Annotated in this window: 48 protein-coding genes, 1 other RNA gene and 1 pseudogene (2 of these 50 running past the window's edge); 24 read left to right on the top strand and 26 right to left on the bottom strand. The window is 62.5% G+C overall.

The window, feature by feature from the left end:
• On the bottom strand, window positions 1-2,056 hold the 5' portion of the coding sequence (gene pulA, locus ACP7D4_RS08120) for a pullulanase-type alpha-1,6-glucosidase (protein WP_426208556.1). The gene continues 647 nt to the left of window position 1, outside the view; only the first 2,056 of its 2,703 coding nucleotides appear in the window; it begins with the start codon at window positions 2,054-2,056; the stop codon falls past the left edge of the window.
• 143 nt (window positions 2,057-2,199) lie between these two features.
• Window positions 2,200-3,798, bottom strand: coding sequence for an oligopeptide:H+ symporter (locus ACP7D4_RS08115; protein ID WP_426103353.1), 1,599 nt, complete (start codon window positions 3,796-3,798; stop codon window positions 2,200-2,202).
• A 230-nt stretch (window positions 3,799-4,028) separates the two neighbouring features.
• Between ACP7D4_RS08115 and ACP7D4_RS08110 the strand changes: the two genes are divergently transcribed.
• Both ACP7D4_RS08110 and ACP7D4_RS08105 read left to right on the top strand, forming a co-directional pair.
• Complete coding sequence (locus ACP7D4_RS08110; protein WP_426208553.1) at window positions 4,029-5,651, top strand: alpha-amylase family glycosyl hydrolase; 1,623 nt, start codon at window positions 4,029-4,031, stop codon at window positions 5,649-5,651.
• Window positions 5,648-7,513 (top strand): glucokinase, encoded by a 1,866-nt coding sequence (locus ACP7D4_RS08105; RefSeq protein WP_426208551.1) that lies wholly within the window; start codon window positions 5,648-5,650, stop codon window positions 7,511-7,513. Before ACP7D4_RS08110 ends, ACP7D4_RS08105 begins: the two co-directional genes overlap by 4 nt.
• A 17-nt stretch (window positions 7,514-7,530) precedes the next feature.
• On the opposite strand, the gene ACP7D4_RS08100 is transcribed toward ACP7D4_RS08105, so the two are convergent.
• The 7 genes from ACP7D4_RS08100 to groES form a co-directional block, all read right to left on the bottom strand.
• Window positions 7,531-7,998, bottom strand: a complete 468-nt coding sequence (locus tag ACP7D4_RS08100; RefSeq protein ID WP_426103350.1) for a hypothetical protein — start codon at window positions 7,996-7,998, stop codon at window positions 7,531-7,533.
• Between the two features lie 116 nt (window positions 7,999-8,114).
• Window positions 8,115-10,187 (bottom strand): S9 family peptidase, encoded by a 2,073-nt coding sequence (locus ACP7D4_RS08095; protein WP_426208549.1) that lies wholly within the window; start codon window positions 10,185-10,187, stop codon window positions 8,115-8,117.
• Window positions 10,188-10,220: 33 nt separating this feature from the next.
• Window positions 10,221-12,068, bottom strand: a complete 1,848-nt coding sequence (locus tag ACP7D4_RS08090; protein WP_426208548.1) for a hypothetical protein — start codon at window positions 12,066-12,068, stop codon at window positions 10,221-10,223.
• 8 nt (window positions 12,069-12,076) lie between these two features.
• Window positions 12,077-12,994 carry an ABC transporter ATP-binding protein gene (locus tag ACP7D4_RS08085; RefSeq protein WP_426208546.1) on the bottom strand — a complete coding sequence of 306 codons (918 nt, stop codon included), beginning with the start codon at window positions 12,992-12,994 and terminating at the stop codon, window positions 12,077-12,079.
• A gap of 8 nt (window positions 12,995-13,002) precedes the next feature.
• Window positions 13,003-13,413 (bottom strand): GntR family transcriptional regulator, encoded by a 411-nt coding sequence (locus ACP7D4_RS08080; RefSeq protein WP_426208544.1) that lies wholly within the window; start codon window positions 13,411-13,413, stop codon window positions 13,003-13,005.
• Window positions 13,414-13,667: 254 nt separating this feature from the next.
• Complete coding sequence (gene groL / locus ACP7D4_RS08075) at window positions 13,668-15,317, bottom strand: chaperonin GroEL (protein ID WP_426103345.1); 1,650 nt, start codon at window positions 15,315-15,317, stop codon at window positions 13,668-13,670.
• A gap of 42 nt (window positions 15,318-15,359) precedes the next feature.
• Entirely contained in the window at window positions 15,360-15,650 is a 291-nt protein-coding gene (groES, locus tag ACP7D4_RS08070; RefSeq protein ID WP_426103344.1) for a co-chaperone GroES, read from the bottom strand.
• A 285-nt stretch (window positions 15,651-15,935) separates the two neighbouring features.
• Between groES and ACP7D4_RS08065 the strand changes: the two genes are divergently transcribed.
• The 6 genes from ACP7D4_RS08065 to ACP7D4_RS08040 all read left to right on the top strand — a co-directional run bounded on the left by ACP7D4_RS08065 (window position 15,936) and on the right by ACP7D4_RS08040 (window position 19,824).
• Entirely contained in the window at window positions 15,936-16,187 is a 252-nt protein-coding gene (locus ACP7D4_RS08065; protein WP_426103343.1) for a hypothetical protein, read from the top strand.
• Window positions 16,184-16,495 (top strand): cell division protein ZapA, encoded by a 312-nt coding sequence (locus ACP7D4_RS08060; RefSeq protein WP_426103342.1) that lies wholly within the window; start codon window positions 16,184-16,186, stop codon window positions 16,493-16,495. Before ACP7D4_RS08065 ends, ACP7D4_RS08060 begins: the two co-directional genes overlap by 4 nt.
• 45 nt (window positions 16,496-16,540) lie before the next feature.
• Window positions 16,541-16,721: non-coding RNA, 6S RNA (ssrS, locus tag ACP7D4_RS08055), on the top strand.
• Between the two features lie 58 nt (window positions 16,722-16,779).
• Window positions 16,780-17,247 carry an EVE domain-containing protein gene (locus ACP7D4_RS08050; protein ID WP_426103341.1) on the top strand — a complete coding sequence of 156 codons (468 nt, stop codon included), beginning with the start codon at window positions 16,780-16,782 and terminating at the stop codon, window positions 17,245-17,247.
• A 66-nt stretch (window positions 17,248-17,313) separates the two neighbouring features.
• On the top strand, window positions 17,314-18,909 hold the full coding sequence (locus ACP7D4_RS08045) for a methyl-accepting chemotaxis protein (RefSeq protein ID WP_426103340.1): 1,596 nt from the start codon (window positions 17,314-17,316) through the stop codon (window positions 18,907-18,909).
• Window positions 18,910-19,008: 99 nt separating this feature from the next.
• On the top strand, window positions 19,009-19,824 hold the full coding sequence (locus ACP7D4_RS08040) for a sulfite exporter TauE/SafE family protein (protein WP_426103414.1): 816 nt from the start codon (window positions 19,009-19,011) through the stop codon (window positions 19,822-19,824).
• Window positions 19,825-19,929: 105 nt separating this feature from the next.
• Here the strand turns inward: ACP7D4_RS08040 and lgt are convergent, their stop codons facing one another.
• Both lgt and ACP7D4_RS08030 read right to left on the bottom strand, forming a co-directional pair.
• On the bottom strand, window positions 19,930-20,772 hold the full coding sequence (lgt, locus tag ACP7D4_RS08035) for a prolipoprotein diacylglyceryl transferase (protein ID WP_426208542.1): 843 nt from the start codon (window positions 20,770-20,772) through the stop codon (window positions 19,930-19,932).
• A 124-nt stretch (window positions 20,773-20,896) separates the two neighbouring features.
• Window positions 20,897-21,121 carry a TIGR04438 family Trp-rich protein gene (locus ACP7D4_RS08030; protein ID WP_426208540.1) on the bottom strand — a complete coding sequence of 75 codons (225 nt, stop codon included), beginning with the start codon at window positions 21,119-21,121 and terminating at the stop codon, window positions 20,897-20,899.
• Between the two features lie 177 nt (window positions 21,122-21,298).
• On the opposite strand from ACP7D4_RS08030, the gene ACP7D4_RS08025 reads away from it, so the two are divergent.
• On the top strand, window positions 21,299-21,607 hold the full coding sequence (locus ACP7D4_RS08025; protein WP_426103337.1) for a c-type cytochrome: 309 nt from the start codon (window positions 21,299-21,301) through the stop codon (window positions 21,605-21,607).
• A gap of 133 nt (window positions 21,608-21,740) precedes the next feature.
• On the opposite strand, the gene ACP7D4_RS08020 is transcribed toward ACP7D4_RS08025, so the two are convergent.
• The 6 genes from ACP7D4_RS08020 to folD all read right to left on the bottom strand — a co-directional run bounded on the left by ACP7D4_RS08020 (window position 21,741) and on the right by folD (window position 27,584).
• Complete coding sequence (locus ACP7D4_RS08020) at window positions 21,741-22,880, bottom strand: branched-chain amino acid ABC transporter substrate-binding protein (protein WP_426103336.1); 1,140 nt, start codon at window positions 22,878-22,880, stop codon at window positions 21,741-21,743.
• A 221-nt stretch (window positions 22,881-23,101) separates the two neighbouring features.
• The gene (locus ACP7D4_RS08015; RefSeq protein WP_426208538.1) at window positions 23,102-23,497 is read right to left on the bottom strand and encodes a hypothetical protein; all 396 of its coding nucleotides are present in this window, start codon (window positions 23,495-23,497) and stop codon (window positions 23,102-23,104) included.
• A 3-nt stretch (window positions 23,498-23,500) separates the two neighbouring features.
• Window positions 23,501-23,920, bottom strand: coding sequence for a DNA polymerase III subunit chi (locus ACP7D4_RS08010; protein WP_426208536.1), 420 nt, complete (start codon window positions 23,918-23,920; stop codon window positions 23,501-23,503).
• Window positions 23,921-23,928: 8 nt separating this feature from the next.
• Window positions 23,929-24,591, bottom strand: coding sequence for a glutaredoxin family protein (locus tag ACP7D4_RS08005; protein ID WP_426208534.1), 663 nt, complete (start codon window positions 24,589-24,591; stop codon window positions 23,929-23,931).
• A gap of 23 nt (window positions 24,592-24,614) precedes the next feature.
• Window positions 24,615-26,699 (bottom strand): M3 family metallopeptidase, encoded by a 2,085-nt coding sequence (locus ACP7D4_RS08000; RefSeq protein WP_426208533.1) that lies wholly within the window; start codon window positions 26,697-26,699, stop codon window positions 24,615-24,617.
• Between the two features lie 39 nt (window positions 26,700-26,738).
• Window positions 26,739-27,584, bottom strand: coding sequence for a bifunctional methylenetetrahydrofolate dehydrogenase/methenyltetrahydrofolate cyclohydrolase FolD (gene folD, locus ACP7D4_RS07995; protein ID WP_426208532.1), 846 nt, complete (start codon window positions 27,582-27,584; stop codon window positions 26,739-26,741).
• Between the two features lie 252 nt (window positions 27,585-27,836).
• On the opposite strand from folD, the gene aceE reads away from it, so the two are divergent.
• From aceE to lpdA, 3 genes and pseudogenes are all read left to right on the top strand, one after another.
• A complete protein-coding gene (gene aceE, locus ACP7D4_RS07990) occupies window positions 27,837-30,533 on the top strand; it encodes a pyruvate dehydrogenase (acetyl-transferring), homodimeric type (RefSeq protein WP_426103330.1) in 2,697 nt (898 codons plus the stop codon).
• A 132-nt stretch (window positions 30,534-30,665) separates the two neighbouring features.
• Window positions 30,666-32,012: pseudogene (aceF, locus tag ACP7D4_RS07985) on the top strand (dihydrolipoyllysine-residue acetyltransferase); the annotation flags it as partial.
• Between the two features lie 12 nt (window positions 32,013-32,024).
• Window positions 32,025-33,842: a dihydrolipoyl dehydrogenase gene (lpdA, locus tag ACP7D4_RS07980; protein ID WP_426103329.1), complete on the top strand. Its 1,818-nt coding sequence runs from the start codon at window positions 32,025-32,027 to the stop codon at window positions 33,840-33,842.
• Between the two features lie 170 nt (window positions 33,843-34,012).
• Here lpdA and ACP7D4_RS07975 read toward each other — a convergent pair whose 3' ends face one another.
• Both ACP7D4_RS07975 and ACP7D4_RS07970 read right to left on the bottom strand, forming a co-directional pair.
• Window positions 34,013-34,198, bottom strand: coding sequence for a hypothetical protein (locus ACP7D4_RS07975; RefSeq protein ID WP_426103328.1), 186 nt, complete (start codon window positions 34,196-34,198; stop codon window positions 34,013-34,015).
• Window positions 34,199-34,295: 97 nt separating this feature from the next.
• Complete coding sequence (locus ACP7D4_RS07970) at window positions 34,296-34,925, bottom strand: TetR/AcrR family transcriptional regulator (protein ID WP_426208530.1); 630 nt, start codon at window positions 34,923-34,925, stop codon at window positions 34,296-34,298.
• 108 nt (window positions 34,926-35,033) lie between these two features.
• On the opposite strand from ACP7D4_RS07970, the gene ACP7D4_RS07965 reads away from it, so the two are divergent.
• The 8 genes from ACP7D4_RS07965 (at window position 35,034) to ACP7D4_RS07930 (ending at window position 46,351) form a co-directional block, all read left to right on the top strand.
• On the top strand, window positions 35,034-36,158 hold the full coding sequence (locus tag ACP7D4_RS07965) for an HlyD family efflux transporter periplasmic adaptor subunit (RefSeq protein WP_426103326.1): 1,125 nt from the start codon (window positions 35,034-35,036) through the stop codon (window positions 36,156-36,158).
• 9 nt (window positions 36,159-36,167) lie between these two features.
• The gene (locus tag ACP7D4_RS07960; protein WP_426103325.1) at window positions 36,168-37,787 is read left to right on the top strand and encodes a DHA2 family efflux MFS transporter permease subunit; all 1,620 of its coding nucleotides are present in this window, start codon (window positions 36,168-36,170) and stop codon (window positions 37,785-37,787) included.
• Window positions 37,788-37,805: 18 nt separating this feature from the next.
• The gene (locus ACP7D4_RS07955) at window positions 37,806-39,251 is read left to right on the top strand and encodes an efflux transporter outer membrane subunit (RefSeq protein WP_426208528.1); all 1,446 of its coding nucleotides are present in this window, start codon (window positions 37,806-37,808) and stop codon (window positions 39,249-39,251) included.
• Window positions 39,252-39,607: 356 nt separating this feature from the next.
• Entirely contained in the window at window positions 39,608-41,332 is a 1,725-nt protein-coding gene (locus ACP7D4_RS07950; protein ID WP_426103323.1) for a dipeptidyl-peptidase 3 family protein, read from the top strand.
• Between the two features lie 192 nt (window positions 41,333-41,524).
• Complete coding sequence (locus ACP7D4_RS07945; protein WP_426208526.1) at window positions 41,525-43,309, top strand: methyl-accepting chemotaxis protein; 1,785 nt, start codon at window positions 41,525-41,527, stop codon at window positions 43,307-43,309.
• A gap of 130 nt (window positions 43,310-43,439) precedes the next feature.
• Window positions 43,440-44,126 carry a hypothetical protein gene (locus tag ACP7D4_RS07940; protein ID WP_426208524.1) on the top strand — a complete coding sequence of 229 codons (687 nt, stop codon included), beginning with the start codon at window positions 43,440-43,442 and terminating at the stop codon, window positions 44,124-44,126.
• Window positions 44,127-44,244: 118 nt separating this feature from the next.
• On the top strand, window positions 44,245-45,276 hold the full coding sequence (locus tag ACP7D4_RS07935; protein WP_426103320.1) for a BON domain-containing protein: 1,032 nt from the start codon (window positions 44,245-44,247) through the stop codon (window positions 45,274-45,276).
• A gap of 235 nt (window positions 45,277-45,511) precedes the next feature.
• Window positions 45,512-46,351 (top strand): HDOD domain-containing protein, encoded by an 840-nt coding sequence (locus tag ACP7D4_RS07930; protein WP_426103319.1) that lies wholly within the window; start codon window positions 45,512-45,514, stop codon window positions 46,349-46,351.
• Window positions 46,352-46,377: 26 nt separating this feature from the next.
• On the opposite strand, the gene ACP7D4_RS07925 is transcribed toward ACP7D4_RS07930, so the two are convergent.
• A complete protein-coding gene (locus ACP7D4_RS07925; RefSeq protein WP_426103318.1) occupies window positions 46,378-47,145 on the bottom strand; it encodes a YdcF family protein in 768 nt (255 codons plus the stop codon).
• A 119-nt stretch (window positions 47,146-47,264) separates the two neighbouring features.
• On the opposite strand from ACP7D4_RS07925, the gene ypfJ reads away from it, so the two are divergent.
• Complete coding sequence (gene ypfJ / locus ACP7D4_RS07920) at window positions 47,265-48,170, top strand: KPN_02809 family neutral zinc metallopeptidase (RefSeq protein WP_426208522.1); 906 nt, start codon at window positions 47,265-47,267, stop codon at window positions 48,168-48,170.
• A 258-nt stretch (window positions 48,171-48,428) separates the two neighbouring features.
• Entirely contained in the window at window positions 48,429-49,502 is a 1,074-nt protein-coding gene (locus ACP7D4_RS07915) for a trypsin-like serine protease (RefSeq protein ID WP_426103316.1), read from the top strand.
• 47 nt (window positions 49,503-49,549) lie between these two features.
• On the opposite strand, the gene ACP7D4_RS07910 is transcribed toward ACP7D4_RS07915, so the two are convergent.
• The 5 genes from ACP7D4_RS07910 to ACP7D4_RS07890 form a co-directional block, all read right to left on the bottom strand.
• Complete coding sequence (locus ACP7D4_RS07910) at window positions 49,550-51,142, bottom strand: RICIN domain-containing protein (protein ID WP_426208521.1); 1,593 nt, start codon at window positions 51,140-51,142, stop codon at window positions 49,550-49,552.
• A 102-nt stretch (window positions 51,143-51,244) separates the two neighbouring features.
• Window positions 51,245-51,829, bottom strand: coding sequence for a PEP-CTERM sorting domain-containing protein (locus tag ACP7D4_RS07905; RefSeq protein WP_426103314.1), 585 nt, complete (start codon window positions 51,827-51,829; stop codon window positions 51,245-51,247).
• Between the two features lie 37 nt (window positions 51,830-51,866).
• On the bottom strand, window positions 51,867-53,369 hold the full coding sequence (locus tag ACP7D4_RS07900) for a PhoX family protein (RefSeq protein WP_426103313.1): 1,503 nt from the start codon (window positions 53,367-53,369) through the stop codon (window positions 51,867-51,869).
• A gap of 260 nt (window positions 53,370-53,629) precedes the next feature.
• Complete coding sequence (locus ACP7D4_RS07895) at window positions 53,630-54,517, bottom strand: alpha/beta hydrolase (RefSeq protein ID WP_426103312.1); 888 nt, start codon at window positions 54,515-54,517, stop codon at window positions 53,630-53,632.
• The gene (locus ACP7D4_RS07890; RefSeq protein ID WP_426208519.1) at window positions 54,511-54,687 is read right to left on the bottom strand and encodes a hypothetical protein; all 177 of its coding nucleotides are present in this window, start codon (window positions 54,685-54,687) and stop codon (window positions 54,511-54,513) included. Before ACP7D4_RS07890 ends, ACP7D4_RS07895 begins: the two co-directional genes overlap by 7 nt.
• Window positions 54,688-54,769: 82 nt before the next feature.
• On the opposite strand from ACP7D4_RS07890, the gene ACP7D4_RS07885 reads away from it, so the two are divergent.
• A complete protein-coding gene (locus ACP7D4_RS07885) occupies window positions 54,770-55,660 on the top strand; it encodes a PQQ-binding-like beta-propeller repeat protein (RefSeq protein ID WP_426208517.1) in 891 nt (296 codons plus the stop codon).
• 130 nt (window positions 55,661-55,790) lie between these two features.
• The gene (locus ACP7D4_RS07880) at window positions 55,791-57,458 is read left to right on the top strand and encodes an alpha-amylase family glycosyl hydrolase (protein WP_426208515.1); all 1,668 of its coding nucleotides are present in this window, start codon (window positions 55,791-55,793) and stop codon (window positions 57,456-57,458) included.
• A gap of 139 nt (window positions 57,459-57,597) precedes the next feature.
• On the opposite strand, the gene ACP7D4_RS07875 is transcribed toward ACP7D4_RS07880, so the two are convergent.
• A protein-coding gene (locus tag ACP7D4_RS07875) for a PAAR domain-containing protein (RefSeq protein ID WP_426103309.1) crosses the window boundary here: on the bottom strand, window positions 57,598-57,671 show its 3' end. It continues 193 nt past the right edge of the window; the window shows 74 of its 267 coding nt (coding positions 194-267); its start codon lies beyond the right edge, outside the window; its stop codon occupies window positions 57,598-57,600.

The following is a 57,671-nucleotide window of genomic DNA, read 5'->3' as shown; positions in this document are numbered from 1 at the left end:
TGGTGGTGGCCAGCGGCAGCTTGAGGACGTTGATGTCGTACAGCGTTTGGTTGTCGTGGTTTTCAACGTAGTTGACCGCTTCGCCCGGCTCGCTGGCGTAACCGGCCGGCTGGCCGTTATAGTCGATCGATTCCAGTGTGAGCACGCCCTTGGCGTGCGTGCGCAGGGGGTAGCTGCGCACCGAGCCTGCCAAGCCAACCTTGACCATGTCGGCAGTGCCCAGCAAATCGGCCAGCGGACGCGCGCCGGCCAGTGCGTTGGGATCGTACACCAGGCCATTGATGAAGCCCTGCTGCGAGATCAGCTTGTCGCCGGCGTCGGCAGCGGAGCCGCCGCGCACGCTGTCGCGTCCCCGGTCATTGAAGGTGCCGATGCCGCTGCCATCGAGCGAGAGCTGCGAGGCTTGCACGAAGCGCGCGCCATTTTCCACCTCACCGAAATTCCAGCCTTCGCCGATCAAGTTGACGTGGCGCCCGGCCGCCTTGTCGACGCGCGCCTGCAATTGCTCCATCACCGCGCGCGGCTGGTGGCCCATCAAGTCGAAGCGGAATGAATCGATCTTGTACTCGCGCGTCCACAGCGCGGCCGAATCGAGCATCAGACGCGCCATCATCAGGTTTTCGGTCGCGGTGTTGTCGCAGCAGGTCGATTGCTCGACCGCGCCGGCCGCGTTCAGGCGGTGGTAGTAGCCCGGGACAATCCGGTCGAGGACGGATTTTTCTTTCTGGCCCGAGGCGAAGGTGTGGTTGTACACCACGTCCATCCCGACCCGCAAACCGGCGCCGTGCAGGTTCATCACCATTTCGCGAAACTCGATGATGCGGCGCGCACCGTCGGCCGGGTCGCTGGCGTAGCTGCCTTCCGGCGCGCTGTAATGGAACGGGTCGTAGCCCCAGTTGAAGCAGTCGGTGTGTTCGGTTTTCTTGATCAAGGCTTGCTGGGAGTCGCCATCGGCTGCACCCACGGGCGCGGGCACGGCGCAGCCGCGCTCGGGCACGCTGGCGATGTCGTACACCGGCAGCAGGTGAATGTCGGTCATGCCGGCGCGGCTGAGTGCTGCCAGGTGCCGCATGCCGTTGGCGTTCTTCTCGCCAAAGGCGGCGTACTTGCCGCGCTTTGCCGGCGCCACCGTCGGGTCGTTGATGGAAAAGTCGCGCACGTGCAGTTCGTAGACCACCATGTCGGTCTGCGCCTTGACGCGCTCTGGCACCCGGTGCCGGTCCCAGTGCGCGGGTTTCAAGCGCGGCGCGGCCAGGTCGGCAATGTAGCTGCGCGCCGAATCGGCGCTCAGGCTGACCGAGTAGGGGTCCGTCACCAGGTTGCGTACCAGGCCGGCGCTATCGACAATGACGTCGACGATGTATTGATAGTATTTGCCGGACAGGTCGCCGGGTGCGGCAATGCGCCACACGCCGCTGGCCGCGTCAAGCTGCATGGGCGCGATCGCCGTGGCCGGCGCGCTGGCGCTGTCGTAAGTGCACAGCATGACCTGCTGCGCCGTTGGCGCCCACAGACCGAAGGCGGTGGCTGTTGCGCGGGGAGCGACGCCCAGGCCGGGGGCGCTGGCCGCAGCCCGATACAGGTCGTCGAGCGCGCCGGCAGCTTGCAGGCGCGTTGCGGCGCGCACGGTGCCGTCGGCGTCTTCCTGCACCAGTACCAGCTGCTGGCGGTGCAGCGCCGGCAGGCGCGCCAGGTCGGCGTCGGCAATGGCGAATGTGGGGCCGGCGCCGACGTACTTGAAGCGCGCCGGGTCGGCCGGTCCGGTGAAGCGCGTCATGACCAGTGCGCCGGTGGCGCCGCTCACCCTGGCGCCGGGCGTGGCAGTAATGCCGCCGTCGGGTGCGTGGTACAGCTTGACGACGCCCGCCGCGTCGGCGCCGGGCCAGCGCGCAAGGCGCCGGTTGAGCCAGACGGCGCGCGCCGGCAGGCTGGCCGCTCCCGGCTGCAGTAGTTGCTGGAAGCTGGCGCTGTCGCAGGCTGCCAGCGGTGCGTCGGCGCCGTGCGCCGCGCCAAGGAAGATGAGGTGCAAGGCTGCACAGCGAAGCAAAATACGCATAGGGAATCCGGGTCGGTAAATCGCGGCGAGGGCAGTGCTAAAGACAGGTCTTTCAGGGAAAGTACTGCAAGTACAAGACTCGCGCCGCCAAGGCTAATAATTTAGCGATGGTAGAGCATTTTCTGTAGCTTTACTACAAAATCTTACACTTGATTCAACTCGCCCTGGGCGCGGTAATTATCCACCATCTTGTAGCGCGTTGCGTACCACCCGAAGATGGCAGCGGCCACCAGTGCGAAGGCGGCAAAAAAGTACATCTGGAACGCCATCACGCTCACGCCGCTGTTGGCGATCTGCGCGATCACCGCGTCGTTGCGCACGGTCTTGTTGACGATCAGGACCCACAGGCTGCCGACCGTGATCGACAGGAACCAGAAGGCCATGATCACCCCCTTCATCGACTTGGGCGCCTGGCTGTAGGCAAATTCCAGGCCGGTGGCCGATACCAGCACTTCGGCAAAGGTGAGCAGCGCGTACGGCAGGATCTGCCAGGTCATCGACATCGGCGTGCCGCCATCCATGGCCACTTGTATGGCCCCGATGACGATCCACGACAGGCCCGAAAATGCGATCCCCGTCGTCATGCGGCGCAGTGCGGTCGGCTCGATGCCCAGTGTGCGCAAAAGCGGGTACAGCACCAGGTTGTTAAACGGGATCAGGATCATTACCAGCAGCGGATTTATGGCCTGCATCTGGGCCGGTGCGAACGTGAACGGGCTGCCGAACAGGTCGATGGTCGGCGCGATCATGGCATTGGCCTGTACCACCCAGGTCGAGGCCTTCTGGTCGAACAGCGACTGGAAGGGCGTGCACAGGGCGAACACGATCAGGATGCGCAGCACGGCGCGCACGCCGTCGACCGCTTCGTCGGGATGGATGCCGCGCGCGCGTTCGAGTTGCATGGAGGTGCCGATACCACCGAACGCGAGCAGCAGCACCAGCGCCAGGCAGGCGCCGATGACGAAGCCCAGCGCCGGAATCATGAGCAGCGAGACCAGCGCGCCGAGCGCGCCGATGCCGGCGACGAACAGGCCCGCCTGTCCAGCGCCGCGCTGTTTGGCCAGCAGTGCGGTGCGCGCCACGTTGATGAACGAGTGCGGGTCGGCCGGGGCGGGCGGGACGTGCACGTATTTTTTGCGTCCCGACCAGAACACCAGTGTGGCGACCAGCATCAGCGCGCCCGGAATGCCAAAGGCGACCGAGGCGCCGTAGCTGCGCAGGAAAATGGGCATCAGCAGCGAGGCGAAGAACGAGCCGAAGTTGATCGACCAGTAGAAGGCGTCATACACCACCTTCGCCTTGTTCTTGTTGGTCTGGTCGAACTGGTCGCCCACGAACGAGGACACCAGCGGCTTGATGCCGCCCGAGCCGAGTGCGATCAGAAACAGGCCGAAGTAAAAGCCCTTGAGGTTGTCGTCCCAGACGGCCAGGCAGGCGTGGCCCGCGCAGTACACGAGGCTGAGCCAGAAGATGGTGTTGTATTTGCCGAAGTAGCGGTCGGCGATCCAGCCGCCCAGCAGCGGAAAAAAATACACGCCGATGACGAAGGTGTGGAAAATATCCTTGGCTTCGCCGGCGCGGTCCGGGGCCGGCATGAACAACAGCAGGGTGCTGATCAAAAAAGGCGTGAGGATGTTGCGCATGCCGTAAAAGCTGAAGCGTTCGCACGCCTCGGAGCCGACGATGTACGGCACTTGCCGGGGCAAGGGCCCGTTGCCGTCCTGTTTATCCGCTTGCGCCATTCCCGCTCCCTGCATTTGACCAGACGCGATCCTAAGCGCTTGCCGAGAGACTGGCAATAGCTAATTTATTTGATGTAGTTTGACTACGATAGTGATCTGGTACTATTGCCATGGAATGTTCTAAGCCATTGATAAGTATAAACATTATTGCTATTTATGACGGATGAGCGGATATTGTTAAATGGCGGCAAGTGATGTATATTATCTACAAAATCATAACGGGACGCTTCATGAACAATCAAATCACACCTTGGTGGCGCGAAGCCATCATCTACCAGGTTTATCCGCGCAGCTTTCTCGACACTAATGGCGACGGCGTGGGCGACCTGCCCGGCATCACGGAAAAACTCGACTATATCGCCGAGCTTGGCGCCGACATCGTCTGGATTTCGCCGTTCTTTACGTCCCCGATGAAAGACTTCGGCTACGACATTTCCGACTACTGCGACGTCGATCCCCTGTTCGGTACACTGGCCGACTTCGACGCCCTGATTGCCAAGGCCCACAGCGTGGGCCTGAAAATCATGATCGACCAGGTGCTCTCGCACACGGCCGAAGCGCATCCTTGGTTTGTCGAGAGCCGCAAGAGCCGCGACAATCCCAAGGCCGACTGGTATGTGTGGGCCGATCCTCTCCCCGACGGCAATCCGCCCAACAACTGGCTGTCCGTGTTCGGCGGCTCGTCGTGGCAGTGGGACAGCCGGCGCAAGCAGTACTACCTGCATAACTTCCTGGTCAGCCAGCCGGACATGAACTTTCACCATCCGGAAGTGCAGCAGGCGCACCTGGACAACCTGCGCTTCTGGCTGGCGCGCGGCGTGGACGGCGTGCGCATGGACGCTTGCAATTTCCACTTCCACGACCCCGCATTGCGCAGCAATCCGGTCGCGACCAACCGCGACACCGCTACCGTCACCGACGTCAACCCGTACGGCATGCAGGCGCACATTTACGACAAAACGCGTCCCGAGAATATCGCCTTTTTGCAAAAGATCCGCACGCTGCTCAACGAATTTGGCGCCGTCGCGATTGGCGAAGTGGGCGCCGACGATGCGCTCGGCGTGATGGCCGACTACACGGCCGACGGCGACAAGCTGCACATGGCCTACAGCTTCAACCTGCTCACCAGCACGTTCACGGCGGCCTACATCCGTTCGCAGGTGGAGGAGTTCGAAGCGCGCGTCAAGGGCGGCTGGGCTTCCTGGTCGGTCGGCAACCACGACGCGATGCGCGTGATGTCGCGTTGGGGCGGCGGGGCGCCGACACCGGCGCTGGCCAAGCTGGTGCTGGCGATGCAATGCTCGCTCAAGGGCACGCCATGCCTGTACCAGGGCGACGAGCTGGCCTTGCTCGAAGCGGAGGTGCCGTTCGAACTGCTGCAGGACCCTTACGGCATCACCTTCTGGCCCGAGTTCAAGGGCCGCGACGGCTGCCGTACGCCGATGCCGTGGACCACCGAGGCGCCGCACGCCGGCTTTACCAGCGGTACGCCATGGCTGCCGGTCGCGCCGCAACACCTGGCCAATGCCGCCGCCGGGCAGGAGAGCGACCCGCACTCGCCGCTCAATTTTGCGCGCCGCTTGATCGCCTGGCGCCGCCAGCAGCCGCAGCTGACGCGCGGCGACATCGTGTTTTTCGATGCGCCCGAGCCGGTGCTGGCGCTGCAGCGCGACCTGGCAGGCCATCCGAGCGTGCTGGCGATGTTCAACCTGGGACCGGCGCCAATCACTTTCACGCTGGAGCAAGCGGCCGGCGCGGTGGTGCTGAGCGGCCATGGGCTGCCCGGCAGCGTTGACGGCACCAGCGTCACGCTGCCGGCCTACGGCGCCTGGTTCGGTAGCATCGCAGCATGAACGACCTCGCCGATCCGGAAAAGTTTGCGCGCACCGCGTTTGCCGACGGCGCGCGCCTTCTGGCCGACATCGGCGCCACGCATGCGCGCTTTGCGCTGCAGACCGCGCCGGGCGTGTTTCGCTCGGTGCGGGTGCTCAAGTGCGACGACTTCGAAGGCATCGTCCCGCTGCTGCAGTTTTACCTGGCCGACCACCAGGAGCTGCTGCACCACGCGGCGCTGGCGGTGGCCAATCCGATCAATGGCGACCAGGTCCGCATGACCAACCGCGCGTGGGAGTTTTCGACCGACGCCGTGCGGCGCGAGCTCGGTTTGCAGACGCTCCTGATCGTCAATGACTTTACGGCGCTTGCCATGGCGATACCCGCGCTGGGCCCGGACGACCTGATGAAGGTCGGCGGCGGTGCGGCGGCGGGCAACGCGGTGGTCGGCGTGCTGGGGCCCGGCACCGGCCTTGGCGTGTCGGGCGTCATTCCGACGGTGGACGGCTTTGTCACGCTGGGCAGCGAGGGCGGCCACGTCAACTTCGCGCCGGCCGACGAGCGCGAGTTCGCCATTTTGCAGTTTGCCTGGAAGGAGTGGCCGCACGTGTCGAACGAGCGGCTCATTTCCGGACCCGGCATGGAGATTATCTACCGCGCGCTGGCGCTGCGCAATGGCGTCAAGGTGCCGGTGCGCATGTCGCCGGCGATCATCAGCGGCGCGCTCGACGACAAGGATGCGCTGTGCCTGGAAGTGCTGGACTGCTTTTGCGGCATGCTCGGTGGTGCCGCCGCCAACCTGGCCGTCACGCTGGGCGCCTTTGGCGGCATGTTCATCGGCGGGGGCATCGTGCCGCGCATGGGCGAATGGTTCGCCACATCGCAGTTCCGGGCGCGCTTCGAGGCCAAGGGGCGCTTCACCGGCTACCTGGCCGATATTCCCACCTACGTCATCACCACGCCCAACCCGGCCTTTCACGGCGTGGCCACGATTTTGTCGGAACACCTGCGCGGACGCAGCGGCGCCAACACGCTGATGGAGCGCATAGGCCACCTGCAGCACGAGCTCACGCCTGCCGAACAGCGCGTGGCCACGCTGGTGCTCGAGCATCCGCGCCTGGTGCTCAATGAGCCGATCGCGGGGATTGCCAAACTGGCCGAAGTCAGCCAGCCGACGGTGATCCGCTTTTGCCGCTCGCTGGGTTTTCTGGGGCTGGCCGACTTCAAGCTCAAGTTTGCCAGCAGCCTGACGGGCGCCATTCCCGTGCGCCACAGCCAGGTGCGCAACGGCGACAGCACGCACGACGTTTCGGCCAAGGTGATCGACAACACCGTCTCGGCGATTTTAAAATTTCGCGACCAGCTCGACGTGCGCGCCATCGACCGCGCCATCGAACTGCTGACCCAGGCCAACCGTGTCGAGTTTTACGCGATGGGCAATTCGCGCGTGGTGGCGCTGGACGGACAGCACAAGTTTTTCAGGTTCCGCATTCCCACCGCGTCGTATGGCGACTCGCACCTGTTTACGCTGGCCGCCGAACTGCTCAAGCCGGGCGACGTGGTGGTGGCCATTTCAAACTCGGGCCGGCTGCCCGAATTGCTGACGGCGGTCGATGCGGCGCGCGCTGCGGGCGCGGACGTGATCGCCATTACCAGCAGCGGCTCGGCGCTGGCCAAGAAGGCCACAGTGTGCCTGGCGGTTGACCATGCGGAAGACAGCACCAACTTCCTGTCGATGATCTCGCGCATCTTGCAGCTGCTGCTGATCGATATCGTATCGGTGGGGATTTCGCTCGGTACGGCGGCGCAGGGCGCCAAGGCTGAAGGCGGCGAGCTCGAAGCGGACCAGCGCCGCATGCTGATCTCGCACCTGGGAAGCTGAGGGCTACAGCGTCAAGCTTACAGCGCGCTCTTGCGCGCCATTGGCTGCTTGTCCTTGCGCCACTTGGCCAGGCTGACCGGCTGGTCGGTCTCGGTGTCTTCGACCAGGATGTCGGGGGTGTCTTGGCCGACCAGGAAGCTTTCCCAGCGCCGCGCCGCTTCCGGCGTATTTTCGACATAGCTGAATTGCCAGTAGCTCTTGGCGCCGATCACTTTGGGCGTCGGCCCATACTCGATCAATGCGCCGTGGACAGTGCCGTGAGACGCCGTTTCCAGGTGTTCCGACCACGCCTTCAATTCCGGCAGCGCCGCCAGCGCGGCGCGTGCTTCGGCCTTGCTGCGGGGCCCCGAAAACGGCTGCTCGTGCACTACGATCGGGGTCGGCGCCACCGTCACCGGCGCCGGTTTGTCGCGCGTGAAAAACACGACGCCAACCCCGGCAACGACAGCGAAAATTCCCGCGAGTAACGCTTTCTGATTCAGCATTGATGAGCAACCTGTAACTGTAGTTGCGGCCATACTAAACCAAAACCCAAGTCAACCGCAACACCGGGGTCAGACCACTTGTTTGCAGGGTGTGAAGTGGTCTGACCCCGGTTGGATTAGTTAAGGGCGGTGTTGACCTTGAGGTTTTGCTCGAGGTAGTTGGCCAGTTCGGCGCTCGGGGCGGCCGGGGCAGGGCCGCCGAGGTGCTGGTGCAGGCCGCGCAGCAGCAGGTGCAGATACGCCTGGCGCATCAGCGGCTTGCGCGGCGAGTGGCCTTCGTCCGGGTCGAGCAGCAGCGTCACCGGCTTGCCCATGCCTTGCAGGCGCGCCACGTAGTCGGTCACGCTGGCCGGGTCGACCATCCGGTCCTTGCCCCCGGCAAGAATCAACAGCGGCCTGGTGATCTTGCTGGCATTTGCCGCCGGGGCGGCGTCGGCCAGTGCCTTCATGGCGGCCGCGTCGTTCAAGTCGATGCCCATTTCCGCCAGCGTGACCGAGAACGGGGCGTCGTCACCTTGCGCCGGGCCGGCTGCGGCGGCTTTGAGCGTGCGCGCAAAGTCGGGCGGCGGCACCATCGCCATGCCGAACTTGAACAGGTCCGGCGTGTGCGTCAGCGCCAGCAGCGTGGAGTAGCCGCCGAAGGAGTCGCCCATGATGGCCAGGCGGCGCTTGTCGCCCACGCCCTTGGCCACCAGCCAGCGCACGCCGTCGATGATGTCGGCCTGGACGCGCCCGTTGCCAAAGTCCGACTTGGGCGCCGTCAGGTAGTGTTCGCCATAGCCGGTCGAGGCGCGAAAGTTAGGCTGGAAGACGGCGTAGCCGCGGTTGACCAGGGTCTGCACCAGCGCGTTGTAATCGTTGTCGAACTTGCCCCACGGGCCGCCATGGACCATGGTCACCATCGGCAGCGTGGCTGCATCCTTCCCCGGCGGCAGGCTGACGTAGCCGTGCAGCAGCGCGCCGTCCGAACCGCGATAGTGCAGCGCGATTTTTTGCGCCAGCGCGCTCTCCGGCAGCGGTTGGCCAAGGCTGCTCTCCTGCGCCAGCACGGGATCGATGCGGCGGCTGGCCACGTCGTACAGATAGTAGCGATCTTGTTGCAGGCGCGCCGATTTTTCCGTCAGCAGCCAGCGCGGTGCGCTGTCGCTGGCGGCAATAGTGATGTTCGCATCAGGGAATCGTTTGGCCACGTCGGCGGCGCCCTGGCGCGCGGCGGCGTTCAAGCCATAGTTGCGGCGCGCCGGCGAATCGTAGACGGCCAGCAGCGGCGTGCGCGATAGGGGCGAGACCACGGCCTGCTTCAAGTCCGACAGCGCCAGCGGGTCGGTGTGCAGCACGCGCGTGGCGTGCGTGGCCAGGTCCACCTGGACCAGCGCCTTGCGCTCGCCCGCATGGTTGACGACCATCGTCAGCGTGCGAGCGTCGGGCGAGGCGGCCACCAGTTCGCAGGCGCGCAGCCGCTTGCAGCGCGCGGCCTCGACCCATTTGCCGTTTTGCCGGTGCGAGACGACCTGCGTGAAGTCCGCTTCCCGGGTACGGATGAAACTCACCTGGCCGGCGCCGTCGATGAGAAATTCGTCCACTTTCTTGCTGCCCTCGTAGATCACCTCGCTGTTGCCGTCGATGCCGATGCGGCTGATACGGTAGGCGCCGGCGGCGCGGTCGAATTCTTCGGTGATGCCGTGCCGTGGCCGGCTAGGGTCGACGAACAGGAATTGCTGCTCCGTCTTGGGATCGAACGCGGCCAGCTTGCTGCTGGCGCCGGTGGCCAGCGTCACCTGGGACAAGGCGTCGCCGCTGTCGAGAAAAATGAACTTGGCGTCGCTCGACCAGGAGGGATCCTGGCGACCGGAAATGGCCAGCAGTTTTTTCTTGTCGCCGGTCTTGATATCCAGGACGTACAGCGTCTGTGCCTGGCCGTCCGACTCGAGGAAGGCAAGCGATTCGCCGTCCGGCGAGAGCTTCACCTGGCTCAGGCGCGAGCGGCGGCTGAAGTCCTGGTCCTTGATGGGCGCCGCCGCCGGCATGGCGGCAATGCGCGCCAGCAGCGGCTTGAGCGAGCGCGTTTCGAGCGCGCGCGCATCAAGTGCTGTGGCGGTTTGCGCGGCGCTCGCGCCCAGGCAGGCGAAGGCGATGGCCAATGCCATGGCGCAGGCCGAACCGTTGCGGGCGATTTTTGGGGTAAGCATGGTGACTCCTTTGGTGGACAAGACTGCTTGTTGTTATGAGGCCGCAAGCAACACGGCGGCCGGCGTGGAAGACTTCAGAAAAACCGGTGGGCGCGCCTGCAGCACCATCAGGCATGCCAGCGCGGGCGGCCCAAGCAGCAGGCAAGCGGCCAGCCAGGCTGCCCTGCGCAGCACTGTTACGCGCGCGCCGCGCAGCCAGTAGTACCCGCCCAGTGCCGACAACAAGGCGGCGAGCAAGGCCGCGATCACTACGTCATCTGGGCGCGCGCGGTCCAGGGGATTGCTGTAGCGGGTCTTTGCGCGGTCGAGGATGCGGCCTTTGTCGAGCAGCGCGTCGGGCAGTGCCAGCAGGTGGTGCAAGACCGGCGACACCCACCAGTCATGATGCTCGAACAGCGCAGGGAAGTCATGCGCGAGCTCTCGCCGCGCCACCTCGCGCGCATGGCCGGCTGCGTCGACCAGCATGATGACCTGGCTCGCTTCGCTGCCGCCGGTGATCATGTCGCCGCCAAAGCTGAACGAGACCAGCGCGCCGTCGAGCAGGGCGGCGATGTCGATCCGGTCAAGGCTGCTGAACGCTTGCGGCAGCGCGATGCTGTAGGTCTCCTGCAGCGCTGCTCCAGGCGCGGGCCTGGCAAAGGCGATCAGGCGCAGGTTGGTGATGACGTACCAGACGTCGCCCGCCTCCATCGGTTCGCGTGCCAGCGTCTCGGGTGCGCGCAGCTTAAGTAGGGAATGGACCGCTCCGCTGGTGGCGTCGCGCGCCATCAGCTCGTGCGCCAGCAGCAGGTAGGGACCGTCGCCGGGCAGGGGGACGGCGCTGAAAGGTGCATGGTCGCCCATGCCTTTGGCGCCAAGCACGCCGCGCGGCTGCATGGTGTACAGGTCGCGGCCCATAAACAACATGGCGTCGTGGCTGAAGGTCCATTCGATATGGCGTGCCTCATCGGTCAAGCGTAGCGTGTCCAGGTTGCCGAGCTGGTGGCGCACCGGGTACTGCCTGATCGACGGTTCAAAATTAACGATGCCGGTCAGGGCGACCTGGCGCCGCCACTGGAGCGCCTGCGGATCGGTCGCAGAAGTAAGGCCGCGCAGGAACAGCGCCGGTCCTTCGGAACGGGTGGACTCGGTAAAGCCGCCGGCCGGGGACAGCGCGCGGTTCAGCGGGTGTACGCCGGCCAGCATCAGGCCATTCTGGTACATCATGGAGCCGGCCCAGGTCAGGGCAAGGTAAAAGCCGATCAGCAGCGGTGCTGCGGTGGCGGCTAGCGCGGCGCCCGACGGCGGGGCGGTGCGGTCCGGCTTAAAGGCGCCGTAGGCGATGTAGACCAGCAGCGCCAGGCACAGGGCGCTTGGCGCGAGCATCACGTAGCCGGAGGCGAGGTGGCCCATCAGCAGCAGGGGCAGCAGCAAGACCAGGATGGCGCTGCGGCGCCCGCTCAGGGAGACGTAACTGCCGGCCAGCCAGGCCGTCATCGTCAGCAGCACCAGTTCGAGCACCAGCAGGTAGTGGCGCGCATCGACCACGCGGGTGCTGAGCCAGTCGGTGCACAGCACCGTCAGCAAGGCCGGCAGGCCGACCGCGAACACGATCAGCGCGCCGGAGGCGGCCGCGATGGCGCCAAAGATCGCCAGCCGCGCCAGTGGCCGGTGCAGCAGCCAGAGCCAGCGGCTTGGCTGGCGGTAGGCGCCGAACTGCACCATCGCAAACGCCAGTGCGGCCAGCATGTAGACGGCCAGCGCGATCATGTGCGGCTCGTAGCGCAGTTGCAGCAAGTCGAACAGGCGGTTGACGAACAGCTGCAGCAGCAGGTGCGCGGCGGCGAAGATCAGGGCAGCGTTGCGAAAGTGCCGGCACTCGCTGAAAAAAAGCTCTCTCATGGCCGCTCTCAGGCAGCTGCCGCAACGGGCGTGGAGGCTATGTGGCCGCTGGCCAGAAAGCCGTTAACGGCGCGGTCCAGGCTGACCGGCATTGCTTGGGCGCTGCGCGCGCCGAGCAGGGCCAGGCGCGCGCCAAAATCGTCCTGCTGGTCGAAGACGATGAAGTGGGTCAGGCCGTCGATGCGCTGCACCTGCAGCACGCCGGGCAGGTGGGCCAGGCTAGGCTCGCGAAACGGAAATTCGGCCACCCACAGCTGCACCCGTTCGCAAAATTCGCCCGGGGCCGACATGTGGCGCAGCGCGCCGCGTTCTAGGATGATCAGGTTGTCGGCCACGCGCTCGATTTCTTCCATCTGGTGCGAGCAGTAGATGATGGTCGACTCGTCGGCCAGGCTGGAAAACATCAGCGCTTCGAGAAAGGCGCGCTTGGCGACGACGTCCAGCCCCAGGGTCGGTTCGTCGAGTACCAGCAGTTCCGGGCTTTGCGCCAGCGCCAGCGCCAGATTTACGCCGGCGCGTTCGCCGCGCGAGAGCTGGGCGATGCGCTGCTCGGGCAGCACATTGAAGTGGCCAATGACGTCGTCGTAGCGGGCCTGGTTCCACAGGCTGTACTGGCGGCGCTGCATGGCGGTCACTTCGTTGATGCGCATCCAGCCGGGCAGGGTGTGTTCTTCATTGACGAAGCCGATGCGCCCGCGCAGTTGCGGGGTCAGGCGCGCACTGTCGCAGCCGAGGATGTGCGCGCGGCCCGAGGTCGGCGTTTCAAAGCCGAGCAGCACGCGAAACAGCGTCGACTTGCCGGCGCCGTTGGCGCCGACGATGGCGTGGATGCCGCCGCGCGGCACGTGCAGCGTCATGCCGTCGAGCGCGCGCTTGCGGCCGTATTGCATGACGAGGGAGTTGGTCTGGATGATGAAGTCGGACACGGGGCAGCTTAGGCGGTTTTTTTGGAAAGGCTCAGCGCCAGCTCGCCGGCGACGGCGTCGAGCAGCGCCTGGGCCGGGTAATCGAGCCCGATCACGTCGCCCACGAAGCGCTGCACCGCGTCGTCGAGCCGGCGCGAGCGTTCTGCATGGGACAGGCGCTGGCGCGGGATGGCGACGAATAGCCCCAGCCCGGCGCGCGCATCGAGCCAGCCTTCGGCCGTCAGTTCGCTGTAGGCCTTGGCCACGGTGTTGGGGTTGACGGTGAGCTGCTGGGCCAGGCCGCGTACGCTGGGCAGGGCGGCGCCCACGGCCAGTTCACCGCTGGCGATCATGCGCCGCACGCCGTCGACGATCTGGCGGTTGATCGGGCGTGGGTCGCCCGTGGCGATCTGGAGCATTAATGCGGCGCGGCCGGTCATGGTTGCCTCTCTACTGTACTACTACGGTTAGTACAGTAACAGCGGCTTGTCCCCTCGTCAATGATTGATTGATACATACATGGCGAACCGCTGCGACGCTTGTTCGATCTCACTATCGTCTATCTTGCCACTGTTCCGTGGATTGCTCCCGCCGGGGGTGGCGCCACCTCTGAACAAATGCGCACGCAAAAAATAGACATAAAAAAACCTGCAAGGCGCGAACCTTGCAGGCTTTTTAGTCAGGCAAACAGCAATTACATCATGCCGTCCATACCGCCCATGCCGCCCATGCCACCCATGCCGCCACCCATGCCGCCAGCTTGCTTGTCTTCAGCTTGCTCGCATACCATGGCGTCGGTGGTCAGCATCAGGCCAGCGATCGATGCTGCGTTTTGCAGTGCCGAACGGGTGACTTTTGCTGGATCCAGAACACCCATTTCGACCATGTCGCCGTAGGTGCCGTTGGCTGCGTTGTAACCGTAGTTGCCGGTGCCGGCCAACACTGCTGCCACCACAACGGACGACTCTTCGCCGGCGTTTTGCACGATCATGCGCAGTGGCTCTTCCATGGCGCGCATGACGATCTTGATGCCTGCGTCCTGGTCAGGATTGTCGCCCTTGACGGTGATGTTGGCACGTGCGCGCAGCAAGGCTACGCCGCCGCCAGGAACAATACCTTCTTCAACGGCAGCGCGGGTTGCGTGCAGTGCATCTTCAACGCGTGCTTTCTTTTCTTTCATTTCGACTTCGGTTGCAGCGCCAACCTTGATCACTGCAACGCCGCCTGCCAACTTGGCAACGCGCTCTTGCAGTTTTTCGCGGTCGTAGTCCGACGTTGCTTCTTCGATCTGCACACGTACTTGCTTGACGCGCGCTTCGATGTTTTCAGCCTGGCCCGCACCGTCGATGATGATGGTGTTTTCCTTGCCTACTTCGATCCGTTTGGCCTGGCCAAGTTCAGCCAGCGTGACTTTTTCCAGCGTCAGGCCAACTTCTTCAGCGATCACCTGGCCGCCGGTCAGCACTGCGATGTCTTCCAGCATGGCCTTGCGACGGTCGCCAAAGCCTGGGGCCTTGACTGCGCACGTTTTCAGGATGCCGCGGATGTTGTTGACAACCAGGGTTGCCAGCGCTTCGCCTTCGATGTCTTCTGCGATGATCAGCAGTGGACGGCCGGCTTTGGCGACTTGTTCCAGGATTGGCAGCAGGTCACGGATGTTCGAGATTTTTTTGTCGCACAGCAGGACGAATGGGTTGTCCTGGATCGAGACTTGCTTCTCTGGGTTGTTGATGAAGTACGGCGACAGGTAGCCGCGGTCGAACTGCATGCCTTCTACGATGTCGAGCTCGTCGTTCAGGGACTTGCCGTCTTCAACGGTGATGACGCCTTCCTTGCCGACTTTTTCCATCGCTTCCGCGATCCGCTCGCCGATCGAGTAGTCGGAGTTGGCCGAAATGGCGCCAACCTGCGCGATTTCTTTGGTCGTCGTGCATGGCTTGGCGATTTTTGCCAGCTCTTCGACGGTGGCAGCAACTGCCTTGTCGATGCCGCGCTTCAAGTCCATTGGGTTCATGCCGGCGGCCACGAACTTCATGCCTTCGCGCACGATGGCCTGGGCCAGCACGGTCGCGGTGGTGGTGCCGTCGCCGGCGTTGTCGCTGGTGCGGGAAGCAACTTCCTTGACCATTTGCGCGCCCATGTTCATGAGCTTGTCTTTGAGTTCGATTTCTTTCGCAACCGATACACCGTCCTTGGTGATGGTTGGCGCGCCGAACGAGCGCTCGATGACCACGTTGCGTCCTTTAGGACCCAGGGTGACTTTCACTGCATTGGCGAGAATGTTGACGCCTTCAACCATCTTGGCGCGCGCTGCGTCGCCGAATACTACATCTTTAGCTGCCATGTTTTTTTCTCCGAAAATTGGTGTTGCGAGAATATGAGGTGATTACTTGACCAGGACGGCCATGATGTCTTCTTCGCGCATCACCAGCAGTTCGTCGCCGTCAACTTTGACGGTTTGGCCGGAGTATTTGCCGAACAGCACGCGGTCGCCGACTTTGACTTCCAGCGGGCGAACTTTGCCATCGTCCTGGACTTTACCGTTGCCGATGGCGAGGATCTCGCCCTGGTCCGGTTTTTCTGCGGCTGCGTCAGGAATGATCAGGCCGGATGCAGTTTTGGTTTCCTGGTCTAGACGCTTGACGATAACGCGATCGTGCAATGGGCGAAGGTTCATGCAAAACTCCTTAATGTTCAATGGTTTGACTTGCTATTCTTGGCCAGTACACGGCGTGCAGGGCCTGGAAATCATTGTTAGCACTCTCTGCTAACGAGTGCTAATTATAGGGACGGTACCGCGTATTTTCAAGGCATCATCCTTTTTATTTCAATAAACTGCTTGATCTCGCGCAAACTTTTCCTTTCCTTGTCGCCCGTTTTGCAATCATGCTCTGCTTCAATAATCGACGCTAACGTACTGAATCGGTTGACTAAAAATCGTTGACGGCTCTATAGTATTGGGATGATTTCTGAATTCAATGACCTGTCCGACAAAATCGACCGCCTTGCCGCGTTGACGCTGTCCCTACGCCGCGAGAATGCCACTCTGCGCCAAGCCAATGCTTTACTTGCTGCTGAGAACGTAGCCTTCATGGAACGCCTGTCCGAAGCCCAGCGCCGGGTTGAGGCCTTGCTGGCCAGCATTCCCGCCGAGGCCGGCGATGAAGACAACCTTCCCGCCGAAGCGACCATCCATGACGAGGCAGCCCAATGATCCAACTCGATGTCACCCTCATGGGTAATCCCTACCGACTGGCCTGCAAGGAGGGCGAGGAACGCACGCTCAAGGAAGCGGTCAGCTACCTTGACGGCAAAATGTGCGCGCTGCGCGACTCCGGCAAGGTCAAGGGCAACGACCGCATCGCCGTGATGGCCGCGCTGAGCGTGACGGCTGAATTCTTATCCTCGAAAGCGGGACAAGGACCGCTGTCGGACTTGTCGATATTGGAAGTCAAGGAAAAAATCGGTGCCATGCATACCGCACTGGACGACGCCCTGACGCCGCAGGAAAATTTGTTTTAAAACCTGTTTTCGTTTGACATGGCGACACATCGGAGTAAACTCCGTTTCACCCTGCGGTGTTCGCGATTGCCATATATTCCTTGAACCATTTATGTGCACAGGTTGCGGAATTTTGTTTGATGGGAGTGAGCGTCACTTGTTTGACGAACCCGAAATTGAACTAACTGTGACCGCCTTGAACCATTAGGTTCAGGATGCCGGCAAGAACGGCACATGCGGGGTCTTATTCTGTAAAAGCGGTTGCACGCCTTTCGGCGCAACCGCTTTTTTTATGGGCAAACGACATGCGTTACTGGCTGATGAAATCCGAACCCGATGAAGTGAGCATCGACGACGTGCTGGCGGCACCCGGCCAGACGGTGCCATGGTTTGGCGTTCGCAACTACCAGGCGCGCAACTTCATGCGCGACGACATGCAAGCGGGCGACTTGGCCTTTTTCTATCATTCGAGTTGCGCGGAACCGGGCATCGCGGGCGTCGTCGAAATTGCCAGCGGCGCCTATCCGGACGCCACCCAGTTCGATCCCAAAAGCCACTATTACGATCCGAAGGCAACGCGGGAGACGCCGCGCTGGATCAGCGTGGACGTCAAAGCGGTGCGCAAGACGCGCTTGCTGAGCCTGAAGGAACTGCGCAGTTGTGCGGAACTGGAAGCGATGCGCCTGCTGGCCAAGGGCAGCAGGCTGTCCGTGATGCCGGTGGAAGTCTCGGAGTGGAAGTTCATCGATAAGCTGCTGCGCCAGCCAGGGTAATTGCGCGGCGCACGTGCAAACTTGCTGGTAGAGTCGGTAAGATAGTCAAACTCAGTAGCGACGACAATGAAAAACCTGCCAATTGGTGTACGCCTGGGAAGCGTGTTTGCCTTGCTTCTGCTCCTGCTGCTTGCGGTAACCGCCATCGGCGTATGGCGCATGAACAGCGCCAGTGAGATGACGCGCCACATGCTCCACACCCGGCTGCCCAACGAGCGCATGGTCGACGAATGGTTCAAGATAATTGAAGTAAACGCGGCGCGCACCACCACCGCCTGGCGCGCCGTCGATCCGGCCGAGCAAAAGGAGATAGAAGCCGAGATGAAAAAATCGTCGGCCCACGCGACCGAGATTCAAACCATCCTGGCAACGTCGATCACCGAGCCAGCCGCCAAGGCGGCGCTGGATAGCGTGCTTGCCACGCGCGCCGCCTACACCGAAGCGCGCACACGCGTTTTCAAGGAAAAAGCTGCCGGCAATCTCGCGGGGGCCAAGGAAATTTTCGACAAGGAGATGGCCGTCAAGCGCGAAGCCTACCTCGCCAGCCTGGCCCAGCTGTCCCGCACCCAACGCGGCCTGCTCGACCAGAGCGGCGCGCAAATCGATGCCAACTACGCCAGCGGGCGCCAGCTGATGATTGCGCTGGGCGTGCTTGCCGTCATCCTGGCGGCAAGCTGCGCGCTGATCATTACGCGCAGCATCACCCGGCCTATTGCTGAAGCGGTGCGCGTGGCGCGCGCCGTTGCTGCGGGCGACTTGACCAGCAACATTGAAGTCGAGACCAGCGATGAGACTGGCCAACTAATGGGAGCGCTCAAAAACATGAATGACAATCTGGTCGGGCTGGTATCGCAGTTGCGCATTGGCACCGACACCATCAATACAGCATCGCGCGAGATTGCCAGCGGCAATCTGGACTTGTCCTCGCGTACGGAAGAGCAAGCCAGTTCGCTGGAACAGACCGCCGCGTCGATGGAACAGCTGACGGCGACGGTAAAAAACAATGCCGCCCATGCGCGCGAGGCAAACACGCTGGCGATCGACGCCCGGGCGGTGGCGCGCCAGGGTGGCGACGCGGTGAGCGAGGTGGTGGCCACCATGGGTACGATTAACGATTCGTCACGCAAGATTGTCGACATCATCAGCGTGATCGACGGCATTGCATTCCAGACCAATATCCTGGCGCTGAACGCGGCCGTGGAGGCAGCGCGCGCGGGTGAACAGGGGCGCGGTTTCGCCGTTGTGGCGGCGGAAGTGCGCAGCCTGGCGCAGCGTTCGGCGGCAGCGGCCAAGGAAATCAAGGAACTCATTGGCGACTCGGTCGACAAAGTCGAGATCGATTCGCGCCAGGTGGCGCGGGCCGGCGCGACAATGCAGGACGTGGTGGCCAGCATCGGGCGCCTGAGCGGCCTGGTTGGCGATATCAGTACGGCCAGCAACGAGCAGCAAGAAGGCATCGAGCAGGTCAACGTGGCCATCACGCAAATGGACGGCATCACGCAGGAGAACGCGGCGCTGGTGGAGCAGGCCGCCGCCGCCGCAGCATCGATGCAGGAGCAGGCGCAGCAGTTGGCGCGGCTGGTCGACACCTTCAAGCTTGCGCGCGCGTCTGCCGTTCCCGCGCGCCCTGGTCGGCCCGGGCCGCGTGCACTGGCTGCCTGAGGACGGTGCACTCCTTGACGCTGTAGAATGCTTGCTTTCAATATAGGCGAGGCAAGCAGCGATGATACGGACGAAAGCAAGCGCTGCGGGGCGGCGCTGATGGACTGGGGCCTGATCGTCATCTTGCTCATCATGGGCGCGGGCGGCGGCTTCGCTGCGGGGCTGCTGGGCGTGGGCGGCGGCATGGTACTGGTGCCGTTCATCACGATGATTTTTGCCGCCAAGGGATTTCCTCCGACTGTGCTTGTGCACATGGCAATTGCCACCTCGCTTGCCACCATCATGTTCACGTCGCTCTCGTCGGTACGCGCACACCATTTGCATGGCGCGGTGCGCTGGCCGATTGTCTGGCTGCTCGCGCCCGGCATTGCGATCGGTTCGTGGCTGGGGCCGTGGTTGGCCAAGCAACTCAATACGTCGGCGCTGGCGCTGGTGTTCGGGGTATTCGTGGCCTTGTCGGCCACGCAAATGATCCTCAACCGCAAGCCGCCGGCCTCCCGTGAATTGCCGGGGCCGCCCGGCATGTTTGCCGTGGGCGCCGTGATTGGCGTGGTGGCCGGGCTGGTGGGGGCGGGCGGGGGCTTTTTGTCGGTGCCCTTCATGGGCTGGTGCAATGTAAAAATGCACAATGCGGTGGCCACCAGCGCGGCGCTCGGCTTTCCGATTGCCTTGTCGGGCACGCTGTCGAATATGTATTTCGGCTGGAACGAGCCGCTCTTGCCAGCGCATTCGCTGGGCTATATCTATGTGCCGGCGTTGCTGGTGATTGCGGCGGCCAGCGTGCTGATGGCGCCGGTGGGGGCGAGGGCGGCGCACCGGATGCCGGTGCAAAAACTCAAGCGGATATTTGCGATGGTGCTGTATTGCCTGGCCGCTTATATGCTGTGGAAGGCTTACGCCACCGCGGTTGCATAAGTTCCGCCACACACATCGTCCTCCCGGAGGCGGCGGTGCGACGACTCGCGACCCAAAGAACAGCTACTCAGTTCAACCGTTCTATGGGTCGCGAGTCGTCGGGTTTTAAACCTGCGCGGCCTGCCTGGCCTGCATCGAATACGCCCACCACAACATCGCCAACGCGCCGATGATCATCGGCAGCGACAGCATCTGGCCCGACGTGATCGGCAGGCCGGCCACCGTGACTTGCCAGTCCGGCACGCGGAAATATTCAGTAAAGAAACGCGCGCAGCCATACAGCAGCGTAAACATGGCGCCCACCGCGAGACGCGGACGCGATGTGCGTGAAAACAGCCACAACAGCGCAAACACGAGCAAGCCATCGACCAGCATCTGATAAAGCGGCGACGGATGGCGCAGACCGTCCAGGAACACCGGATCCGGATGCAAGGGGAAGCGGATATCCGGCCAGCGCATGGCCCACGGCAAGGTCGCATCGGCAACCCGCCCCGGCAGTTCGGCATTGATGAAGTTGCCCATGCGGCCGGCGGCGTAGCCGAGCGGCACCAGTGGCGCGATGAAGTCATACACGTCGAGCAGATTGCGCTTGGCCTTGCGCGCCCACAGCGCCATTGCCACCAGCACACCCAAAAAGCCACCGTGGAAGGACATGCCGCCCTGCCAGATCTTGAAGATATCGATCGGGTGCGCCATGAAATGCGCGGGCTGATAGAAGAACACTTCGCCCAGCCTGCCGCCCAGCACGACGCCAAGCATGCCATAAAACAGCATGTCGTCGAGGTCATCGTTTTTCCAGCCTTGCGCGGCAACATGCGCCTGCTTGATGCGCACGCGGCCCAGGATGATGAACATGGCGAAGGCCAGCACATACATCAGCCCGTACCAGTGGATGGACACGGGGCCGAGATGCAAGGCAATCGGATCCGGCATCGGATGAGTCAGCATTGGGTGTCTTTCTTGAAAGCCAGGCAGCACGTGCTGCCAACGTCCGGTATTCTACCCTCAGCGCGCGATCACGTAGAGCGAAAGCACCCGAAGGGCGCCTTCCGCCAAACGCATGACCTGGCGGTTACTTTCTCTTGTTGAAGGTATTGTTCAAACGTTCTTTTTTGCGCTGCTCGTCGAGCTTGTGGTCTTTTTTCTTGTCGAGGCCAAAGATCTTTTCGATGTACTCGAACCAGATGAAGGCAAAGCACATCAGGCCGATCACCCACCACCACGACATGGCGGCGAACTTCCAGACTTCAAAAAACTTCAGCGCGCCGAGGACGAGTATTAAGATGATAATGGGCATGGAAACTCCTTTTCGTGCTCCCATCTTACAAACAATTTACTTGCTTGTGGTTATTAATCGCGCTGGCGTACCGTCAACCGTGGCGCGCAGGTAACCGTTGTAACAAACATTGCTGCCGGCTCTACGATTGCGTAAACGCGGTAGAATCAAGGCAGTTGGAATACTTTGGAGAGAGTGATGAAACGTTCCCTGATGTTGTGTATGGTGTTGTCGGCGCTGGCGTCGTCGAGTGCGATGGCAAGTGCCGATCTGGCCAAGGCAAAAAACTGCATGTCGTGCCACGCGGTTGCGAGCAAGGTTGTCGGCCCCGCCTTCAAGGACGTCGCTGCCAAGTATGCCGGCCAAAAAGATGCGGAAAACAAGCTGGTCGCCAAGGTCTTGAAGGGCGGCGCCGGTTCATGGGGCGCCGTGCCGATGCCGGCCAACCCGCAAGTGACGGAGGCGGAAACCCGCATCCTCGTCAAGTGGGTGCTGGCGCAGAAGTAATTGGTTGAGGTAGTTGGTTGAGGTAGTTGGCCGTGGTAATGCGCGGCCGGCGTACTTCCCGGCCGCACCAATAAAAAACGCGCTCACTTGAGCGCGTTTTTTTTCGTCCTGCGGCGCAAGCCGCAGGCCAGGCTTACTTGATGACTTCGAGCTTGGCGCGCTTGCCGCCTTTAAAGGTGAACAGCGTCAGCGCGCCATCCTTGATGTCGCCCTTGTCGTCGAACTGGATCAGACCGGTCACGCCCTGGTGCTTGATTTTCTTCAGTTCCGGCAAATACTTGGCTGGATCGGCCGACTTGGCGTTCTGCATCGCATGCGCCATCACCATGACCGAGTCATACACGTACGGGGCGTACAACTGCACGTCGACATTGAAGCGCTTCTTGAAGCGCTGCGAGAAGTCGGCCAGTACTTTTTCCTGTGCTCCCATCACGCCGCCCGCTTCGGCGCAGGTCACGTTGCCCTCGCCCAGGCCGTCGCCCGCCAGGCGGATCATCGCTTCGGTACAGATGCCGTCGCCGCCCATGAACTTGGCGTTGATGCCCAGCGCCTTCATTTGCTTGACCATCGGGCCGCCGACCGCATCCATGCCACCGAAGAAGACCAGGTCAGGCTTCTTCGCTTTCAAGGAAGTCAAAATGGCGGTGAAGTCGGTTGCTTTGTCGGTGGTAAATTCCTTGGCGATGATGGTCACGCCCGGCGCGCTCTTGGCGCCCTTGACGAATTCGCCGGCCACGCCCTGGCCGTAAGCCGTGCGGTCGTCGATGACGGCGATTTTCTTCGCGCCCAGCTTGGTGGTGGCGTACTTGCCCAGCGTGCCGCCAAGCTTGTTGTCATTGGCGACAACGCGAAATGCGCCGGGAAAGCCTTGCTTGGTGTACATCGGCTGCGTGGACGATGGCGAAATCTGGGGAATGCCCGCATCGTTGTAGATCTTCGATGCCGGAACCGTGGTGCCGGAATTCAAGTGACCAATCACGCCCATAACCTTGGCGTCGACCAGCTTCTGGGCCACTGCGGTGCCTTGCTTGGGATCGGCGCCGTCATCTTCCGTGATTAGCTGGAAAGTGACTTTCTTGCCGTTGATCAGGAAACCCTTGGCGTTCAGTTCCTCGATCGCCATTTTGGCGCCGTATTCGTTATCTTTACCCAAGTGCGCGCTAGGGCCGGAGATGGGACCGACGTGGCCGATCTTGACGACTTCCTGGGCGCTTGCCGAGCCTGCAAATGCCAGGGCGATGGCGAGTGGAATAAGTTTGGTCGTGAACTGCATGTGCATTCTCCAATGGTGTGATAACAACAGCGCTTGTGGCGCCGATTTTCATATTTTTTGCGTAAGGCAAAAGGTACAACAAATTGTCGGGTTCGCAAAGCCGAATGTCTGCCAAGACCGGGCAAATGCCGCTAGCCACACCATCAACGTCTCATTGCTGCAGCGGTGTACGCGCGCCTTGCAATGCGTGAACATTATTGTAAGCAGTTGAAAGCAACACGCTATTTCTTTAGCGTTTGCAGGTGGGATACTTCCTGCCCCACGGCACGCACGACGATCTTTTCGATGGTATCGTGCAGTCCGGCGCGGATTTCCTCGGCCAGACCACCGATGGCCGCCTTCAGGATTTCTTCCAGGCTGTCGCGCAGGCGCTGTTCGAGCACAAAATCGACGCGGCCCTGCAGTTGCTGCAAGATGCGTTCAGACAGGCGCCGTTCCAGCAGGTTCCACTGGGGTTCGGTCCAGTTGTCAATCGCCCGCGTTTCCAGGTCGGCGTTGGCCTGGTCCGCCAGCGGCGCCGCGTCCAGCCTGGCGGGAGCGGCCGGCTTGTCCGCCTTGTCGCTGAAAACTTCCGTCAATACCGGAATGCTGTGGTCGAAGGCGGGATTCTGGCTCATGGTCTAGGCGGCGACGAAGTGGGTGAGGGGAAAGGATTGCTGTTTGTAGGCCAGGTAGCGCTTGCGTCCGGCGGCGGCGTCATCTTCGGCCGTGGAAATGATCTCGAATACGCGCTGGAACCGTTCAAAGCGCAGCGGTGTCGCCTGCGTCAGGTTGACCAGCATATCGTAATGGGGAAACTCGCCCTCCAGGCTGTCGGTGACGATGATGGGCGAGTGCGGCGCCAGCGCATCGCCAGCCATAGCGTGAGGCAAAAAATCGGTCTCGCCCACGGTCCACAGGCTACTGTTCAGTGCTGCGGCCTGGGCGGCGTCGGCGGCCAGCAGCACCAGCTTGCCGCGCGCGCCGTAGGCCTTCCGGGCGAGGCGGCAGGCGTAACTGACCTTGTCCGAAATATTGGTGTGAAAGTCAATGCGCGTCATTGCATCGCTCAAAACTGGAACCCCGGCGGCGCCGTGGAGGATGCAGGCTTGGCCGCGGCGGCTTCCTTGCGCCGCTTTTCCGCTTCCTGGGCGGCGGCCGCTGCGCGCAGAGCTGCCTGGTCGGGCCCGGCCTTGACGGGCTTGGGCGCGGCGGACGCTGCCGTTGGATACTGGTAGTTCGCTGGCAGCATCTTGCTCGTTGGGTAAAGCGCGACATTGAGCATCGAATTCCAGGCCTCCGCCTGAAAGCCGGTCGACTTGGCGCTGCCAACGGTCAGAAAAGGCATGCTGCCGTTGCCGCCTGCCTCCTTGAGTTTTTCCACATCGGCGTCCGAGCCCACCGTTTTCTCGATAAAGGGGATGCCGCGTGCTTTCAGGAAATTGCGCCCCTCGTCGCAGCCGGCGCAGGGGTTGGTCGTAAATAAGATGACCGGGAAATTGCGCGTCGCCGTTGCCAGCGCGTAGGGCAACGAGACGCCGCCCATGTCGCCGCCGCCGGCCTTGATCTGCGACGGCTTGGCCGTTGGCGGCGGGGGCTGATCCGAAAAATGCGTCTTGCCGCTGGCATCGACCCATTTGTACATTTGCGCGCTGGCGCTGCCCATGCACAGTAGCATGGCCAGGCCGAGGAAAGCGCCGTGGCGCACGTTCGATGTGATTGCAAAAATCATTTTTCGGTCTCCTGCGGGCACGCTCAGGCTTGCATGCCGCTGTGGCGCAACAGCGCGTCGATGCTCGGTTCGCGGCCGCGGAAGGCCTTGAACGATTCGAGCGCCGGGCGCGAACCACCGACTGCGAGGATCTCTTGTTGAAACCGCTTGCCGGTGTCCTCGGACAATGTCCCACCGCCGGCCGCCACCGCCTCTTCGAAGGCGGCGTAGGCATCGGCGGACAAGACTTCTGCCCACTTGTAGCTATAGTACCCGGCGGCATACCCACCTGCAAAGATATGTCCGAAAGAGTGTTGGAATCGGTTGAACGGGGGCGGCGTCATGACCGAGAACTTGGCGCGAACTTCGTTGATCAAGTCTTGAACGGCCTTGGAACTGGTCGGATCGTAATCAAAATGCAAATGCATGTCGACCAGCGAGAATTCCACTTGGCGCAGCGTTTGCATGCCGGATTGGAAATTTTTCGCCGCTGTCATCTTGTCGAACAAGGCGCGCGGCAAGGGTTCCCCGGTTTTGACGTGCGACGTCATGTTTTGCAGGACTTCCCATTCCCAGCAAAAGTTTTCCATGAATTGCGACGGCAATTCGACGGCATCCCATTCAACGCCCGAAATACCCGACACCGACAGTTCGTCAACTTGCGTAAGCATGTGGTGCAGGCCGTGGCCGAACTCGTGGAACAGCGTGGTCACTTCGTCATGCGTAAACAGCGATGGCTGCTGCACGCCGTCGACCGTGGCCGGCGACGTAAAGTTGCACGTCAGGTAGGCGACCGGCGTTTGCAGGGTGCCGCCCGTCTCGCTGCGGCGCCCGCGCGCGTCATCCATCCAGGCGCCGGGACGCTTGCCGCTGCGCGCGTACAGGTCCAGGTAGAACTGGCCGACCAGCTTGCCGTCGCGCTCGATGCGGTAAAAGCGCACGTCGGGATGCCAGGTGGGCGCCGTATCCGGCGCAATCTGGACCGAGAACAGGCTTTGCACCAACTGGAACAAGCCGTCGATGACTTTTGACTCCGGGAAGTATTCCTTCACTTCCTGGGCCGAAAAAGCGTAGCGGCGCTCGCGCAGCTTTTCCGAGGCGTAGGCCTGGTCCCAGGCTTCGAGTTGGTCAATGCCCAGTTCGGTCCGGGCAAAAGTGCGCAGCTCGGCCAGGTCTTGCTCGGCGAACGGGCGCGCGCGCCGGGCCAGGTCTTCGAGGAAGGCAATCACGTGTTCCGGGCTTTGCGCCATTTTTGGCACCAGCGACACTTCGGCGAAGTTGCGGTAATCAAGCAACTTGGCTTCTTCGTCGCGCAGCTTGAGCAGCGTGGAAATATTGTTGGTGTTATCCCAGTTTTCAAGCTGACTGAACACGCTGCCCATGTCGGACGCCTTGGTGGCGCTGGCGCGGTACATGGTTTCGCGCAAGTCGCGCTTGTCGGCGAACTGCAAGACCGGGAAGTAAGAAGGGAAGTGCAGCGTGAACTGGTAGCCGCTCTTGCCGTCGGCTTCGGCGGCGGCGCGCGCCGCCTGCTTTGCGTCGGCGGGCAGGCCCGCCAGGTCGGCTTCGTCGGCCACCAGCAGCTTGTAGTCATTGGTGGCGTCGAGCACGTTCTCGGAAAAACGGGTGGAGACGGCCGCGTGCTGTTCCTGGATCGCTGCAAAGCGTTCCTTCTTGTCGGCCGACAGTTCGGCGCCGCCCAGGCGGAAGTCGCGCAGGGCGTTCTCGATGATTTTCTTGCGCGCTGGCGACAGCGCCGCGTAGGCCTCGCTGGCCTTGATGGCCTTGTACTTGCCGAACAGCGTCTCGTTTTGCGACAGCGCGGTCCAGAATTCGGTCACGCGCGGCTGGTTCTCGTTGTAGGCGGCGCGCAGTTCGGGGGTGTCGACGACGGCATTCAAATGGCCGACGATGCCCCAGGCGCGGCCCAGGCGCTCGGTGGTGTTTTCCAGCGGCGTGACGAAGTTTTCCCAGGTCACGTTGGTGGACGGTTGTTCGAGCGCGCTCAGCACGCTGCTGGCCTCGGCGATCAATTGTTCGATCGCAGGCGCCACGTGCTGCGGCGCGATGGCATCGAAACGCGGCAGGCCGCTAAAGTCGAGGAGGGGATTGGTGGTGTCGGTATGCATGTTCTCTCCTGGTTGTTCAGTTGCGGCCCGCCAAACGGCTCAGGTCCGCTCGGCCGCTTCGACCGTGTTCATTAACAGCATGGTAATCGTCATCGGGCCCACGCCGCCGGGAACGGGCGTAATGTGCGCGGCTATTTCACGCACGTTTGCCGTATCGACATCGCCGCACAGCTTGCCGTTCTCGTCGCGGTTCATGCCCACGTCGATGACGATGGCGCCCGGCTTGACCATGTCGGCGGTCAGCGTGTTGCGCCGGCCCACGGCGGCCACGATGACGTCGGCCTGGCGCGTGTGGTAAGCCAGGTCCGGTGTCGCACTATGGCAGATGGTGACGCTGGCGTTCGCTTGCAAGAGCAGCAGCGCCATTGGTTTGCCGACCGTGTTGCTGCGGCCGATCACGACGGCATGCTTGCCGCGCAGATCGTAGCCGGTGCTTTCGATCAGCTTCATGCAGCCGTACGGCGTGCACGGGCGGAAACCCGACAGGCCCGTCATCAGTTCGCCAGCGGACAGGACTGAATAGCCATCCACGTCTTTGGAGGTCGAGATCGCTTCAATGACCTTGTGCGGGTTGATGTGCTTTGGCAAAGGCATCTGCACCAGGATGCCGTGGATCGCCGGGTCAGCATTTAATGCGGCGATGCGGTCTAACAGGGCCGCCTCGGTGAGATCGGCGTCGTATTTTTCGAGCAGGGAGTGAAAACCGACATCGGCGCACGCCTTGACCTTGTTGCGCACGTACACCTGGCTGGCCGGGTCTTCGCCTACCAAAATGACGGCCAGGCCGGGCTGTTTGCCCTTGGCGCTCAGCGCGCCGGCGCGGCGGCCGATTTCGGTGCGCAGTTGTTGGGAGAGGAGGACACCATCGATCAGTTGTGCGGACATGATTAGCTAGCCGGTTGCAGGGGGAGTCGAGATTATAAAGCGGTGCGGGAGTTGGCGGTGGGGAGGGGTTCAAATACACGGGCGCCATCGCAGGGAATGAGGAAGGAGCAATTCCACAATATGAAACACGATATCGTAATTTGAAAAACTATAAAAACACTGTTAGAATTCACGCACTAATTTTGGGTAATGGTAAATTGTCAGCAAAACCGCTCGTACATGATTTCGGGCGCCAACAAAGGAGACGCATTAATGTCAGCTCAACTCGACCAGTTGACGGCCCAGGCCGCCAACGATCCCGATACCCTCGAAACCAAGGAATGGCTGGAGGCGCTCGAGGCCGTCATCGACAACGAAGGGCCTGAACGCGCCCATTACCTGATGGAACGACTGGTCGACCTGGCACGCCGCCGCGGCGCCCATATCCCATTTTCCAGCAATACCGCCTACGTCAACACCATCCCCACCCACCTCGAAGAGCATTGCCCCGGCAACCTCGAGTACGAAGAGCGCCTGCGCTCGTGGATGCGCTGGAACGCGATGGCCATGGTGGTCAAGGCCAACCGCGCCGACGGCGACTTGGGCGGCCACATTTCCAGCTTCGCGTCGCTCGCCAACATGCTCGGAATTGGCTTTAACCACTTCTGGCGCGCCCCGTCGGCCGACCACGGCGGCGACCTGCTGTATATTCAAGGTCACTCTTCGCCCGGTATTTATGCGCGCGCCTTTCTGGAAGGACGCCTGTCCGAAGACCAGTTGCTGAACTTCCGCCGTGAAGTCGACGGCAAGGGCTTGTCGTCCTACCCGCACCCAAAATTGATGCCAACGTTCTGGCAATTTCCGACCGTCTCGATGGGCCTGGGCCCGCTGATGGCGATCTACCAGGCGCGCTTTCTGAAGTACCTGCATGCACGCTCGATCGCCGACACTGAAAACCGCAAGGTCTGGGTCTTTTGCGGCGATGGCGAAATGGACGAGCCGGAATCGATGGGCGCAATCGGCATGGCCGCGCGCGAGCGTCTCGACAACCTGGTGATGGTCGTCAACTGCAACCTGCAGCGCCTTGACGGTCCGGTACGCGGCAACGGCAAGATCATCCAGGAACTCGAAGCGGACTTCCGCGGCGCCGGCTGGAATGTCGTCAAGGTCATCTGGGGCCCGGGCTGGGATGCCCTGCTGGCCAAGGACAAGGATGGCATCTTGCAGCGCGTGATGATGGAAACCGTTGACGGCGAATACCAGAACTACAAGGCCAAAGACGGCGCCTACGTGCGCAAGCACTTCTTCGGCAAGCACCCGGAACTGTTGAAAATGGTTGCCAACATGACCGACGACGACATCTGGCGCCTGACCCGCGGCGGCCACGATCCGCACAAGATTTACGCCGCATTCAAGATCGCGCAAGAAAACAAGGGCACGCCAACCGTCCTGCTGGTGAAAACCGTCAAGGGCTTTGGCATGGGCAAGTCCGGCGAAGCGCGCAACACCGCACACCAGACCAAGAAGCTCGACGACGAAGCCATCCGCGAAATGCGCGACCGTTTCGGCATCCCGATTCCTGACGACAAGCTGGCCGAAATTCCGTTCTTCAAGCCGGCCGACGACGCCCCTGAAATGGTGTACCTGCACAAGCGCCGCGAAGCGCTGGGCGGCTACCTGCCGCAGCGCCGTCCGCAAGCGGCCGAAACGCTGCCGGTGCCTGCGCTGTCGGCATTCCAGAACGTGCTCGACGCCACCCCGGAAGGGCGTGAAATTTCGACCACGCAAGCGTATGTGCGCATCATTTCCACGCTGCTGCGCGACCCGAACCTGGGCCAGCGCATCGTGCCGATCCTGGTCGACGAATCGCGTACCTTCGGCATGGAAGGCTTGTTCCGCCAGATCGGCATCTTCAACCAGCAAGGGCAGTTGTACGAGCCGGTGGATAAAGACCAGGTCATGTACTACCGCGAAGACAAGGCCGGCCAGATCCTGCAGGAAGGGATCAACGAGGCAGGCGGCATGAGCTCGTGGATTGCCGCGGCGACGTCGTACTCGACCAACAACCGCATCATGATCCCGTTCTACACCTTCTACTCGATGTTCGGCATGCAGCGCATTGGCGATTTGGCCTGGGCGGCGGGCGACATGCGCGCACGCGGCTTCCTGATGGGCGGCACCGCCGGGCGCACCACGCTCAACGGCGAAGGCTTGCAGCACGAAGATGGCCACAGCCACGTAATGGCGGCAACGATTCCGAACTGCCTGCCGTATGACCCGACCTTCGGTCACGAAGTGGCGGTCATCATTCAGGATGGCCTGCGCCGCATGGTGGCCAACCAGGAAGACGTGTTCTACTACATCACCCTGATGAACGAGAACTACCCGATGCCGGGCATGAAGGCCGGTAGCGAAGAAGGCATCCTGAAAGGCATGTACCTGCTCCAGGAAGGCAAGGCCGACGCCCAGCAGCGCGTGCAGCTGGTCGGTTCGGGCACCATCTTGCGCGAGTCGATCTTCGCGGCGCAATTGCTGGAGCAGGATTTCGGCATCGCCGCCGACGTCTGGTCCGCGCCATCGCTCACCCTGATTGCCCGTGACGGCCAGGACGCCGAGCGCTGGAACATGGTCAACCCGACCGGCGAGCAGCGTTCACCGTACGTGACGTCGTTGATGGAAAAGACCACCGGCCCGATCATCGCCACCACCGACTACATGCGTTTGTTCGCCGAGCAGATCCGCGCATTCATGCCAAAAGGGCGCACCTACAAGGTGCTGGGCACCGACGGTTTCGGGCGTTCGGACAGCCGCGTCAAGCTGCGTGAATTCTTCGAGGTCAATCGCCATTACATCGTGGTGGCGGCGCTCAAGGCGCTGGCCGACGAAGGCGCGATCGCCACCTCGGTGGTGGCTGACGCCATCGCCAAGTACGGCATCGATCCGAACAAGCCAAATCCAGTGACGCAATAAGAACCGCCACCACATCGCCCTCGCGCAAGCGGGGGCCCATGGAACGGTTGCGTAGACCGAAGGTTTTATGGGTCCCCAGGTACGTGAGGACGATGTGTTGCGTGTGCCTAAACCAATAAGAACGCGAATAAGAACGGAGCAGCTATGAGCATAGTGGAAGTCAAAGTCCCGGATATCGGCGACTTCAAGGAAGTCGAAGTCATTGAATTAATGGTCAAGCCGGGCGACACCGTCAAGGTTGACCAGTCGCTGGTCACTGTCGAGTCGGACAAGGCCAGCATGGAAATCCCGTCCAGTCATGCCGGCGTGGTCAAGGAATTGCGCATCAAGATGGGCGACAAGATCGCCGAAGGATCGCTGTTGCTGATTCTTGAAGCATCCGATGCGGCAGCGCCGGCAGAAGCAGCACCGGCAGCACCGGCAGCGGCGGCACCAGCGGCTGCGGCACCGGCACCAGCGGCAGCAGCACCAGCGCCAGTTGCAGCAGCGCCAGCTCCAGCTGCAGCACCGGCGGCAGCGCCAGCGGCACCCGCCACATCGAACGCCAAGGCCCACGCATCGCCATCGATTCGCAAATTCGCGCGCGAACTTGGCGTCGACCTGACCCGCATCGCCGGCAGCGGTCCCAAAGGCCGCATCACCCAGCAAGACGTGCAAGGTTTCGTCAAGGGCGTGATGGCGAGCGCTTCGCCTGGCAACGGCACTGCTGCGGCCAAAGGCGGCAGCGGCGTCGGCCTCGATTTGCTGCCGTGGCCGTCGCTCGACTTCAGCAAATTCGGCCCGACCGAACTGCTGGCGCTGTCGCGCATTAAGAAGATCAGCGGACCCAACCTGCACCGCAACTGGGTGATGATCCCGCACGTGACGCAGTTTGACGAGTCCGACGTGACCGACCTCGAACAGTTCCGCGTCGATTCCAACGCGGCGCTGGCCAAGTCCAAGTCGACCGTCAAGCTGACCATGCTCGCCTTTGTGATCAAGGCCAGTGTCGCTGCGCTGAAAAAATACCCCGCTTTCAATTCGTCGATCGACGAGACCGGCGCCAACCTGATCCTCAAGCAGTACTACAACGTCGGCTTTGCGGCCGACACGCCGAACGGCCTGATGGTCCCGGTAATCAAGGACGCCGACAAGAAATCGATCTCGCAGATCGCCGTCGAAATGGGCGAACTGTCGGGCGCAGCGCGCGACGGCAAGCTCAAGCCGGCCGACATGCAGGGCGCGACCTTCACCATTTCGTCGCTGGGCGGCATTGGCGGCACGGCCTTCACGCCGATCATCAACGCGCCTGAAGTGGCCATCCTCGGCCTGTCCAAGTCGGCCATGAAGCCGGTGTGGGACGGCGCTGCCTTCCAGCCGCGTCTGATGCTGCCGCTGTCGCTGTCGTACGACCACCGCGTCATCGACGGCGCCATGGCCGCGCGCTTTACCGCATACCTGGCAGAAGTCATGTCGGATCTGCGCAAGTCACTGTTATAAGGAGACCGAACGATGAGCACAGACGTCAAGGTCCCGAATATCGGCGACTTCAAGGAAGTGGAAGTAATCGAGCTGATGGTCAAGGTTGGCGACACGATCAAGGTCGACCAGTCCTTGATCACGGTCGAATCCGACAAGGCCAGCATGGAAATTCCGTCGACCCATGCAGGCGTGGTCAAGGAATTGAAAATCAAGGTGGGCGACAAGGTGGCCGAAGGCTCGATCCTGCTGGTGGTGGAAGAGGGCGCCGGCGCTGCAGCTGCCGCGCCGGCGGCGCCAGTAACAGCGGCAGGGGCGGCCCCGGCCTCGGCGCCAGCCGAATCCCAGGCGCCGGCGCGTCCCGACGCAGCGCCCGTGGCAGCGTCGGCAACACCGGCGCCCACCATGGCCAAGTACGACGGCAAGGTCGACATCGAATGCGAGATGATGGTCCTCGGCGCCGGCCCCGGTGGCTATTCGGCGGCCTTCCGTTCGGCCGATCTGGGCATGAACACGGTGCTGGTCGAGCGCTACGCGGCGTTAGGTGGCGTGTGCCTGAACGTGGGCTGCATTCCATCGAAGGCGCTGCTGCACGTGGCGGCCGTGATCGATGAAACGGCCGGCATGGCCAAGCATGGCATCAGCTTTGCCAAGCCTGAAATCGACATCGACCAGCTGCGCGCCTACAAGGACAAGGTCATCACCAAGATGACCGGCGGGCTGGCCGGCATGGCCAAGGCGCGCAAGGTCAATGTGGTGCAGGGCGTGGGCAGCTTTGTCAGCGCCAACCATCTCGAGGTGACGGCGCAAGACGGCAGCAAGAAAGTCATCGCGTTCCAGAAGGCGATCATCGCCGCCGGTTCGTCGGTGGTGAACCTGCCGTTCGTGCCGGAAGATCCGCGCATCGTCGACTCCACCGGCGCGCTCGAACTGCGCCAGATCCCCAAGCGCATGCTGGTCATTGGCGGGGGCATCATCGGTCTCGAAATGGCGACCGTGTATTCCACGCTGGGCGCGCGTATCGACGTCGTTGAAATGCTTGACGGCTTGATGCAAGGGGCCGACCGCGACATGGTCAAGGTCTGGCAAAAGTTCAACGAAAAGCGCTTCGACAACATCTTCACAAAGACCAAAACGGTCGCGGTGGAGGCGCTGGCCGAAGGCATCAAGGTGTCGTTCGAAGCTGCCGAAGCGGGCGCCAAGGCGCCCGAGCCGCAGCTCTACGACCTGGTGCTGGTGGCCGTTGGCCGCAGCCCGAACGGCAAGAAGATCGCCGCCGACAAGGCCGGCGTGACGGTGACGGAGCGCGGCTTCATTCCGGTCGACGCCCAGATGCGCACCAATGTGCCGCATATCTTCGCCATCGGCGACCTGGTGGGCCAGCCGATGCTGGCGCACAAGGCGGTGCATGAGGCGCACGTGGCGGCCGAAGCGGCGCACGGCGAAAAGGCCTTCTTCGACGCGCGCGTGATTCCATCGGTGGCCTACACCGATCCGGAAGTGGCGTGGGTTGGCATTACCGAAGACGAAGCCAAGGCGCAGGGCATCAAGCTGGAAAAAGGCCACTTCCCGTGGGCTGCCAGCGGACGCGCCGTTGCCAATGGCCGCGACGAAGGCTTCACCAAGCTGCTGTTTGACGCCGAGACGCACCGGATTGTCGGTGGCGGCATCGTGGGCACGCATGCAGGCGACATGATCGGCGAAATCGCGCTGGCGATCGAGATGGGCGCCGACGGCGTCGATATTGGCAAGACGATTCACCCGCATCCGACCTTGGGCGAATCGATCGGCATGGCCGCCGAAGTGTACAAGGGTGTGTGCACCGATCTGCCGCCGATGCGCAAGCGCTAGTACGCGAAAAGCAAGGGACCTCACATCGCCGCAGCATGCGCGCGCCCGATGTGGGGCGCCCTCGATGGCACGGCAAAAAAAGGGAAGCTCACGCTTCCCTTTTTCAGTTTCTGATGATGCTGCGCTTTACAAAGCGCCAGAACAGCGTCGTGGCTGTTGTTTCTTTTTGATTAGCTGTAGCTGGTCCACGTGGTTGGAATCTCCAAATTGCCACTGCGGGCAGCGTCGGCATAGGCGCGCAGTTCGGCAAGCATGGCTTCCATTTGCTCGGTACTCGGGTTGGCCAAAAACCCTTTCATGCGTTCATTGAGCGCGGCCTGCTGGTCGCGCCATTCGTAACGAGCGGACTTGCTCATATGACCTCCTCGAAAGACTATAGATTGCCAGAACATGAACTAGTGCTCGGTGCGCTGACGCACGTTCGACCAGTTCGCCTTGCGGGCCTCAAGCGTCCTAGGGCGCGCGCATCACGCTGTGGTAGAACAGCGCAAGGCGCTGGTGCAGCCGGGCATTGACTTGCGCGCGCTGCGCGGTCGCCGGATCGAACAGGAAGCGCGAAAAAAAATCACCTATTACGCAGTTGATCAGGAAAGGCGGTATCAGCTCCATCTCCAGGTCGTCGCGCAATTGCGCGCGGATATCGGGCCTGGCGAAATAGTGCGCGAGCATGTCGCGCGACTGACGCGGCCCGGCGTCATAAAACGAATGCGCCAATTCCGGATTGTTCTTCGCTTCGGCAACGACCATGCGCTGCACGGCCAGCGCTTCGGGTGCCGTGATCATGGCCAAAAAATGCTCGCTGAATTCGCCGATCACTTCTTTCATCGGACGCAGGTCGGTTTCCATCTCGTGCGGTGAAATAAAACGGCCGCGGTTGGCGATCAACACTTCCTTGAACAAGCCTGCCTTGCCCCCGAACTTGACGTAAATAGTGCGCACTGCCACATGCGCTTCGCGGGCGATGCACTCCAGGCTGACCTTGCCATATCCCAGCTCCAGGAATAGCTGCCCTGCCTTCGTGATCAGATTTTTGTTGCGCGCCTCGAGGTCGGCGGCGCGCGGGCGTCCTGCTGCTTTTATCATGGCACGCACTTTAAGGTAAAATAAAATGAAATGCAACCGTTTCATTTCTTGACTTGCTTTAAGGAATGAATATAATGCTCGAACCCCATTTCATTTCGGAGTAGTGCCATGTCCCAGACGCAAAGCAAAGCGGAGTTGAGCCAACTCGCTCCCGTGCCACCCGCCACCGAGCCGGCCGCGACGCCGCCGAACTGGCGTGCGCGCGGCATCATTGCCGTCATTGCGCTGGTGGCACTGGGCTTCGGCGCCAAGATGTGGTACCACAGCAGCCATTTCGTGGAGACTGAAAACGCCTATGTGGCCGGACACGTCCACCCGGTCTCGTCGCGCATCGGCGGCGTCGTCACCAAGGTGCTGGTGGAAGACAACCAGGCGGTCAAGGCGGGCGACGTCATCGCCGAACTCGATCCGGCCGACCAGCGTGTCAAGGTTGAACAAATCGAGGCGCAGATCGGCAGCGCCCAGCAGCAGGTGATCCAGGCCGACGCGCAGGTGGCGCAAGTGCGCGCCCAGGCGGGGGCTGCCAGCGCGCAGGTCGCGCAGTCGCAGGCGCTGCTGGTGCGCGCCAACCAGGATGCCGAGCGTTTCGGCCAGCTCTACAGCAGCACCATGAAGGCGGTGTCGAAGGCTGAAGTGGACGCGGCCAACGCCAGCCGCGCCGGCGCCAAGGCCGACCTGGCGGCGCGCCGCGGCAACGCCGAAGCTGCGCAGGCGCAGATCAGCGCCGCCGGCGCCGCGCGCGACGTCGTCAAGGCCCAGATCAAGGTACTGCAGGCGCAGTTAAAGGATGCGAAGCAGCAGCTTGGCTACAACAGGATCGTCGCACCGGTGGATGGTCGCCTGGGCCGGCGCAGCGTGGAAGTGGGCGCGCGCGTGCAGGCCGGGCAGCAGCTGGCCGCCATCGTGCAGGAAGAAGTCTGGATTACCGCCAATTTCAAGGAAACCCAGTTGGGTGGCCTGCATAGCGGCCAGGCCGTCAAGGTCCTCATCGATGCGCTGCCCAAGCAGCCTTTGATCGGCCGCCTGGAGAGCTTTTCGCCGGCCTCGGGCAACCAGTTCGCGCTGCTGCCGGCCGATAACGCCACCGGCAACTTCACCAAGATCGTCCAGCGCGTGCCGGTCAAGATCGTGCTGCGCCCGGAAGACATCAAGGCCCTCAAAGGCCGCCTGGTGCCGGGCATGTCGGCGATGGCCGAAATTGAACTCAATCAAACCGCGCCAGCTGCCCGCTAAGAGCACGCCATGACCAGTTCGAGCACAACACCGAGCACAACACTTCACGGTGGCGCCGCGCCGGCGCGCGCGGCGCCATCCGAGCATGTCGACCTGCGCACCTGGATCGCGGTGGCCGCCGGGATGCTCGGCGCCTTCATGGCGGTGCTCGACATCCAGATCACCAACTCGTCGCTGCGCGACATTCTCGGTTCGCTTTCGGCCACCCAGGAAGAAGGCTCGTGGATTTCGACCGCCTACCTGTGCGCCGAAATTGTCGTCATTCCCATGACGGCGCTCCTGACGCAGGTGTTCGGGCTGCGCGGATATATCATGGGCACCACTGCGCTGTTCCTGGTGTTTTCCACGCTGTGCGGCGCCGCCTGGAACCTCGAGAGCATGATCGTGTTCCGCGCGCTGCAAGGCTTTACCGGCGGCGCGCTCATTCCCATGGCCCTCACGCTCGTCATGGCCAAGCTGCCGCCGTCCAAGCGTGCGGCCGGCATGGCCATTTTTGGCCTGACCGCCACGCTGGCGCCATCGATGGGCCCGACCGTGGGCGGCTACCTGGCCGAGATCTACGGCTGGCCGACCATTTTCTACATCAACTGGGTGCCCGGCATCTTGCTCATTTTCGGCATCTGGTGGGGCCTGGACGCGCAACCGCGGCGCTTGAAGCTGTTGGCCAATGCCGACTGGCTCGGCATCGCGCTGATGGCCGTGGGCCTCGGCTCCCTCACCATCATGCTCGAAGAAGGCAACTCGAAAGACTGGTTCGATTCGAGCTTCATCATCACCTTTGCGGGCCTGGCGCTGTTCGGCATTCTGGGCTGGGTGTACACCAGCATGAGCCGTCCGGAGCCGTTCGTGAACCTGCGCCTGTATGGGCAGCGCAACTTCTTGGTCGCCACGGTGCTCTCGGCCGTTATCGGCATGGGCCTGTATGGTTCCTCGTTCCTGCTGCCGCTGTACCTGGGCCAGATCGCCGGCTACACGCCGACCCAGATTGGCCTGGTCATCATGTGGGCCGGCCTGCCGCAGCTGTTCATCATGCCGTTCGCCGCGATCCTCTCGTCCAAGGTCGACAACCGCATCCTGTGCGCCTTCGGCCTGACGCTGTTTGGCATTTCGTGCCTGATGAACGCGCACATGGACGCCACTACCGGCTACGACCAGCTGTTCTGGTCGCAGGTGGTGCGCGCGCTGGGCCAGCCTTTCATCATGCTCACGCTGTCGCAGTTCGCCATGCATCACATCAGCGAGCGCGATACCGCCTCCGCGTCCAGCCTGTTCAACATGACGCGCAATCTGGGCGGCTCGATCGGCATTGCAATGCTCGGCACCATGCTCACCAACCGCGAGCACTTTCATTCGGCCGTGATCGGCGAATCGGTGTCGTCGCTGGCGCCGGCCACCCAGCTGCGGCTGGACCAGCTGACCAGTGCCTTCATGGCCAGGGGAGTTGACGCCGTGGCCGCCGGCCAGCAGGCGCTGGCTGCGATCGACCGCATCATCCGGCGCGAAGCGTACGTAATGGCCTATAACGACGGCTTTGTGATCATGGCGGTATTTTTGTTCGGCTGCGTTGCCGTGCTGATGCTCGCCGATAAAGTCCAAGCACCATCCGGCGCCAGCGCCGGCGCCCACTAATAAGTACGGAGAGTTCCCATGACGCCTTTTTCTCGACCGCTGATCTTGTGCGCGCTGCTCGCGCTGTCCGGCTGCACCACCATCGGCGCCGACTTCGTCGCTCCGCCCGGCGTGTCCGCACCGGGCTGGCGCAATGGCGGCGCCAGCGTTGACAGCGCGCGTCTGCCGGCCCAGTGGTGGACCGTGTTCAACGACGCCACGCTCAACGAGCTGGAAACGCGCGCCGTGCGCGACAACCCGGGCGTGAAAGCGAGCGCGCAGCGCCTGCTGCAGGCGCAGGCGCAGCTTTCCACCTTGCGCGCCGCGCAAGGCCCGAGCGTCAACCTGGGCACCTCGGTCGCCAATTCGCGCTCGTCGCAGTTCACGTCGCAGGCGCTGGCGCTGGGTGGGCGTTCGATCGAAGGCAACAACTACACCGTGGGCGCGTCGCTCTCGTACGAGATGGACCTGTGGGGACGCGTTCGGCGCGTGGTGGAAGCGGCCGACGCCCAGGCCCTGGCAACCCAGAACGACCGTGACGGCGTGATCTTGCTGCTGTCGGCGCAAGTGGCCAGCACCTACTGGCAGCTGCGCGGCATGGATGCCGAGATGGCGATCCTCAAGCAGGCGCTCGGTACGCGCGGCGAAGCGCTGCAGGTGATCGAGGCGCGCTACAACGGTGGCTTGACCAACGAACTTGACGTGGCGCGCGCGCGTGTGGAGCGCTTGAATGCGCAAGCCGATCTGGTGGAGGTGCAGCGTCAGCGCAATCTGCTCGAAAACGGCCTGGCCGTGCTGACCGGCGTCTCGCCGTCGGCGCCGCTGATTGCAAGCTTGACCGGCACCACGCTGCCGGAGCCGCCCGTCATTCCCGTGGGCCTGCCCGCCAGCTTGCTGTCGCAGCGCCCGGACCTGGCCGCCAGCGTGGCGCTGCTGCGCGCGGCCAACGCCAATGTGGCCGTGGCCGAGGGCGCGTTTTATCCGTCGCTCACGCTCACCAGCAACTTCGGTTTCGCGTCCGAGAGCCTGTCGGACCTGGCCAGGAGCGGGGCGCGCCAGTTTTCGGTCGGGCCGCTGGCGTTGTCGCTGCCAATCTTCGATGGCGGGCGTAACAAGGCCAACCTGGCCTTGTCGAAAGCGCGCTATGGCGAGGCGCTGGCGAACCACGAGACGCGCCTGCTGACGGCGCTGCGTGAAGTGGAAGACGCGCTGTCGGATGTGAAGCAGCGCCAGATGCAGGGCGAGGTGCAGGCCGGCTCGCAGCAGGCGGCGGCGCGCGCGGTACTGGTGGCCAATGCGCGCTATGAGCGCGGCTTGTCGAGCTACCTGGAAGTGACGGATGCGCAGCGCAGTTCGCTGGCGGCGGACCGCACGACGGCGCAGATCCGCACCCAGCGCCTGCTGGCGACGGTGGCGGTGGCGCGCTCGCTCGGGGCGGGCTGGACGCCGCAGGCGCCGGTGGCGACGATTGCCAACAGCAAGTAAGCAGGCGACTGCAGGGCGCCTTGCGAGCAGTTGACTGCGCAAACAATTGCGATATTTGGCAACTCGAAAACTGAAACGACATCGTCCTCGCGCAGGCGGGGACCTATGGAACGGTTCAACTGAGCAACCGTTCCATGGGTCCCCGCGTGCGCGAGGACGATGTGATTCTGCTTCACTGCGCCCCCCTCCGCTACGGCCTTGCGCGGGAGACGATGTGGGTCCGGTTTTCGTCGTCGCGCATGATTGCAAGTCCTGCCCGGCAAAAGTCCCCCACGCGTACGGCGACAGCCCCGATGCCTGCGCCGGCCCCGGTGGGATTACAATGCGTGTCATTGCCATCTCAATCACAAGGACCCATGAAGACGCTGCTCGTTCCCTTCCTCCTTTTGCTCGGCGCTTCGGCCGCCGCTTCTGACACCGCAGCCGTGGCCGCCCCGCGCGTGGCCACTGTCGGCGAACTTGGCGTGATGACGCGCCGCTACGCCCCGGTCGAGCTGAGCGCCGACATCTCGGCCCTGTCGCCCGGCGACAAGGCCGCCATCGCCAAACTGATCGAAGCGGCGAAAATTGTCGACGTGCTGCAGCTGCGCCAGCGCTGGTCCGGCAACGAAGCGCTGTGGGCCGTGCTCAAAAAAGATACCACGCCGCTGGGCAAGGCGCGCCTGGACTACTTCTGGGTCAACAAGGGCCCCTGGTCCATCCTGGACGATAACCAGTCGTTCATGCCGGCCGACTTCAAGGGGATCAAGATCCCCGCCAAAAAGCCGGAAGGCGCGAACTTTTATCCGGCCGGCGCCACCAAGAGCGCCCTGGAAGCATGGATGAACGGCCTCGCGCCCAAGGACAAGGAACAGGCGCAGTGGTTCTTCACGACCATCCGCGCCGGGGCCGACGGCAAGTTCAAGACCGTCAAGTATGCCGATGAATACAAGGCCGACCTGACCAAGCTGGCCAAGCTGCTGCGCGAAGCGGCTGCCGCCACCGACAACGCCTCGCTGAAAAAATTCCTGACCCTGCGCGCCGACGCCTTCCTGTCGAACGACTACCTGGCGTCCGACTTTGCATGGATGGACCTCGATGCGCCGGTCGATATCACCATCGGCCCGTACGAAACGTATAACGACGAGCTGTTCGGCTACAAGGCCGCGTTCGAAGCCTACGTCAATATCAAAGACCAGAAGGAGAGCCAGAAGCTCGACTTCTTCAGCAAGCACATGCAGGAGCTGGAAGACCACCTGCCGCTCGATAAGCAATACCGCAATCCGAAAGTGGGCGCCCAGGCCCCGATGGTCGTGGTCAACCAGGTGTATGGCGCGGGCGACGGCAACATGGGTGTACAGACGGCTGCCTACAACCTGCCCAACGACGAGCGCATCATCAGCCAGCGCGGTTCCAAGCGTGTCATGCTCAAGAACATACAGGAAGCGAAGTTTACGTCCACGCTCACGCCGATCGCCAAACTGGTATTGCGCCCGGAAGCGCAGGCCGACCTCGATTTCGATTCGTTTTTCACGCATATCCTGGCCCATGAAATCACGCACGGCCTGGGCCCGCACATGACCAAGGTGAACGGCAAGCAATCGACGCCGCGCCAGGACTTGAAGGAAGCCTATTCGACCATCGAGGAAGCCAAGGCCGACATGGCCGGCCTGTGGGCGCTGGGCTACATGATGGACAAGGGCCAGCTCAAGGACACGCTGGGGCAGGGCGCGGCTGCCGAACGCAAGCTGTACAACACCTTCCTGGCGTCGGCTTTCCGCACGCTGCATTTCGGCCTGACCGATTCGCACGCGCGCGGCATGGCGATCCAGCTCAATTATCTGCTCGACAAGGGCGCTTTCATCTCGCACGGCGACGGTACGTTCTCGACCGACTTCAAGAAGGTCAAGCAGGGCGTGATCGACTTGAACCGCGAGTTCCTCACGATCGAAGCGACCGGCGACTATGCGCGCGCCAAGGAATTGATGACTAAATACATCGTCATCCGTCCCGACGTGCAAAAGGCGCTCGACAAGATGAAGGTGGTGCCCAACGATATACGGCCAGCGTTCAGCACGGCCGCCACGCTGACGGCAAAGTAATAATTTGCTAACAGCTTGATGGTAAAGCAGGGTCAAAAAACCACGGAATGCCGTGGTTTTTTGTTTTCTTGATATCGTCCGTGCGAAACGTTCAATCGCTTCGTCATTGTGCTTCGCGTGCGTGCTGTGAAGCATGCTAAGGTTTCTTTTAGGAATTTAAACTCACGCGGGATACAGATGAAGACATCGAGCATGACCATAGGGACACGCCTGGCAATCGGCTTTGGCGGTGTATTTATTCTTATCATGCTGCTCTCGGCGATGGCGATTTCGCGCGTGCGCGGGATTGAAATGAGCCTGAACCAGATCAACCAGGTCAATAACGTCAAACAGCGCTACGCGATCAATTTCCGCGGCAGCGTGCATGACCGGGCCATTGCCTTGCGCGACGTGGTGCTGGCGGCCGATGCCGGCGCTGCCGCACCCCATGTTGAACTGATCAAGAAGCTGGCCGACAATTACGCCCGCTCGGCCGCGCCGCTCGATGAATTGTTTGCTGCCCGCACCGATACCAGTGCCGAGGAAAAAGCGGCGCTGGCCGGCATCAAGGACAGCGAGCGCAAGACCCAGCCTTTGATTGCCAGCGTGATTGCACTGCGTCTGGCCGCGCCCGAGCCTGCGCCGGCCCCCGCAACGCTGTTGTCGGCCGAGACCGCTCCCACCGCACAGGCAGGCGCGCCGGCTGCACCGGTTGCACCCGTTGCACCAGCCAATGCCGAGGCCGCAGCCTTGCTCTCGGCCCAGGCCGCGCCAGCGTTTGTTGAATGGCTCGCCAGCGTCAACCGCCTGATCGACCTGGAAGAAAAACTGAACGCCGTCGAGGCCGGTAAGGCATCCAACCTTGCCAGCACCTTTTTGCTGTGGATGGTGGTGTTGTGCGCCATTGCGGTGGCGGTCGGCTCAATGGCGGCCTGGTACATCAGTGGCGGTCTGTTGCGCCAGCTGGGCGGGCAGCCCGACTACGCGGCCGCCATCGTGGGCAGCATTGCGGCCGGCAACCTGGCGGTGCAGATTGATACCAAAGCCAACGACAGCGCCAGCTTGCTGTACGCCATGAAAGGCATGCGCGACAACCTGGTGTCCATCGTGGCCCAGGTGCGGGCCGGCACGGTGACCATCACCACGGCCTCGAGCGAGATCGCAGCCGGCAATATGGACTTGTCGGCACGCACCGAAACCCAGGCCAGCACGCTGGAAGAAACCGCCTCGTCGATGGAAGAACTGACCGGCACCGTGCGCCAGAATGCCGAGCACGCGCGCCAAGCCAACACGCTGGCCGTTTCCGCGTCGGCCGTGGCAGTCAAGGGTGGCGCGGTGGTGGCGCAGGTGGTCGACACGATGGCCTCGATTAATGAATCGTCGAAGAAAATCGTGGACATCATCGGCGTCATCGACGGCATTGCGTTTCAGACCAATATTTTGGCGCTTAACGCGGCGGTAGAGGCGGCGCGCGCCGGCGAGCAAGGGCGCGGCTTTGCGGTGGTCGCGGCCGAAGTGCGCAACCTGGCGCAGCGCTCGGCGGCGGCGGCGCACGAAATCAAGGCGCTGATCGGCAGTTCGGTCGAACGGGTCGAAGTGGGCGCGAAACTGGTTGATGAAGCTGGCAGCACGATGCAGGAAATTGTTTCTAGCGTGAAGCGGGTGACCGACATCATGGCCGAGATCAGCCATGCCAGCGCCGAACAGACCGCCGGCATCGAGCAGGTGAACCGGGCGATTGGCCAGATGGATGAAGTGACCCAGCAAAATTCGGCCCTGGTGGAGCAGGCCACGGCCGCGTCGGCAGCCCTGAAGGACGAGGCGCAGGCGCTGGCGCAGGTGGTAAGCGTGTTCACGCTGGGTCACGAAGAGCGGGCCGCCGCGCCGTCGCAGTTGCTGCGGGTTCCGGCGCGTGCCCGGCCCGTGCAACGCCAGGCTGCGCCGCAGCGCAAGATTGTCAATTCCAGATCGGATGCTGACGAATGGGAAAGCTTGTAAGTAGCGGGCGGGCTCAATTCCACTTGAACCCGTGTGAATATTTTTCCACAAAGAAATATATTTCGTAAAATGGGGTGCAGACGACTATAAAATTGCCGATAGGCATTTATAGACTCGACCGGAGCATCCCATGTTCAAGCAGCTGTTGTTCGCCGCGATCACCACAGTACCCGCGCTGGCCCACGCCGGCGCGCAGCTGACCGAGATCGAAACGCGCTGGCTGAAAGCAGCTGCGCCCGTGCTGGCCTACGCCCAGCGTCTCAAGCTTCCCATCGACATCATTGTGCAACCGCGGGCGCGCCCGAGCGACGTGCCGCTGGCCATGGGTTTCATGGATGGGCGGTGCAAACTGGTGTTGTCGATGCGCGGCAATCCGGACGCCGAAAAACTGCTGGACAGCGTGCCGCAAGAACAGCGCGGCGTGTTGATGGAAGCGATGGCGGCCCATGAAGTGGGCCACTGCTGGCGTTATGCGCAAGGTGCGTGGCACGCCTTGCCAACCGGATTTACCGAAACGGCGGCGGCACCGGCTAGCGGGCCGGCGGGCGAATCGGCCGCGCTGCGCGACAGCCGGCGCGAGGAGGGCTTTGCCGACATGGTCGCGCTGGCCTGGACCCAGCGTTTCCATGCGGACAGCTACGGCCCGGTGTATGCCTGGCTGGCCGCAGTGCGCGCCGAGCAGCCGGCAGCGGGCGGCGCCCACGACACGCGCGCCTGGGTCAGCCTGGCCGCAGATGGCGGCGTGTTCAAGCAGGCGGCAACGCCGTTCGACGCGGCCGGCGTGCTCTGGCGCGCCGGTTTGCTGAGCGACGACTAGCGCGCTGCTGTCGGGATAATCGCCGCTAATTGTCCCGGTATGTACGTTCTCGCACAGAATGGCTCCGCTGCTGGTTGTTAAATGTTGTACCGACAACCACAAGCAAAGAGACCACACCATGCAACCATTTAAAGCTACCCTGCTCGCCGCCGCACTGACCCTCGCCTTTTCGGGCGCCTACGCCGCACAGCAAGACGGCAAAGCCGACAGCGCAAGCTACAAAACCGTGACACAAAAGGCAGCGGCCGACTACAAGGCCGCCACCGCGCAATGCACCGGCAGCACGGGCAATGAAAAATCGACGTGCCTCGAAGAAGCCAAGGTGGCGCGCGCCCACACCAATCTGGACGCCGTAACCGAGCACAACAACACGCTGAAGGCGCGCACTTCCGCGCGCAATGCGCTGGCCCATGCCGAGCACGCGCTGGCCAAGGTCAAGTGCGCCGCCATGACCGGCGCCGACAAGGATAGTTGCATGGCGACGGCCACGTCGGTCCACACCGCTGCGCTGGCCGACGCCAAGGCGGACCGCGATACCCGCGTTGCCGCCACTGCCCGCGTGGACGACAAAGGCCTGGTCGCCAATACCCAGACGCGCGAGCCGGCCAAGGCGGCTGCCGTGGACAAGTGCGCCCAGATTGCAGGCAAACCGAGCACCGGCTGCCTGATCGACAACAAGGACCGCTCGGTTGCCAACGCCGCAGCCAATACCCGCGACGGGGCCGCAACGGTGGGCCAAAAGACCGAAAGCGTGGCGGAAACCGCTGTGCAAAAAACCAAGAACGCGGCCGCTATCGTTGCCGACAAGACTGGACGCGCCGTTGACCGCGTTGCCGACCGTACGGGAGCGGCCACCGACCGCGCCACCATCAAGACTGACGGCGCAACGGACCGCATGGCCGACAAGACGGCGGACGCTGCCAGCCGCAGCGGCAAAGTGGTTGCCGACTCGGTCATTACCACCAAGGTCAAGGCCGACCTGTTCAAGGAGCCGGAATTGAGCGCGATGGCGATCCACGTGGAAACTGAAAAAGGCGTCGTCATGCTCAGCGGTTTTGTCGACAATAAGGCTGACGCCGACAAGGCGGTGCGCCTGGCAAAGAGCGTGGACGGCGTGAGCCAGGTCAAGAGTGCGATCAAGGTGAAGTAAACGCCAACGCAAGCGCTGAAGCGAGCTGAAGCTAGCGCTGAAATGTGCGTTGAATCGCGCGTTGAATGTGACGCGCATGCCAGTGCGCAATCGCGCCCGACAAGCCGGGCGAAAACAAGCGCGCACATCAGCATTTTTCGGAACTGCAATGCCCGTTGTGGCATTGCAGTCACCGGCGGCATGTCCGCGTTCGAATTTTCGCTTGGGGTCGTCTGGTCGAGGGTATAATTTTCCCGTGAACAGACTAGAAGCCTTCGGATATATTGCCGCACAAGCCGCGCGTGGGGAGATCACTCTTCCAACCAGCGTGAACGCCGCCTTGCGCCTGCAACTAGCCCTCGACAACCCCGATTGTCATATTGAAGACGCCATCAAACTGGTGTTGGGCGAACCTCAACTGGCCGCGCGTACTGTCGCGCTGGCCAACTCCGCAGCATTCAACCGCAATGGCGACTCCACCATCACCAACGTGCGTTCGGCGGTGATGCGGGTGGGTTACCGCAGCTTGCAAACGCTGGTCTCCAGCCTTGTGGTGCGCCAGTTCGGCGCCCGCATCGTTGACCCGCAACTGCGGGCCAAGGCCGAGCAATTGTGGGTCCACACGGCGCATGTGGCCGCGCTCGCGCAAGTGATTGCACGCCGCGTCACGTTCGTCAATCCCGATACCGCCATGTTTGCCGCCATCGTGCACGAAGTGGGCGGGTTTTACCTGCTCTCGCGCGCCGACGAGTTCCCCGGCCTGCTTGACGAAGATCCCGAGAAGTGGGCCGAGCTGTGCGAAGAAGTGGTCAGCCGCGAAGTGCTTAAAAAGCTGGCCGTGCCCGAGCAGGTCGCCAATGCCATCCTGGCGCTGCGCGACGGCTGGCTCACCATGCCCCCCAGCACGCTGCTCGACACGCTGCTGCTGGCCAATCAGTTTTCGCCCGTCCCTTCGCCGCTCGGCCCCCAGGAAGTCGCCATGCCCGAGCATGCCGATTCGGTGCTCGATTTTGTCATCGACGACGAAACCTTGCAGAGCATCTTGCAAGAGTCCGAAGGCGAAGTGCAGTCGATGAGCGCGGCCTTGCTGGTCTGAGCGTGGTGTGAGCGTCGCGTGAGGGCTTACGCCTTCATCCGGTACCAGGCCAGGCCGATCCATTCGTGCATGGCATAGTACGAGCGGTACAGGCCGCTGGCGCTGGGCACCAGCATGAAGGCCGACCATCTGGCGCGCGAGTAAAACATCGTGGGCGCTTCCACCACCTCAATGCCCTGGCGCACAAAGGCTTCGCGCGAGCGCGCCATGTGCATCGCATGCGTCACCAGCAGCACGCGCTTGACGCCGGCCGCCTTCAGCATGCGCGCGCTGTTCACGGCGTTCTGGTCGGTGTCTTCCGACTGGTCCTCGATCCATGCCACCGGCGTCTTGAAGTCTTCGCGCAGCGCGCGCGCCATCATCGCGCCCAGCGAGCGGGTCGATTCGGTGCCGGGCACAATGCCGCCGCTCACCAGCAGGGGCAAGCCGGTCTGGTGCTGCAGCCAGGCGCCGTACTGCAAGCGCACCAGCGTGACCGGGTCCGGCGTGTCCTGGCCCCCATACTCCGGGGCGGCGTCGACGATGCCGGCTGACAGCACCACGATGGCCTGGGCGCCGGCAGCGCCGGCGTTGGCCAGCGGCGCGGTCCGCTGTTCGAGGGGGGCGACCAGCAACAGCGAGCCCGCATTGGTGGAAATGACCAGCAGCGCGGCCACGCCCGCGCCGCTCACCACGCGCGCCGCGCGCGGCCAGCGCCGCCGCAGCAGGTAGCCGAACGCAATCAGCAGCAGCAGGTTGGTGGGGGGCATGGCGACGATCCGGATGAGCGTGCCGGCGAAGGAACTGAGGGTCATGGTGATCCAGGTTGAGCGGTGTTGGATTATCGCAGCAAGACGCCGGTCTTACGTAGCGCCAAATATTTCTCATTCAGCGTATTCTATTTGTAAATTGACAAAACCTAGCGGAGAGAAGTATGAAATGGGAAGGCAATCGCGAAAGCGACAATGTTGAAGACCGGCGCGGCGCAGGCGGTGGTGGCGGGGGCGGGGGATTTAGCCTGGGCGGGCGCGGTATCGGGATCGGCACCATCGTCATTGCGCTGATCGGTGGCGCGGTATTTGGCATCAATCCGCTGCAGGTGCTCGACATGCTTAGTGGTGGCGGCGGTGGCGGCGGCGGCGGCGGCGGTGGTGCAGTGCCATCCTCCCAGCCGGCCACGCAGCAAACGCCGGCGACCGACAAGCAGACGCGCTTCGTCAAGGTCGTGCTGGCCGATACCGAAGACGTGTGGGGCAAACTGTTCCAGGAAAAGGGGGCCCAGTATGTCAAGCCCAAGCTGGTGTTGTTCTCCGGCGCCACGGGCACCGCGTGCGGTACCGGGCAAAGCGCCAGCGGGCCGTTTTATTGCCCGGCCGACCAGGACGTCTACATCGACCTGAGTTTTTACACGCTGATGCAAGAGCGCTTCGGCGTCTCCGGCGAATTCGCCCAGGCCTATGTCATCGCGCACGAGATCGGCCACCATGTGCAAAACCAGCTGCATATTTCGGACAAGGTGCAGCAAGTGCGCGAACGCGGTTCCGAGAAACAAGCCAATCAAATGTCGGTGCGCCTTGAATTGCAGGCCGACTGCTTTGCCGGCGTGTGGGCTTTCCACGGCAACCAGGCGCGCAGCATCCTCGAACAGGGCGATGTGGAGTCGGCGCTGAAAGCGGCTACGGCCATTGGCGACGATGCGCTGCAGCGGCAGTCGCAGGGGCGCGTCGTGCCCGATTCATTTACCCACGGAACGTCTGAGCAGCGCGCGCGCTGGTTCTCGAAGGGCTTGCAGAGCGGCCAGATGGAGCAATGCAATACGTTTGATACACGCTCGCTGTAACGGTCGCCAAGGTGTGTCGGAAATGTTGACACCGTGGCGATAGGATAGTGCGACAAAATAAGAAAACGGCCTGCGGGCCGTTTTTTTTCGCCGTGACCCACCGTCGGCAAAATTGACAAGGCGGGCCCGGCTGTTGCGGACAGCGCGGCAACTCCCTGAAAACGTGTTTCTTTTTTCCGGGCATGGTTCCTGCACGGGGCCTTGCATGCATCCGTCTGGTTTCGGGATGTCTTGCTTTGCAAAATGAAAAGGACAATCATGTTTGCTCGTACATTGTCGTTAAAAAACAAGTTGGTGCGCGTGCTGGCCGCGTGCGTGGTGCTCGTCGCGGCCGCGCCGGTGCAAGCCTCGGTTGTCAGCACGGGACACTTCGTGCCCCTCATCACCGCCGGTGCGCCGCCCGATTCGCCGGACGCGCGGATCGACCCCAACCTGCCGGCGTCGCCTTTTTCGGGCGTGGTCAGCATCAACATCCGGTTTGACGGCGCATCGTATATTTGCTCGGGCGCGCTGGTGGGGCGGCGCCAGGTCATTTCTGCCGGGCACTGTGTCGACGTCACTGGTGCCGGCACCGTGATCGACCTCAATGCGCCGGGCAACGATGTGCGCGTCGTCTTCAATGACGGCGTTGCCAATTCCGTCATCACCGCCAGCGCGGTCTCGCTCAATCCCGCCTACCAGGGGTTCGGCAAGTGCCCGCTGGGCGTGACCGCGTTTTGCCTGAACGATGACTTGTCAGTCATCACCCTAGGCGCCGACGCGCCGGCCAGCGCCAGGATCTACAAGGTCGCCGTCAATGAGCTGCAGGCGGGCACGCGCGTCACCATGGCCGGCTACGGGACCTCGGGCGACGGCATCAATGGCTTTACGGTAGGGGCGGACTTTCGCATCAAGCGCACGGGCGAAAACTATGTCGACCTGTTCGATGGCGACGACGAGCAAGGCTTTGGCGGCCCCAGGGAAGTCTGGTACGCGGACTTCGACGGCGCCGGCCAGGACACGTTCTGCGACTTTTTCGACGCCTGCTCGCCGCAGTTGCCCAACAACCGCGAAGCGGGCATTGGCGGGGGCGACTCGGGCGGGCCGTCTTTCGTCAACATGTATGGGGAATTGATGCTGGTAGCGAACAACACCTTCGGCGGCTGGTTCAACGGGCAGGAACCTGGCACCTTCGGCACGTACTTTGGCGGCGTGGTGCTCGCCAGCTATGCCGACTATCTGGTCGAAGCAACAGACGGCAACATCACGCTGGTGCCCGAGCCTGCCGGGCTTGCACTGTTTGGGCTTGGCCTGGCGCTGCTGGGCGCGCGGCGGCGCCGCGCCCCGGCATAAGTGGCGGGCAGAATAAAAAAAGCGGCCGGGCGGCCGCTTTTTTTTTGTCAGCGTGGGCCGGCGCCCGCGCTTACCTTGGCGGGAATGTCGTCGACATTGTCCACCGTGTACGGATACATGGAGAGGCCGCTAAAGACGGTGTCTCCGGTATCGCGGCGGATATCCGTGGCGGAGATGCCGGTGTAGCGGTTGGACCAGAGCGGCGCGTCCAGGGCGCCGAGACCCGCGTTCCAGTGTGGCCGGGAAGCATTCGCAAAGAAATTGCCCTCGACTTTTCCCTGTGCCCAGTTCGCGGCATTGATGGCAAAGTATGGAATGTCCAGCCAGTAATTGTTGTACAGGTGGGCGCGGGTGGCGCCGCCATCGAGCTTGGGATTGCGTCCCGCGCTGCGGTTCCAGAAATTGTGGTGGAACGTTACCTGGGAATTGAGCACCATATTCGTGTAGAAATGCTGGTTGCCGCAGACCGCCGGGTTGGCGCCGTCGAAGCGATTCCAGCTCAGCGTCACATTCTTGCTTTCGGTGATATCCACGTGGCCGTCGCTGATCAGGCTGAAACGGACATGGTCGATCCACACGTGGCTTGAGTTGGCAAGGGTGATGGCGTCGCCCGCTTCCACCAGACCGGGATTGACGTCCTGAATCGACAGGTTGCGGATGATGACGTTCTTGGCGTTGCTCAGGTTAAGCGTCGCGCCGACAATGGTGGCGTTGCTGTCCAGGCCCAACAGCGTTTTGTTGGAAGCGACCTGGATGTTGATCTCGTTGCGGCTGCGGGCCACTTTGGTTTCGCTGGTCGCGCCCAGTTCTGTGCAGGTCTGGGCGCCGACAGGAATGCGATAGATGGACTTGCCCGCATCCTGATAGCTCGGGCAACTGATGGCGCACGCACCCTGGCTGCGGGCTGGCGTGCGGCAATCGATCACCGTTCCTGCGGCAATGTGCACCACGGCCGGCGCACTCGATTGCAAGGCGCCAACCAGTGCGCTGCACGAGTTGACCGTGACCGGTGGCACTGAGCCACCGCCGGTGGTGCTGGACAAGCCGTCCGGGCCGGCCTGGGAGGCAAAGCCTTCCGGCGTCGCGTTGCACAGACCCGAGGCGGGATTGAAAAACCAGCGCTGCTGGGCTTTGGCCAGGTCGCTGGTTTGATACACGCGCGAGCCGCTGGCGCCGTCGGCCACCGTCAAGGACTTGCCGGAATGGCGCGCAACGACGTTGTAACCGCCCGCCAGGGAGCGCTTGAGCTGCCACTGCTGGTTGGTGCCGCCGTTGGCGGGCCACTGGACCAGACGCCCGCCTTCGATCATTGACAGCTCCAGCACGTCAAGCAGCATGCCGCTGTTGCGCGCCGTCATGCTCCAATAACCATTGCCCAGGTCGCGCAAGGTAAATTGCTGGTTCGCGCTGCCGCCGTAGCCCCACTGCTGGATATACGCACCACCCTGCAGTGCGCCACCTGTGACGTCGAGTACCTTGCCTGAACCCATATTGGCAATGCTGTACAGGCCGCCGTTGACCACGGGTGCGCTGCAGTTGGCGGCCTGGGCAGGACTGGCCAGCAGTGTCAGCGACACGGCCAGCCAGGCGGCGATGGCGGCGAACGGGCGGCCCGCCGATAAAGCAGATGAAGTTGTCATGAATGTGCTCTCCGGAAAAAGGTGATGCCATAGTAGCATCGGAAAATTAGCCCGGAGTGATGATTTTTTTAACGTGATTGATACGATTTTGACATAGCTCGCTTAAGGCTGCATGCGCCGTTGTCGGCGATACAGGCCGCCGAACATGGCCAGCGCAGAGAGCATCAGCATTGCGGTGGACGGTTCCGGCACGGTTGCGCTGATCGAAAAGGCGTCGCCTGCGCGCAGGCCGGTGGTGTCGAAGTACCAGTCGCTCTTGTTATTCAAGCTGAACGGGTTTCCAAAACTAAACTCCGCGAATTCTGGCGTGGCAAAAGTGATCGCGGCGGCCGTGCTGGTGTAGTTAATCTGGCTGGTGGTGCCAAAGGTCGGCGTGACGCTGCCCGCGCTTGAAAACGCAATGCCTTCCAGATAAAACGAGAAGTTCGTCAAGCTCCTGCCGCTGAGATTGCGAACCAGGGCATTCATGCTCATCGGGCCGATCAGGTCGCTGTCTTCGATGGTGAATTCAAACCGCGTTGCCGCAAAATTGTGAAGGTCGAGGTCGAAGGACAGCATGCCAGGCGCGCTGTAATCGGTGACAAGATTGGCGGAGGATCCGGTGCTGCCGGTCAGCAGGGCCGCGTTGGCCGCGCCGGACAAGGCCAGTGCGGTCCCGATTGCAAGACAAAGCTGTTTGAGTTTCATCGTAAGTTTCCTGGTAATGGTATGAAGGGCGGAGCGATTACAAAGGACCTTTTGCCCACGGTCCGGAAATGGCGAACGTGATGCCGGGCGTCTGGATGTTGACGAAGAGATAGCGGCCGGTGGGGTCGAAGCAGGCGCCGGCAAATTCGTTCGCGCGGTGGTCGCCTTGCAAGCCAAGTTGTTTGCCCGTCACGATCAATTGCTCGGTGGAGAGCACAATATTGTTCTTGGCAAAAATGTACGCATCGCCCTGGGCGGTCAAGCCCATCAGGCGCTGGCCAAAACCGAAGCTGTCGTTGGCGGCGCTCGATGCGTCTTCGCAAATGAGGATGGCGTCGCGCGGGCTGACGGTCAGGTTGTCGCCCATGTTGCCGACCAGCGCGCTTGGACTGGAGTAAATGCAGGTAAGCACCTGGCTGGCCAGATCGAGTTCCCAGATGGTGCCGCGCGCGACCGAACCGCCGGAGGTATCCATGATGAACATCTTGCCGAGCGAATACCAGATGCCTTCGCCGCGGTTCATGCGCAGCGCGCCTTGCTTCCAGCCTTGCACGAAGGGACCGGCCGCGTTCGAAACCGTGATGCCGGTAGGGCCGGTGGCGTTGCCGCGGTTGCGGTCCGGTTCGGCAATGTCCACCCATTCCAGTGCGTAGGTGGCATTCACGGGCGCGGTGGCCAGGTTGGCATTGGCCACGCCCTTGACCTTGGCCATCTGCAGGCGCCCGCCCATTGCCAGCGAGCCAGGGTAGCCAGGCGTGATGTCGGGCACATAACGGTAGAAGCCGGACTTGCCCGAACTGTCTTCGGTTTCGTAGACGATGCCGGTGGCCGCGTCGACGGCTGCCGCTTCATGCGCGAAACGGCCCATGCCGACGATGGGCACGCCAACCGTGTGCGCCGGATCGGCCGTCACCTCGAAGGCGTAGCCATGTTTTTTGCCGGCCACGCCCACCGCGTCGGAACCGACTTCTTCGCACGTGAGCCAGGTTCCCCACGGCGTCACGCCGCCAGCGCAATTGCCTTGCGTGCCCCCCAGGCTGGGCGTCATGCTGACCCAGTTGCCATCGCGGAACAGCAAGTTGCTGGTACCGCCACCGAACTTGTTGCTGGTCGCTGCGCCGCTGTTGCCGTTGTCATAGACGGCCGGCGCATTGATGAAACTGGCCGCCGATGTGGCGCCCACTTCGTGGTTGCGCACCAACACCAGTTCGGTACTGCGGCCAACCTTGCGCGAGACGATGACGCCCATGCCATCGTGGCCCGCCGGGCAGCTTTTGCCGTTGGTCATCAGGTCGCCGCGCCAGCCGTAGCTTTTGTAGCTAAAGCCTGGTGGCAACTGGAGCAAAGGCAAGCCCGTCGACAAATCGTTGGCAGGCGCGATCGGGCCGTAAGGGCTGTCGATCAGCGCCGTCGACCCATTGGCAGCAAGCGCTTGCTGAGACTGCATGGCGGCAAAGGCGCCGACAAAAGGCAAAGCGGAAGCACTGGCCAAGCCCTTGAGCATGTTGCGGCGGGATGAAGAGAGAACGTTGTCAGTCATGGCGAATCCTTGTCCGGGAGATTGGTAACGCGCCGTTTAGCGCCGGCGTCAGCGTGGACGTGATTAAACCAAGCAAAAACTACGTGGCAATGACGGCAAAATGACAACGAAAATTGTTTGAAAGCGTTTCTGCGTGAACAAGGGCGTGTTTTTCTGCAGGCGCGGGGCCTGCTGCGCAATCACGCGTAGGAGTTGTGGCAGCATGTCGCCATCATGGGCACTGATCAAGAATTGCTCGTGCGCCTGCGCCCGGTTCTGTCTCAGGCAGGAGGGAACAGCCACAGTATCGCCTCGCGGAACTCGCTGCTCCAGAAAGCTTCGTTGTGGTTCCCATTCGGGACGATTTTCAGCGTCGCATTGGCGCTCGGGTGGCCGCGCTTGATGACCTGGTCGTACATGCGCTGCGCGTCGGGCACCATCGGCCCGCCTTCGAGTGCGCCGATCAGCAGGTACAGACGGGCGTCCGAGCGCGCCGGTCTTGAAGCGGCAAAGTTAAACGCTGCGCTTCCCGCCGCCCAGTAGGATGGCGAAAAAATGCCCGCCTTGCCAAACACTTCCGGGTATTGGTTGATGCCGTAGTGCGAGATCAGGCCCCCCATTGAACTACCCATCAGTGCAGTATGGTCGCGCTCTGGCATGGTGCGGTACTGCTTGTCGATCAGCGGCTTGAGCACCTTGACGATGAAGTCCATGTACAGTTCGCCTTCCCCCGGGCCGTACTGCAAATTGCTCCAGGCGTTCAGTTCCGTCATGCGCTTGGCTTCGCCATTGTCGATGCCAACGACGATCAGTTCGAGCTTGCCTTCGCGCGCAAGTGCGTCCATCGTCTCGTCCACCTTCCACTCTCCCCCGTAGGCGGTGGCGTTGTCGAACAGGTTCTGGCCGTCGTGCATGTACAGGACCGGATAGTGCTTGGTCGAGGTGGCGTAAGCGGGCGGCAGGTACAGGCGGATCTGGCGCTTGCGGTTCAGTCCTGGCATGCTTAGTTGCTCCGGCAAGAGCAGGACAGCGGGCAGTGCACTCGGCGTGGCCGCAACGGCAGCCGACGGCGCTTGCTGGGCGGTGACGGGACCATTGCCACTGTTGCCGCAGGCGGCGCACGCCAGCGCCAGGACCAGCGCAAAGAAGGTTCTTTTATTGGTTAGCACGTGTGGTTTTCCTTGTAAAAGTCAATGATGACGGCCAGGCCTTGCCCGCCTGCGCCGGTGGCGAACCGGATCGTGGCGCCGTTCTTGGCGGCCGCCCGCTCGGCGATCGCCAATCCCAGTCCAGTGCCTTCCTGGTCTTGCCCCGGGATCCGGTAAACACGTTCAAACACCTTTGCCCGCAGCGCCGGCGCTCGGGCGCGCTTCAAGGCGAACGCTGATGCACCCGGCCCCGGCGTCAGTTCCACGCCTGCCGTGGCCGGCGACAGCGTGTACTTTCTGAGCCGCGACGGGCGCCGGCACGCGCTGAACACCACAACGGGCGCACCGCTGTGGAGTTTTCGCACGGGGGGCGAAGCATCGTTCTCGGCCCATGGCATGTTCGGCATGGAGCTGACCGCAACGCCGGTGCGCGATCCCTGGGACTTGTTCCTCTCGTCGCCGCTGGTGCATGATGGCCAAGTCTACTTTGGCAGCAGTGACCAGTGCGTCTACGCGCTCGACGCGCGCAGCGGCAAGCCGGTATGGGTATTCAAGACCGGCGGCATGGTGCATTCCTCGCCCGCACTGGCCGGCGCCAGTATCGTCGTGGGCAGCTGGGATGGCGCGGTGTATGCGCTGGACGCGGCCAGCGGCGAGCAGCGCTGGCGCTTCCAGACCCAAACCGAACAAAAGAGCAGCATCATGCTGGGCATCCAGGCCTCGCCCCGCGTACACGGCGACAGCGTCTACATCAGCTCGCGCGACGGCTATTTTTATGCGCTCGACGCGGCCACGGGAAAGCAGAACTGGCGTTACGATGCGCAGGGCTCGTGGATTGTCTCCGCTGCAGCTTTCGATGGCGCCACCGTCTACTTCGGCACCTCCGACACCGGCTTGCTGCTGGCGCTCGACCAGCGCACCGGCAAGGAACGCTTCCGCTTCAGTACCGCTGTGTGGACCTTTGCCGCGCCGCTGGTCGTGGACGGCATGCTGGTTGGCGCATCGATGAAGGGGCAGTTGCATGCGCTCGATGCGGCGCTTGAGCATGTCAAGCGACTCGGCGCCTTTGTCGCCTCGCGCCTGTGGCACGACGGCCAGCTCATCGTCGCCAACAGCAACGGTGAAGAGCTGTTTTTTGACACGGTGCGCAACGACCATCGTTAGGACTCCAAATGTAATCAAATTACAAGCTGCAGCGGACTTTTGGGTGATTTTATTCCAAAATATTGCGAACTGTGTAGTAATATTACAGAAAATAATAAATAACACCCGTTCACATTGATTGGAGACAAAAATGAAAAAAAGCATAGCAGCACTCGGTTATGGACTCGCTTTGGCCGCTTTTGCCGGTTGTGGCGGCGGCGGGGCCGGTGCCGGTGCCTCTCCGGCGCCTGCCCCTGCACCCGCGCCGGCACCGGCGCCGGTGCCGGCAACGCATGAAGTAAGCATCCTGAAAGCTTCGGGCAGCATCGAACAACGGCTGGCCTGCAACCGGGTACTGGCGCAGGCGGCCTGCCAGATGCGCATCTATCAGGTCATGGTGGAAGCTTTTGTCGATGGCGACCCGACCGCCAACTTTAACGCTGGCTATGGCACGAGCAAGCACAAGGGCGACCTGGCCGGCATTACCGCTTCGCTCGACTACATCAAGAGCACCGGGGCCAACACGCTGTGGCTGACCCCGATCTTCCTTTCCGCGCCCGTGGCCGGCCAGGATCTGGGGGCCGACCGCCTCGACGCCACCGGGTACTTCCCGAGCGACTACTTCAAGATTGACCCGAAATTTGGCACCCTGGCGCAGGCGCGCACGCTGGTTCAGGAAGCGCACAAGCGCGGCCTGGCGGTATTGTTCGATGGCGTGTTCGGCCATCACAAGGCGAATATCGCGGCCTCGCCCGGCGGCCTGAAGCCGTTTGGCGGCCACGATCCGGTCGACTACACCCATCCCGATACACTGGCGTTCTACCGGGAAGTAGCGAGCTACTGGATCGATCAGCTGCAGATCGACGGCTGGCGGCTGGACCAGGCCTACCAGGTGCCGCCGGCGGCGTTGGCCAGCCTGCGCGACACGGTGCAGCAAGCCTCCAGCCGCAACAGCTACCTCAATGCCGACGGCGTGGCTGTTCGGCCAGCTGGCTACATGGTTGCCGAAGTGTGGAAGGGCGAGTCCGAGATCGCGGCCACTTACGGCAGCACGCTGGCGCCGGCGCTGGGCTCAGCCTTCGACTTCCCGCTGCGCTACAAGCTGGTGCAGACGCTGGCAACCGAAGAATCGGGTTTGTCGGGCCAGCCGGCCAGTACGCTGAACGCCGGTTTTGCCACGCACGCTGTCTACCCCGACCATGCCATGCCCAACCTCATGCTCGGCAATCACGATCTGGTGCGCTTTGGCGACCTGGTGCAACGCGCCGGATTAGGCAACCCGGACGATGAGCAGTACTGGTTGCGCCACAAGGCGGCGTTCACCTTCATGGCTGCGTTCAGCGGACCGATCACGCTGTACTACGGCGATGAAATTGGCCAGGAAGTACCGAACTTTGCGGCCAAGGTCAGCGTCAACTGTGTCGAAGCGGGCCTGTGCGAGGATCATGTCAGCCGGGATGACGGCGTCGTCGATGGCGTGGCAGGTCCCGCCCTGAGCGCCAGGGCGCGCGAGTTGAAGGGCTATGTCGCGTCGCTGATGCGGGTACGCTCCGTCAATGGGGCACTGGCGGGCGGTGCGCGGACCCACGTCTATTCCGATACCAACGTGTACATTGACCGCAAGGACAGTGGCAGCAACCGGGTGCTGCTGGTGCTGAACGTGAAAAACAAGGCGGCGACGATCACGCTCGACAGCGCGGTGGTGTCGGGTGCAGCGGCGCTGAACGATCTGATGACTGACGGTAAAGTGGAAGTGGACGCCAACGGCAAGTTCTTGATCACGGTGGCGCCGCTGTCGGGGCGCTTGCTGCGCTTTTAAGGTGAGGGGAGCGGGCGCTATCGTGGCGCCCGGTTCTGGGTATTGCTTGCTTTGACGCGCGCGAAAAACGCTGGAGATTTTTTCCCGGGCGCCGGGACTGCGGGACGACAATCCGAGCACGGTTTGCGTTGTGGCGCCACTATGCCAGAGTGAAGTTTCCCACTGTCGATAGCAGTGTAGCACCGCAAGTCGTGTGATGCCCGTGAAAGGCTA

The sequence above is a fragment of the Massilia sp. TWP1-3-3 genome, from assembly GCF_049897805.1.
Classification (GTDB): domain Bacteria; phylum Pseudomonadota; class Gammaproteobacteria; order Burkholderiales; family Burkholderiaceae_D; genus Telluria_A.
Note: the sequence above shows the minus strand (reverse complement) of the source record. Positions and strands in the feature narration are given on the sequence as shown.

Coding starts and splice junctions, on each gene's coding strand:
- ACP7D4_RS08115 (WP_426103353.1), bottom strand. CDS start 3,798: ATGGCGCAAGCGGATAAACAGGACGGCAACGGGCCCTTGCCCCGGCAA.
- ACP7D4_RS08110 (WP_426208553.1), top strand. CDS start 4,029: ATGAACAATCAAATCACACCTTGGTGGCGCGAAGCCATCATCTACCAG.
- ACP7D4_RS08105 (WP_426208551.1), top strand. CDS start 5,648: ATGAACGACCTCGCCGATCCGGAAAAGTTTGCGCGCACCGCGTTTGCC.
- ACP7D4_RS08100 (WP_426103350.1), bottom strand. CDS start 7,998: ATGCTGAATCAGAAAGCGTTACTCGCGGGAATTTTCGCTGTCGTTGCC.
- ACP7D4_RS08095 (WP_426208549.1), bottom strand. CDS start 10,187: ATGCTTACCCCAAAAATCGCCCGCAACGGTTCGGCCTGCGCCATGGCA.
- ACP7D4_RS08090 (WP_426208548.1), bottom strand. CDS start 12,068: ATGAGAGAGCTTTTTTTCAGCGAGTGCCGGCACTTTCGCAACGCTGCC.
- ACP7D4_RS08080 (WP_426208544.1), bottom strand. CDS start 13,413: ATGACCGGCCGCGCCGCATTAATGCTCCAGATCGCCACGGGCGACCCA.
- groL (WP_426103345.1), bottom strand. CDS start 15,317: ATGGCAGCTAAAGATGTAGTATTCGGCGACGCAGCGCGCGCCAAGATG.
- groES (WP_426103344.1), bottom strand. CDS start 15,650: ATGAACCTTCGCCCATTGCACGATCGCGTTATCGTCAAGCGTCTAGAC.
- ACP7D4_RS08065 (WP_426103343.1), top strand. CDS start 15,936: ATGATTTCTGAATTCAATGACCTGTCCGACAAAATCGACCGCCTTGCC.
- ACP7D4_RS08060 (WP_426103342.1), top strand. CDS start 16,184: ATGATCCAACTCGATGTCACCCTCATGGGTAATCCCTACCGACTGGCC.
- ACP7D4_RS08050 (WP_426103341.1), top strand. CDS start 16,780: ATGCGTTACTGGCTGATGAAATCCGAACCCGATGAAGTGAGCATCGAC.
- ACP7D4_RS08045 (WP_426103340.1), top strand. CDS start 17,314: ATGAAAAACCTGCCAATTGGTGTACGCCTGGGAAGCGTGTTTGCCTTG.
- ACP7D4_RS08040 (WP_426103414.1), top strand. CDS start 19,009: ATGGACTGGGGCCTGATCGTCATCTTGCTCATCATGGGCGCGGGCGGC.
- lgt (WP_426208542.1), bottom strand. CDS start 20,772: ATGCTGACTCATCCGATGCCGGATCCGATTGCCTTGCATCTCGGCCCC.
- ACP7D4_RS08030 (WP_426208540.1), bottom strand. CDS start 21,121: ATGCCCATTATCATCTTAATACTCGTCCTCGGCGCGCTGAAGTTTTTT.
- ACP7D4_RS08025 (WP_426103337.1), top strand. CDS start 21,299: ATGAAACGTTCCCTGATGTTGTGTATGGTGTTGTCGGCGCTGGCGTCG.
- ACP7D4_RS08020 (WP_426103336.1), bottom strand. CDS start 22,880: ATGCAGTTCACGACCAAACTTATTCCACTCGCCATCGCCCTGGCATTT.
- ACP7D4_RS08015 (WP_426208538.1), bottom strand. CDS start 23,497: ATGAGCCAGAATCCCGCCTTCGACCACAGCATTCCGGTATTGACGGAA.
- ACP7D4_RS08010 (WP_426208536.1), bottom strand. CDS start 23,920: ATGACGCGCATTGACTTTCACACCAATATTTCGGACAAGGTCAGTTAC.
- ACP7D4_RS08005 (WP_426208534.1), bottom strand. CDS start 24,591: ATGATTTTTGCAATCACATCGAACGTGCGCCACGGCGCTTTCCTCGGC.
- ACP7D4_RS08000 (WP_426208533.1), bottom strand. CDS start 26,699: ATGCATACCGACACCACCAATCCCCTCCTCGACTTTAGCGGCCTGCCG.
- folD (WP_426208532.1), bottom strand. CDS start 27,584: ATGTCCGCACAACTGATCGATGGTGTCCTCCTCTCCCAACAACTGCGC.
- aceE (WP_426103330.1), top strand. CDS start 27,837: ATGTCAGCTCAACTCGACCAGTTGACGGCCCAGGCCGCCAACGATCCC.
- lpdA (WP_426103329.1), top strand. CDS start 32,025: ATGAGCACAGACGTCAAGGTCCCGAATATCGGCGACTTCAAGGAAGTG.
- ACP7D4_RS07975 (WP_426103328.1), bottom strand. CDS start 34,198: ATGAGCAAGTCCGCTCGTTACGAATGGCGCGACCAGCAGGCCGCGCTC.
- ACP7D4_RS07970 (WP_426208530.1), bottom strand. CDS start 34,925: ATGATAAAAGCAGCAGGACGCCCGCGCGCCGCCGACCTCGAGGCGCGC.
- ACP7D4_RS07965 (WP_426103326.1), top strand. CDS start 35,034: ATGTCCCAGACGCAAAGCAAAGCGGAGTTGAGCCAACTCGCTCCCGTG.
- ACP7D4_RS07960 (WP_426103325.1), top strand. CDS start 36,168: ATGACCAGTTCGAGCACAACACCGAGCACAACACTTCACGGTGGCGCC.
- ACP7D4_RS07955 (WP_426208528.1), top strand. CDS start 37,806: ATGACGCCTTTTTCTCGACCGCTGATCTTGTGCGCGCTGCTCGCGCTG.
- ACP7D4_RS07950 (WP_426103323.1), top strand. CDS start 39,608: ATGAAGACGCTGCTCGTTCCCTTCCTCCTTTTGCTCGGCGCTTCGGCC.
- ACP7D4_RS07945 (WP_426208526.1), top strand. CDS start 41,525: ATGACCATAGGGACACGCCTGGCAATCGGCTTTGGCGGTGTATTTATT.
- ACP7D4_RS07940 (WP_426208524.1), top strand. CDS start 43,440: ATGTTCAAGCAGCTGTTGTTCGCCGCGATCACCACAGTACCCGCGCTG.
- ACP7D4_RS07935 (WP_426103320.1), top strand. CDS start 44,245: ATGCAACCATTTAAAGCTACCCTGCTCGCCGCCGCACTGACCCTCGCC.
- ACP7D4_RS07925 (WP_426103318.1), bottom strand. CDS start 47,145: ATGACCCTCAGTTCCTTCGCCGGCACGCTCATCCGGATCGTCGCCATG.
- ypfJ (WP_426208522.1), top strand. CDS start 47,265: ATGAAATGGGAAGGCAATCGCGAAAGCGACAATGTTGAAGACCGGCGC.
- ACP7D4_RS07915 (WP_426103316.1), top strand. CDS start 48,429: ATGTTTGCTCGTACATTGTCGTTAAAAAACAAGTTGGTGCGCGTGCTG.
- ACP7D4_RS07910 (WP_426208521.1), bottom strand. CDS start 51,142: ATGACAACTTCATCTGCTTTATCGGCGGGCCGCCCGTTCGCCGCCATC.
- ACP7D4_RS07905 (WP_426103314.1), bottom strand. CDS start 51,829: ATGAAACTCAAACAGCTTTGTCTTGCAATCGGGACCGCACTGGCCTTG.
- ACP7D4_RS07900 (WP_426103313.1), bottom strand. CDS start 53,369: ATGACTGACAACGTTCTCTCTTCATCCCGCCGCAACATGCTCAAGGGC.
- ACP7D4_RS07880 (WP_426208515.1), top strand. CDS start 55,791: ATGAAAAAAAGCATAGCAGCACTCGGTTATGGACTCGCTTTGGCCGCT.